The sequence below is a fragment of the Saccharothrix ecbatanensis genome, assembly GCF_014205015.1.
In the GTDB taxonomy this organism is placed as follows: Bacteria; Actinomycetota; Actinomycetes; order Mycobacteriales; family Pseudonocardiaceae; genus Actinosynnema; species Actinosynnema ecbatanense.
The window spans coordinates 8,474,469-8,532,139 of record NZ_JACHMO010000001.1; the positions used below are offsets into that span (position 1 = coordinate 8,474,469).

General features: G+C 69.6%; 49 protein-coding genes, 3 rRNA genes and 1 other RNA gene (2 of these 53 cut by a window edge). 37 read left to right on the plus strand and 16 right to left on the minus strand.

Translation table 11 applies throughout. The annotated features are described in order from the left end of the window. The 8 genes from F4560_RS37600 to F4560_RS37635 form a co-directional block, all read left to right on the plus strand. A protein-coding gene (locus F4560_RS37600; protein ID WP_221483782.1) for a hypothetical protein crosses the window boundary here: on the plus strand, positions 1–137 show its final stretch. It extends 337 nt beyond the left edge of the window; 137 of the gene's 474 nt are visible here — the last part of the coding sequence; the start codon falls outside the window, past its left edge; the stop codon is at positions 135–137. A gap of 406 nt (positions 138–543) precedes the next feature. Beyond that, entirely contained in the window at positions 544–1,536 is a 993-nt protein-coding gene (locus F4560_RS37605; protein ID WP_312869713.1) for a polyprenyl synthetase family protein, read from the plus strand. A gap of 10 nt (positions 1,537–1,546) precedes the next feature. Next, entirely contained in the window at positions 1,547–2,590 is a 1,044-nt protein-coding gene (cobC, locus tag F4560_RS37610; protein ID WP_184927825.1) for an Rv2231c family histidinol phosphate aminotransferase CobC, read from the plus strand. Then, positions 2,587–3,420: a Nif3-like dinuclear metal center hexameric protein gene (locus F4560_RS37615; protein ID WP_184927826.1), complete on the plus strand. Its 834-nt coding sequence runs from the start codon at positions 2,587–2,589 to the stop codon at positions 3,418–3,420. The genes cobC and F4560_RS37615 overlap by 4 nt, the downstream gene beginning before the upstream one ends. Continuing rightward, on the plus strand, positions 3,417–4,154 hold the full coding sequence (locus F4560_RS45195; protein WP_184927827.1) for a zinc ribbon domain-containing protein: 738 nt from the start codon (positions 3,417–3,419) through the stop codon (positions 4,152–4,154). Before F4560_RS37615 ends, F4560_RS45195 begins: the two co-directional genes overlap by 4 nt. After that, entirely contained in the window at positions 4,151–5,263 is a 1,113-nt protein-coding gene (locus F4560_RS37625) for a bifunctional RNase H/acid phosphatase (RefSeq protein WP_184927828.1), read from the plus strand. The genes F4560_RS45195 and F4560_RS37625 overlap by 4 nt, the downstream gene beginning before the upstream one ends. 64 nt (positions 5,264–5,327) lie before the next feature. Further along, an RNA gene (rnpB, locus tag F4560_RS37630) (RNase P RNA component class A) lies at positions 5,328–5,726 on the plus strand. 504 nt (positions 5,727–6,230) lie between these two features. Then, entirely contained in the window at positions 6,231–7,841 is a 1,611-nt protein-coding gene (locus F4560_RS37635; RefSeq protein ID WP_184927829.1) for a DUF6345 domain-containing protein, read from the plus strand. A 192-nt stretch (positions 7,842–8,033) separates the two neighbouring features. Here the strand turns inward: F4560_RS37635 and F4560_RS37640 are convergent, their stop codons facing one another. After that, on the minus strand, positions 8,034–8,378 hold the full coding sequence (locus F4560_RS37640; RefSeq protein ID WP_184927830.1) for a ParB family protein: 345 nt from the start codon (positions 8,376–8,378) through the stop codon (positions 8,034–8,036). A 382-nt stretch (positions 8,379–8,760) separates the two neighbouring features. Between F4560_RS37640 and F4560_RS37645 the strand changes: the two genes are divergently transcribed. From F4560_RS37645 to F4560_RS37695, 11 genes are all read left to right on the plus strand, one after another. Next, complete coding sequence (locus F4560_RS37645; protein ID WP_184927831.1) at positions 8,761–9,036, plus strand: hypothetical protein; 276 nt, start codon at positions 8,761–8,763, stop codon at positions 9,034–9,036. A 3-nt stretch (positions 9,037–9,039) separates the two neighbouring features. Beyond that, the gene (locus tag F4560_RS37650; protein ID WP_184927832.1) at positions 9,040–9,510 is read left to right on the plus strand and encodes a hypothetical protein; all 471 of its coding nucleotides are present in this window, start codon (positions 9,040–9,042) and stop codon (positions 9,508–9,510) included. Positions 9,511–9,535: 25 nt separating this feature from the next. Then, entirely contained in the window at positions 9,536–12,352 is a 2,817-nt protein-coding gene (locus tag F4560_RS37655; protein ID WP_312869714.1) for an ATP-binding protein, read from the plus strand. A 73-nt stretch (positions 12,353–12,425) separates the two neighbouring features. Beyond that, a complete protein-coding gene (locus F4560_RS37660; protein ID WP_184927834.1) occupies positions 12,426–14,333 on the plus strand; it encodes a hypothetical protein in 1,908 nt (635 codons plus the stop codon). Then, positions 14,333–14,941, plus strand: a complete 609-nt coding sequence (locus F4560_RS37665) for a hypothetical protein (protein ID WP_184927835.1) — start codon at positions 14,333–14,335, stop codon at positions 14,939–14,941. Before F4560_RS37660 ends, F4560_RS37665 begins: the two co-directional genes overlap by 1 nt. A 1-nt stretch (position 14,942) precedes the next feature. Continuing rightward, positions 14,943–15,944, plus strand: coding sequence for a C40 family peptidase (locus tag F4560_RS37670; RefSeq protein ID WP_184927836.1), 1,002 nt, complete (start codon positions 14,943–14,945; stop codon positions 15,942–15,944). A 12-nt stretch (positions 15,945–15,956) separates the two neighbouring features. Further along, positions 15,957–16,499 carry a hypothetical protein gene (locus F4560_RS37675; RefSeq protein ID WP_184927837.1) on the plus strand — a complete coding sequence of 181 codons (543 nt, stop codon included), beginning with the start codon at positions 15,957–15,959 and terminating at the stop codon, positions 16,497–16,499. A 37-nt stretch (positions 16,500–16,536) separates the two neighbouring features. Then, a complete protein-coding gene (locus F4560_RS37680) occupies positions 16,537–16,725 on the plus strand; it encodes a hypothetical protein (protein WP_246477934.1) in 189 nt (62 codons plus the stop codon). Positions 16,726–16,746: 21 nt separating this feature from the next. Further along, positions 16,747–18,153: an RNB domain-containing ribonuclease gene (locus F4560_RS37685; RefSeq protein WP_184927839.1), complete on the plus strand. Its 1,407-nt coding sequence runs from the start codon at positions 16,747–16,749 to the stop codon at positions 18,151–18,153. A 12-nt stretch (positions 18,154–18,165) separates the two neighbouring features. Further along, entirely contained in the window at positions 18,166–18,834 is a 669-nt protein-coding gene (gene npdG / locus F4560_RS37690; RefSeq protein ID WP_184927840.1) for an NADPH-dependent F420 reductase, read from the plus strand. After that, positions 18,834–19,589: a helical backbone metal receptor gene (locus F4560_RS37695; protein WP_184927841.1), complete on the plus strand. Its 756-nt coding sequence runs from the start codon at positions 18,834–18,836 to the stop codon at positions 19,587–19,589. Before npdG ends, F4560_RS37695 begins: the two co-directional genes overlap by 1 nt. On the opposite strand, the gene pip is transcribed toward F4560_RS37695, so the two are convergent. The 5 genes from pip to panB all read right to left on the minus strand — a co-directional run bounded on the left by pip (position 19,579) and on the right by panB (position 24,021). Further along, on the minus strand, positions 19,579–20,520 hold the full coding sequence (gene pip / locus F4560_RS37700) for a prolyl aminopeptidase (protein ID WP_184927842.1): 942 nt from the start codon (positions 20,518–20,520) through the stop codon (positions 19,579–19,581). The two genes, F4560_RS37695 and pip, sit on opposite strands and share 11 nt — an antisense overlap. 21 nt (positions 20,521–20,541) lie before the next feature. Beyond that, on the minus strand, positions 20,542–21,189 hold the full coding sequence (locus F4560_RS37705; RefSeq protein ID WP_184927843.1) for a response regulator transcription factor: 648 nt from the start codon (positions 21,187–21,189) through the stop codon (positions 20,542–20,544). Then, on the minus strand, positions 21,186–22,316 hold the full coding sequence (locus F4560_RS45855) for a sensor histidine kinase (protein ID WP_221483783.1): 1,131 nt from the start codon (positions 22,314–22,316) through the stop codon (positions 21,186–21,188). Before F4560_RS45855 ends, F4560_RS37705 begins: the two co-directional genes overlap by 4 nt. Further along, on the minus strand, positions 22,313–22,993 hold the full coding sequence (locus tag F4560_RS37715; protein ID WP_184927844.1) for a DUF998 domain-containing protein: 681 nt from the start codon (positions 22,991–22,993) through the stop codon (positions 22,313–22,315). The genes F4560_RS45855 and F4560_RS37715 overlap by 4 nt, the downstream gene beginning before the upstream one ends. Before the next feature lie 173 nt (positions 22,994–23,166). Continuing rightward, a complete protein-coding gene (gene panB / locus F4560_RS37720) occupies positions 23,167–24,021 on the minus strand; it encodes a 3-methyl-2-oxobutanoate hydroxymethyltransferase (RefSeq protein ID WP_184927845.1) in 855 nt (284 codons plus the stop codon). A 285-nt stretch (positions 24,022–24,306) separates the two neighbouring features. On the opposite strand from panB, the gene lysX reads away from it, so the two are divergent. Continuing rightward, on the plus strand, positions 24,307–27,570 hold the full coding sequence (gene lysX, locus F4560_RS37725; RefSeq protein WP_184927846.1) for a bifunctional lysylphosphatidylglycerol synthetase/lysine--tRNA ligase LysX: 3,264 nt from the start codon (positions 24,307–24,309) through the stop codon (positions 27,568–27,570). On the opposite strand, the gene F4560_RS37730 is transcribed toward lysX, so the two are convergent. Then, positions 27,554–29,266: a right-handed parallel beta-helix repeat-containing protein gene (locus F4560_RS37730; protein ID WP_184927847.1), complete on the minus strand. Its 1,713-nt coding sequence runs from the start codon at positions 29,264–29,266 to the stop codon at positions 27,554–27,556. The genes lysX and F4560_RS37730 overlap by 17 nt on opposite strands. Before the next feature lie 66 nt (positions 29,267–29,332). On the opposite strand from F4560_RS37730, the gene F4560_RS37735 reads away from it, so the two are divergent. Together F4560_RS37735 and F4560_RS37740 are read left to right on the plus strand one after the other, a co-directional pair. Next, positions 29,333–30,148 (plus strand): TetR/AcrR family transcriptional regulator, encoded by an 816-nt coding sequence (locus F4560_RS37735; RefSeq protein ID WP_184927848.1) that lies wholly within the window; start codon positions 29,333–29,335, stop codon positions 30,146–30,148. A gap of 77 nt (positions 30,149–30,225) precedes the next feature. After that, positions 30,226–31,062 carry a hypothetical protein gene (locus tag F4560_RS37740; protein WP_184929755.1) on the plus strand — a complete coding sequence of 279 codons (837 nt, stop codon included), beginning with the start codon at positions 30,226–30,228 and terminating at the stop codon, positions 31,060–31,062. 145 nt (positions 31,063–31,207) lie between these two features. On the opposite strand, the gene F4560_RS37745 is transcribed toward F4560_RS37740, so the two are convergent. Further along, positions 31,208–31,957 (minus strand): SDR family oxidoreductase, encoded by a 750-nt coding sequence (locus F4560_RS37745; protein WP_184927849.1) that lies wholly within the window; start codon positions 31,955–31,957, stop codon positions 31,208–31,210. Between the two features lie 121 nt (positions 31,958–32,078). On the opposite strand from F4560_RS37745, the gene F4560_RS37750 reads away from it, so the two are divergent. Then, positions 32,079–32,924 (plus strand): helix-turn-helix transcriptional regulator, encoded by an 846-nt coding sequence (locus tag F4560_RS37750; RefSeq protein ID WP_184927850.1) that lies wholly within the window; start codon positions 32,079–32,081, stop codon positions 32,922–32,924. Here F4560_RS37750 and F4560_RS37755 read toward each other — a convergent pair. Together F4560_RS37755 and F4560_RS37760 are read right to left on the minus strand one after the other, a co-directional pair. Further along, complete coding sequence (locus F4560_RS37755) at positions 32,863–33,039, minus strand: DUF397 domain-containing protein (RefSeq protein ID WP_184927851.1); 177 nt, start codon at positions 33,037–33,039, stop codon at positions 32,863–32,865. The two genes, F4560_RS37750 and F4560_RS37755, sit on opposite strands and share 62 nt — an antisense overlap. After that, positions 33,036–33,866 (minus strand): DUF5753 domain-containing protein, encoded by an 831-nt coding sequence (locus F4560_RS37760; protein WP_184927852.1) that lies wholly within the window; start codon positions 33,864–33,866, stop codon positions 33,036–33,038. Before F4560_RS37760 ends, F4560_RS37755 begins: the two co-directional genes overlap by 4 nt. A gap of 108 nt (positions 33,867–33,974) precedes the next feature. Here F4560_RS37760 and F4560_RS37765 point away from each other — a divergent pair, with 108 nt between their 5' ends. Continuing rightward, positions 33,975–34,244: a hypothetical protein gene (locus F4560_RS37765; protein WP_184927853.1), complete on the plus strand. Its 270-nt coding sequence runs from the start codon at positions 33,975–33,977 to the stop codon at positions 34,242–34,244. Further along, positions 34,198–35,154 carry an RNA-binding protein gene (locus F4560_RS37770; protein WP_184927854.1) on the plus strand — a complete coding sequence of 319 codons (957 nt, stop codon included), beginning with the start codon at positions 34,198–34,200 and terminating at the stop codon, positions 35,152–35,154. The genes F4560_RS37765 and F4560_RS37770 overlap by 47 nt, the downstream gene beginning before the upstream one ends. Positions 35,155–35,239: 85 nt before the next feature. Here the strand turns inward: F4560_RS37770 and F4560_RS37775 are convergent, their stop codons facing one another. Beyond that, on the minus strand, positions 35,240–36,787 hold the full coding sequence (locus F4560_RS37775; RefSeq protein ID WP_184929629.1) for an alpha/beta hydrolase: 1,548 nt from the start codon (positions 36,785–36,787) through the stop codon (positions 35,240–35,242). An 86-nt stretch (positions 36,788–36,873) separates the two neighbouring features. Here F4560_RS37775 and F4560_RS37780 point away from each other — a divergent pair, with 86 nt between their 5' ends. Beyond that, complete coding sequence (locus tag F4560_RS37780; protein WP_184927855.1) at positions 36,874–38,589, plus strand: NAD+ synthase; 1,716 nt, start codon at positions 36,874–36,876, stop codon at positions 38,587–38,589. 26 nt (positions 38,590–38,615) lie between these two features. Here the strand turns inward: F4560_RS37780 and F4560_RS37785 are convergent, their stop codons facing one another. Continuing rightward, positions 38,616–40,100 carry an MFS transporter gene (locus F4560_RS37785; RefSeq protein ID WP_184927856.1) on the minus strand — a complete coding sequence of 495 codons (1,485 nt, stop codon included), beginning with the start codon at positions 40,098–40,100 and terminating at the stop codon, positions 38,616–38,618. 104 nt (positions 40,101–40,204) lie between these two features. Next, complete coding sequence (locus F4560_RS37790; protein WP_184927857.1) at positions 40,205–40,855, minus strand: LppX_LprAFG lipoprotein; 651 nt, start codon at positions 40,853–40,855, stop codon at positions 40,205–40,207. 151 nt (positions 40,856–41,006) lie between these two features. Between F4560_RS37790 and F4560_RS37795 the strand changes: the two genes are divergently transcribed. The 6 genes from F4560_RS37795 (at position 41,007) to F4560_RS46395 (ending at position 53,296) form a co-directional block, all read left to right on the plus strand. Continuing rightward, positions 41,007–42,350 carry a glutamine synthetase family protein gene (locus F4560_RS37795; RefSeq protein ID WP_184927858.1) on the plus strand — a complete coding sequence of 448 codons (1,344 nt, stop codon included), beginning with the start codon at positions 41,007–41,009 and terminating at the stop codon, positions 42,348–42,350. Positions 42,351–42,409: 59 nt separating this feature from the next. Continuing rightward, the gene (locus tag F4560_RS46390) at positions 42,410–46,729 is read left to right on the plus strand and encodes an FkbM family methyltransferase (RefSeq protein ID WP_184927859.1); all 4,320 of its coding nucleotides are present in this window, start codon (positions 42,410–42,412) and stop codon (positions 46,727–46,729) included. 456 nt (positions 46,730–47,185) lie between these two features. After that, a 16S ribosomal RNA gene (locus tag F4560_RS37805) occupies positions 47,186–48,702 on the plus strand. 354 nt (positions 48,703–49,056) lie between these two features. Next, a 23S ribosomal RNA gene (locus F4560_RS37810) occupies positions 49,057–52,138 on the plus strand. A 106-nt stretch (positions 52,139–52,244) separates the two neighbouring features. Beyond that, positions 52,245–52,361: ribosomal RNA gene (rrf, locus tag F4560_RS37815) — 5S ribosomal RNA — on the plus strand. Together the 16S, 23S and 5S rRNA genes form the textbook arrangement of a ribosomal RNA operon. Before the next feature lie 71 nt (positions 52,362–52,432). Then, on the plus strand, positions 52,433–53,296 hold the full coding sequence (locus F4560_RS46395; protein WP_184927860.1) for a GNAT family N-acetyltransferase: 864 nt from the start codon (positions 52,433–52,435) through the stop codon (positions 53,294–53,296). Here the strand turns inward: F4560_RS46395 and F4560_RS37825 are convergent. From F4560_RS37825 to F4560_RS37835, 3 genes are read right to left on the minus strand one after another with little or no spacing between them, the layout of a single operon-like run. After that, positions 53,277–53,483: a helix-turn-helix domain-containing protein gene (locus F4560_RS37825; RefSeq protein ID WP_184927861.1), complete on the minus strand. Its 207-nt coding sequence runs from the start codon at positions 53,481–53,483 to the stop codon at positions 53,277–53,279. The two genes, F4560_RS46395 and F4560_RS37825, sit on opposite strands and share 20 nt — an antisense overlap. Next, positions 53,480–54,097, minus strand: coding sequence for a hypothetical protein (locus F4560_RS37830; protein WP_184927862.1), 618 nt, complete (start codon positions 54,095–54,097; stop codon positions 53,480–53,482). Before F4560_RS37830 ends, F4560_RS37825 begins: the two co-directional genes overlap by 4 nt. A 30-nt stretch (positions 54,098–54,127) precedes the next feature. Then, a complete protein-coding gene (locus tag F4560_RS37835) occupies positions 54,128–54,592 on the minus strand; it encodes an Lrp/AsnC family transcriptional regulator (RefSeq protein WP_184927863.1) in 465 nt (154 codons plus the stop codon). A 79-nt stretch (positions 54,593–54,671) separates the two neighbouring features. Between F4560_RS37835 and F4560_RS37840 the strand changes: the two genes are divergently transcribed. The 5 genes from F4560_RS37840 to F4560_RS37860 form a co-directional block, all read left to right on the plus strand. Next, positions 54,672–55,154 (plus strand): rhodanese-like domain-containing protein, encoded by a 483-nt coding sequence (locus F4560_RS37840; RefSeq protein WP_184927864.1) that lies wholly within the window; start codon positions 54,672–54,674, stop codon positions 55,152–55,154. A 15-nt stretch (positions 55,155–55,169) separates the two neighbouring features. Continuing rightward, complete coding sequence (locus F4560_RS37845) at positions 55,170–55,907, plus strand: type 1 glutamine amidotransferase (protein WP_184927865.1); 738 nt, start codon at positions 55,170–55,172, stop codon at positions 55,905–55,907. Between the two features lie 83 nt (positions 55,908–55,990). Then, the gene (locus tag F4560_RS37850; RefSeq protein WP_184927866.1) at positions 55,991–57,124 is read left to right on the plus strand and encodes an inorganic phosphate transporter; all 1,134 of its coding nucleotides are present in this window, start codon (positions 55,991–55,993) and stop codon (positions 57,122–57,124) included. Further along, a complete protein-coding gene (locus F4560_RS37855; protein ID WP_184927867.1) occupies positions 57,121–57,345 on the plus strand; it encodes a hypothetical protein in 225 nt (74 codons plus the stop codon). Before F4560_RS37850 ends, F4560_RS37855 begins: the two co-directional genes overlap by 4 nt. A gap of 39 nt (positions 57,346–57,384) precedes the next feature. After that, positions 57,385–57,671: the 5' portion of a bifunctional [glutamine synthetase] adenylyltransferase/[glutamine synthetase]-adenylyl-L-tyrosine phosphorylase gene (locus F4560_RS37860; protein WP_184927868.1), read on the plus strand. 2,656 nt of this gene lie beyond the right edge of the window; only the first 287 of its 2,943 coding nucleotides appear in the window; its start codon is at positions 57,385–57,387; its stop codon lies beyond the right edge, outside the window.

The window sequence follows — 57,671 nt, forward strand, 5'->3', positions numbered from 1 at the left end:
GGGAGGCGGCCGGGCTGGGTCCCGACGACGTGCTGGCCTGGGTCCGTGACCGGGACAGAAGGCTCCTGGCCAGGCAGGACCGGGCCCGGCTGCTGTCCGCCGCCGAGGAGATTCTGCGAAAGCGCGAGAACGGGTAACGAACGAGCCCGTAATTCCGACGCCAGTTCCGTGGGGAATGCGTCGGGAGGAAAGTGAATGACTCGCACATGTGTCGTGCGCCGGGTTCGTCCGTCCTATTCGGAGCGGGTGGCTCCGGGCCGGGCCGGGGTGTCCGGACGACCGAGGAAGGTCGGGGACCGGTGATCGAACCGTCGTTGTGCCGGTGGAACAGGTGTGAGGTGCCCTCGCTCACACACCTCGTCATGAGCTTCGTCATGGTGTTCTTCGCCATGGCCAGCTCGATGGTCTGAAAGCCTCCGGCGAAGAAACCGCAGGTCCACGGGTGGCAAGCCGTTCAGGCGGCCCTTGGCCGGTCCGCTGCGCGCGCCTTCGAGTTTCGTCAATCTCAGTGCGCTCTCAGGTACGACGCGCGACGATCACCTCGTGTCCACCGTGAAGCCGTCGACCATGCCGACCATGCCGGCGCTCGCCCGGGCGCTGCCGAAGGTCGAAGACGAGATCCGGGCCCTGGCGACGTCGTCGTCATTACCGATCGTCAACACCTACACCGGCCGCATCACCGCGGCGGGCGGCAAGCGACTGCGCTCCGTGCTGATCCTGGCCGGTGAGCTGGCCGCGTCTGGCATGATCACCGACAAGGGCATGACGTCCGCCGCCTGCGTGGAGCTGCTGCACGCCGGCTCGCTGGTCCACGACGACCTGATGGACAACGCCGAGGAACGCCGCGGCGTGCGCACCGTCAACGCGGACTGGGGCGTCGGCCCCGCCGTGCTCGTCGGCGACTTCATGCTGGCCCGCGCCAGCCAGGCCGCGCTCGACCAGATCTCCCCGTACGCCGCGAGCGTGCTGGCGCAGTCGGTCACCAACCTGGTCGAGGGCCAGGTGCTGGAGGTCCTCGACCTCTACAACGCGCACCGCACCCCGGACAACGCCCTGCGGTCCATCGAGCTGAAGACCGGCGCCCTGTTCGAGGTGGGCTGCGTGCTCGCCGCGCACTGCGCCGACGCCGACGACGCCACCGCCGCCGGGCTGTCCCGGTTCGGCGCCCTGTTCGGCCTGATGTTCCAGATCCTCGACGACCTGCTCGACCTGGCCTCCACCGCGGAACGGCTGGGCAAGCCGGTCGGCAACGACATCCGACAGGGCGTCTACACGTTCCCGCTGCTCAGGGCGATCACCTCGGACCAGCGCGCGCTGCTCGAAAAGCGGGGCCGTGACCTGACGGACGTGGAGCTGGACCACCTGCTGATGGAGCTGCGGGAGACCAGCCTCGTCGCCGACACGCTCGCCCACTGCACGTCGTTGGCCGCGCAGGCGGTGCGCGCACTGCCGGACCTGCCCGAGTCGGAGGCGCTCGACGTGCTGCGCGAGCTGCCCGGGGCCTACCTGGACTGGGCGGCGTCCCAGATCGCCTAGACTCGCGGCGATGACCAGCCAGGATTCCGGCCGGGCGCTCCTGCGCCACCACGGGGACGTCGACGCCGCGCCCGGGCTCGCGGACTTCGCGGTGAACGTGCGGCTGCCCGCGCCGCCCGCGTGGCTGCGCGACCGGCTGGTCACCGCCCTGGACCACCTCGGCTCCTACCCCGCTGCCGCCGCCGACGAACGCGCCCGTGAGGCCGTCGCGGCGAGGCACGGCCGTGCCGCGGACGAGGTCCTGGTGCTCAACGGCGCCGCGGAGGGCTTCGCGCTGCTGCCGAACCTGCACCCGTGCCTGGCCGCGGTGGTGCACCCGTCGTTCACCGAGCCCGAGGTGGCGTTGCGGGACGCGGGCGTGCCCGTGCACCGGGTGCAGCTGTGGCCGGAGGACGGCTACGCGCTGCGGCCCGACCTGGTGCCGGACGAGGCCGACCTGGTGGTGCTGGGCAACCCGACCAACCCGACGTCCGTGCTGCACCCGGCGGAGGTCGTGGCGTCGCTGAGCCGCCCCGGCCGCGTGCTGGTGGTGGACGAGGCGTTCGCCGACACGATCCCCGGTGAGCCGGAGTCGCTGGCCGGCCGCGCCGACGTGCCGGGCCTGCTGGTGCTGCGCAGCCTGACCAAGACGTGGGGCCTGGCCGGTCTGCGGGCGGGCTACCTGCTCGGCGCCCCGGAGCTGCTGGCCCGGCTCGCGCTGCCGCGTCCGCAGTGGCCGGTGGGCAGCCTGGTGCTGGAGGCCGTCACGGCGTGCTGCGAGCCGGACGCCGTGGCCGAGGCCGAGGCGTTGGCGCGGGAGGCGCGGGAGCACACCGCCCACGCCGTCGCCCAGCTGGGTGGTCTCGTGGTCGTGCCGCCGGACGCGCCGTTCGTGCTGCTGCGCGTGCCCGAGGGTGAACGGGTGCGGCAAGCGTTGCGGGACAAGGGGATCGCGGTGCGGCGGGGTGACACGTTCCCCGGCCTGACCCCCGACCACCTGCGGGTCGCGGTCCGCGCGCCCGAGGAGTTCGCGTCCCTTGTGGACGCCCTGCGAGTGGTGCTGGAGGACCGGTGACGACGCTCGGCGACGTGCTGGCGGCCCTGGAGGCCGCCTACCCGCCCGCGACCGCCGAATCCTGGGACGCCGTCGGCCTGGTCTGCGGCGACCGCGCCGAACCGGTGTCCAGGGTGCTGTTCTGCGTCGACCCACTGGAGTCCACAGTGGACGAAGCGCTGGAAGTGGGCGCGCAACTCCTGGTGGCGCACCACCCGCTGATGCTGCGCGGCGTCACGGGCGTGCCCGCCGACGACCCGAAGGGCGGGCTGGTCCACCGGCTGATCCGATCGGGCGTCGCCCTCTACACCGCGCACACGAACGCCGACACGGCCGACCCCGGCGTCTCGGACGCCCTGGCGCAGGCCATCGGACTGCGCGTCACCGGCCCACTCGTTCCCCACCTGGACCCTGGCGCGTCCACCGGCATCGGCCGGATCGGCGAGCTGGACCGGCCCGAACCGCTGCACGAGTTCACCCGCCGCGTCGCCGACGCCCTGCCCGTTACGGCGTGGGGCGTGCGTTCGGCGGGCGACCCGGACCGGCCCGTCCAGCGGGTAGCGGTGTGCGGCGGCGCGGGCGACAGTTATCTGTCCGACGCGTCCCGCGCGGGCGTCGACGCCTACGTCACCGCGGACCTGCGCCACCACCCGGCGGGCGAGCACCTGGCCGCGGGAGGTCCGGCGCTGGTCGACGTGGCGCACTGGGCCAGTGAGTGGCCGTGGTGCGGACAGGCGGCAGACGTCGTGCGCGCCGCGCTCGGCGGTACGGTCGAAGTTCTCGTCTCGACCCGCCGGACCGACCCATGGACCGTAGGCGTGACGAGCCGAACAGGAGGATCATCCAAGTGAAAGCCGATCCCGCCGTGCAGCGCAGGCTGCTCGACCTCGCGCAGGTCGACGCCGAACTGTCGCGCGTCCTCCATCGACGCCGCACGCTGCCCGAGATCGCGGAGATCGCCGAGGCGGAGAAGCAGTTCCGCGCCAAGCAGGACGCGCTGACCACGATCGAGACCACGCTCGGCGATCTGAACCGCGAGGTCAAGCGACAGGAGACCGAGATCGACCAGGTCAGCGCCCGTGAGGAGCGCGACCGCAAGCTGCTCCGCGAGGGCACGGTCGGCGCGAAGCAGCTGACCGACCTGGAGCACGAGCTGGCCACCCTCGGCCGTCGTCGCGGCGCGCTGGAGGACGACCTGCTGGAGCTGATGGAACGCCGCGAAGCCGTCGAGGCGGACATCCAGCACGCCCGGGTCGCGCTGGACAAGGCCCAGGAGGCGATGTCCGACGCGGCCCGCCGCCGGGACAGCGCGTTGGCGGACCTGGAGTCGACCGAGACCAAGCGCACGTCCGACCGCAAGCTGATGGTCGGCCAGTTCCCCGCGCCGCTGCTCTCGCTGTACGACCGGGTGCGCACGCACAAGGGCATCGGGGCGGCGCTGCTCCAGTCACGGCGCTGCGGCGCGTGCCGCATCGAGCTCGACCGCAACGCGTTCGCCAAGGTCAAGGAATCGGCGGCGGACGAGGTCATCCAGTGCGAGGAGTGCGACGCGATCATGGTGCGGACCGGGGAATCGGGTCTGTGAGGGTCGTCGTCGAGGCGGACGGCGGCTCGCGCGGCAACCCCGGGCCCGCCGGGTACGGGGCCGTGGTGCTGGACGAGTCCGGCGCGGTCGTGGCCGAGCGGTTCGAGGGCATCGGCATCGCGACCAACAACGTCGCCGAGTACCGGGGGCTCCTCGCGGGCCTGCGGGTGGCGGCGGAGGTCGGCGCGTCCGAGGTGGACGTGCGGATGGACTCCAAGCTCGTGGTCGAGCAGATGTCCGGCCGGTGGAAGGTCAAGCACCCGTCGATGCAGCCGCTGGTCGCGCAGGCCCGTGAGCTGGCGCGGGCGTTCGAGCGGGTGAGCTACGAGTGGATCCCGCGCGAGCGCAACCAGCGTGCGGACCGGCTGGCGAACCAGGCGATGGACGACCAGGCGGGCGTGGAGCGTCCCGAGAAGGAGACGCCGGCACGGCCGGAGCCGCAGCAGCCGGACGCGGCGGTCACGCAGTCACCCACGTCGTGGACGGGCGCGGTCGGCGAGCCGACGCGGTTGTACCTGCTCCGGCACGGGCAGACCGAGCTGTCGGTGGCCCGCCGGTACTCCGGGCGCGGCAACCCGCCGTTGACCGAGATCGGGCGGGGGCAGGCGGAGGCCGCGGCACGTCGGCTGGCGAAGGTCGAAGGGCTGACCGCCGTGGTGGCGTCCCCGTTGGGGCGGGCGAAGGAGACCGCGCGGGCCGTCGCGGCGGCCACCGGCGCCGAGCTCACGTGGGACGACGACCTGATCGAGACCGACTTCGGCGCCTGGGAGGGCCTGACCTTCGCCGAAGCCGCCGAACGCGACCCCGACGTGCACCGGCGGTGGCTGGGAGACCCGTCCGTGCCCGCGCCGGGCGGTGAGAGCTTCGACCAGGTGCACCACCGGGTGCGGCGGGCGCGCAACGCCATCGTGTCCCGGTTCGGCGGCGCGAACGTCGTCGTGGTCAGCCACGTCACGCCGATCAAGTCGCTGCTCCGGATGGCGCTGGACGTCGGCCCGTCGCTGCTGTTCCGGCTGCACCTGGACCTGGCGTCGTTGTCGGTGGTCGAGTTCTACCCCGACGGGCACGCCTCCGTGCGGCTGGTCAACGACACGTCGCACCTGGGCTGACCGGTCTCGGCTGAGTGGCCTGGTTCCAGTGCCCGGGAACCCGCCGGTATCCTGGTGGTGCGGATGAGTCGGCAGGGCGGCCGCGTCGACGGATTCCGATCCGTCGCCGAGGAAAGTCCGGACTCCACAGGGCAGGGTGGTTGTCAACGGCAACCAGGGGCGACCCTCGGGACAGTGCCACAGAGAACAGACCGCCTCGGCGCGAGCCGGGGTAAGGGTGAAACGGTGGTGTAAGAGACCACCAGCGTTCCCGGTGACGGGAGCGGCTAGGTAAACCCCACCCGGAGCAAGGCCAAGAGGGTGCCTCCGGGCACCTGCGCAGGCGATCGAGGGCGGCCCGCCCGATGCCTGCGGGTAGGCCGCAAGAGCCTGTCGGCAACGGCAGGCCGAGATGGATGGCCGCCGAACGGGACCGCCGCAAGGCACCCGGGAACAGAATCCGGCTTACATGCCGACTCATCCGCCCAATCCCGCCGGTCACTCCCGGTTCCAGGTTCGCCCGGCTTGCCGCAGGCTCGCGCGCTCCTGGATCTCGGTTCGCGGGTTTCCGGCTCTCTCGCGCCCGGCTACCGATCCCGAGAGCCTGTCCCGCGCACCCCGGCTTCCGGCCTCACCTCCCGCGCTCTCCGGCCTCAGGCATCGATTCCCGCGCTCCCCAGCATCAGCCCTCGACCCCCGGCATCCGGCCTGACAGGGGCCGTGACCTCGACCGATCGAACGCTTCGCAGGGGTCCTCGCCAGGGGGACCCCTGATCTTCATTCTGCCGGCAGGGTCCGACAATTCCACCCGACGCGGCCCACGACCAAGCCCTGTCGATCTACCTGTCCGCCCTATAGATCCCTTGTGCGCCAACGTCGTTACACAAGTGACGCCGTTCGAGTGGTTCCCGGTATCAACCCCGTCCGGCGCGGCTCCTCCCCCCAGACCACGGGCCCTGCCCCGCGGTGCCAACGAGGAGGGAATCCCATGTCCACTACGACGAGGCGCGCCACCACCTGGCTCGCCCTGACCGGCCTGATGGGTGCCGCGGCGATCACCGGGTCCGCCGCCACCGCCACGGCCGCATCGGCAGAGCTGCCGGTGTACGGGGTCCGGTCCGCCGGGCTCGACCCGCAGCAAGCCGCCGCCCTGCAACGCGCGTTCGGCCTCAAGGACGTCCACCTGGCGGAGGACGGCTCGGTCGCGTTCGCCGACGAGTCGACCTACCTGAACGTCCCCGGTCTGGACAAGGGCGCGGGCAAGCCGGACGAGGACGGCAGCGAGACCACCCAGACGTTGCTCGACGTGGAAGCCCTGCGGCGCCTGACCGCCATCCCCGTCGAGGACGCCACCAAGAAGGCCCTCGGCACCCTGCGCGAGATCGGCCTGCTGCCGGACAACGCCACCCCGACCGCCAAGCAGACGACGTTCGAGATCGTCGACGCGTACGACAAGCCGGTGCTCACCGCGCCGCTGGACACCGCCGTGTCGTTCGCCTTCACCCTCGGCGGCGTGCCGCTGGAAGGGCCGGGCGCCAAGATCCGGATCGCGTTCGACGGCCAGGGCGCCGTCGCCGGCCTCACCTACAGCACGCGTGACGTGGTCGAGGTGGGCACCGTGCCGGTGCTCAGCCTGGACGAGGGTCGGGACCGGTGTGCCAAGGCGCTCGGCTCAAGCGTGAAGCCGACCGGCGTGTCCTATGTGTACGAGGCCCCGGCGTTGTCCGAGAAGGTCGACAAGCTGGAGCCCGGCTTCCGCTGCGACGGCGTCAACGCGGACGGCGCCGACGTCCAGTCCGTCATCGTGGGCGCGACCTTCGACACTCGGCTGCCGGGGCCGGACCCGGTGCAGCCGCCGCGTTCGGACAGCGCGATCAGCCCGCAGTGGACCAACCGGATCGACGTCGGCAGTGAGGGCACAGGGTCGTGCTCCGGCCTGCCGTTGACGGGCAACAACCTCGCCGCGTTCAACAACCGGTTCACCGCGGCCGGCGTGCCGGTGCAGTTCAGCTGGCTCAACGGCAACGCGTGGGAGCGGGACTTCAAGGACCCGGCGTTCGTCGGCGGCCAGGACCACCTGTACGCGGACGACGTGGACATGACCTACTGGCAGGGTCACGGCTCGCCGACCGGGTTCTCGTTCGCCGGGTGCAGCAACAACACCGACACGTTCCTGTCCAACAACGACGCGCGCTGGGGCAACCGGGACGTCGAGTGGATGAGCCTGTTCACGTGCTCGATCCTGAAGGGCTCTTCGGGCGGGCTGAGCTGGGCGCAGCGCTGGGGCAAGTCGTTCAAGGGGCTACACCAGATCAACAGCTTCGACACCGTGTCGTACCACAGCGGGGTGCACGGCGGGAAGTTCGCCAACTACCTCGTGCGGACGCCGTTCCTGTGGTGGAACAAGCCGATGAAGGTCCGCAGCGCGTGGGCGCAGGCCTCGATCGACACCCAGCCGGCGAAGGTCACGTGGGCGACCATGGGCCCGATCGGCAGCGGCGGGCTCGCCAACTTCAACGACTACTTCTGGAACAAGGGCCCGGTCGGACCGGACACCCTGCCGACGGGCGGCTTCTGGCGCATCTCCGGCTCCAGCTGACCCACCGCATCGAGGGGGTCCCTTCCACACCTGGGGGTGGGAAGGGGCCCCTTCCGGCGTTCTCCGGTCCGCTCCCGGTGCCCCAGCCGGCCGACTCGCGCGTTCCGAGCGTTGAACTCAGGGGTCCTGAACGTAGGACTCGCGCGTTCTGAACGTAGGACTCACGGGTCGCGAACGTAGGACTCACGCGGTCTAGGTGCGGCGGGCGGGGCGGCCGGGGGGCATGCGGAAGACCGGGCGGAAGGCCTCACCGTTGTTGTAACGGCGTTCCAGGTCGGTCACGTAGGCCTCGACGGCCGGGTTGACGATGTCCGCCAGGCTGCGCACCCCGGCCTCCCCCTCGTACGCCGCCAGGTAGGTCGCCGCCGCCCGAGCCCGCTCCAGCACGTCCTGGTCGAAGTTGACCGTCCGCTGCACCCGCCGCCCGGTTTGCCGGTCCGCACCGGTAACCTGATCATTGCCCGAGACGGTCACGGTGACGGTGATTTCGTTCACTCCAGTGGCTGGTTCGGGCACGGCCTCGGGCGGCTGGGTCATCGGCGAGCCTCCTCGGCGTCGTCACTCCGGGCTGCGGTCCGTTCGGGCTTTACCGCTCGACCGGACGGCGTAGTTCGAAGCGCCGGCGGACTGAGGGCTGGAGGTCGGGCGCACTGTGCGTGACCAGGGGGTTCGCAGTCGGGTGAACTATCTCAGCAATCGGGAGAATCCGGGGACGCCGGTTCTCCACCGGCTTCGCCCGAACCATGATGTCTGTGGCCAGATTAGACGTAATCGACTGCCAGGGGAACGGTTATTGATCTACCCACCGCTAGTCACCCGATACACCTCGTGACGAAGACGTGTTCTACTCGATAGCGCATCAACCGGACGGGCACCCCTCGGCTCGCCCGGCGAAGTCCTGCGTACTCAGGAGTACGAGATGACCGCCATGACCCTGGTAACACTCGCCCAGCAGCAGCCGCCCACCCTGGGCACCGGCGGGTTGCGCCAGTGGATGCTCGACAACCTCGTCCCCCTGCTCTTGCTGACCGTCGCCGTCCTGCTGCTCTGGCTGGGTGGCGGCAAGGGCGACAACGCCGGGGTCATGCGCCGCCTGGGCGGCGTCATCATCGCGTTGGCGATCATCGGACTGGCCGTCGGCGGCAACGCGGGCGCCATCGGTTCGTGGATCGCCGGCCTGTTCACCGGCGGGTGACCCTTGCGGGTACGCACTGACGACGAGGTCTACCGGGTCGACGCCGTCTGGCTCGGCCCGCCCAAAGCGACCTTCCCGTGGCGTGCGCGTTACGTCGCGTGGGGTGTCGGCATCGTGGTGTTCCTGCTGGTCACCGCTGTCCAGCGGCAGGTCGGCTTCGGTTTCGACATCATCAACACCGGCTGGGGCTTCGTGATCACGATCGCCCTGACCAGGGTCATCTGCTCCCGGATCAGCCACGAGCGCCCGCTGTCGTCGGTCCTGACGATGTGGGGGCGCGAGCTGACCGCGCCACGCGAGACGACGTCGGGTCGTGGTGGCGCGTCCAGCGCCTCGCGGATCCGGATCAGCCCGCACCGCCCCCGTAAACGTCCCAAGGGGGCGAAACGCGCGAGCGCCGCCACCCGATCCCAGCACCGCGGGCAGCAAGACCGCCGTCAGAAGGAGGTGCGCGGTGTTCGGACGCCGGCGTGACCGTGACCGACGATCCGCTGCGCACGTGGCACAGCACGCCGCCGCCGCGCGCGACGACCGCAAGGTGTACAGCAAGCGTGGTCGCCGCCTCCCGGGCGAGCAGGCCGTGCCCAGCTACACACCGTCGATCTCCGCCCGCAGCATCGACGGCCACCTGCTGCGCACCGGCCAGGAGGTCTACGCCTGGTACCGGCTCGCGCCGCAGCGCTGGTCGTTCCGGTCGGACTCGCAGCGGCAGGACCTGATCGCGGCGATCGCGGGCCAGTACGCCGAGTTGCAGGGCCGCTGGATGCACCTGCGCGTGACGACCCGCCCGTACCCGATCCGGATGTGGGCCGAGGCGCACGTGCACAACGCCGTGCGCCGGCTGCCCGACACACCCGGCACGCTGAGCTTCGACGACTACATGGTCGGCGAGCAGCAGCAGCTGATGGGCCGGTCGATGGCGGAGAAAGAGGTCTACCTCGGCGTCCAGGTGCAGACCCGCAACATGATGGACCGCGCGGTCGAGCGCGCCGCCCCCGTGCTGCGCAAGGTCTTCCCGGACGCCGTGGACGCCGAACTCGTCGCCATCGAGTCGGAGATCGACCACCTCGACCAGGTGATCGGCTCCGCCGGTCTGGAGGGCCGCCCGGCCACGGCCGAGGAGATGTCCTGGCTGATGCACCGGTCGTGCTCGCTCGGACTCCCCGCGCCGCGCAACCTGCCGGCCGTCCCCGGTGCGCCGTGGGAACCCGAAGACCTGGCCAGCTTCACCGACGCGGCGGACTTCCACCAGGAGCCGTACTCGCCGACGGTCACGGTCCGCGGCCGCACCGGCTCGAACGCGGGCATCAAGCGGCACGTCGCGGTGCTCACCGTCGGCCTGATGCACGGTCTCCAGATCCCCGAGGTCGACGACCCGTGGATGCAGCGCTCGGACCGGCTGCCTGCCTCCGTGGAGTGGTCCGCGCGGATTTACGTGCGGCGTCCCGAAGAGGTCGCGGGCGAGCTCCAGCGGCAGATGAGCAAGGTCCGCTCGCAGGTGCGGCACTACACCGACGAGCACGAGCTGGACCCGCCGCAGTCGTTGGCCCGCCAGGCGTCCCGGGTGCTGGAGATCGACGACGAGATGACGTCGGGCTTCACCGCGCTGGGCACACGGGTGCGCAGCTGGTGGCGTCTCGCGGTATCCGGGCCGACCGAGCGGGACGCGCTGCGCCTCGCCCAGGGCCTGCTCGACCTCTACAAGCCGAAGGTGGCGATCGAGCACCCCGAGGCGCAGTACGCCATCGCCCGCGAGTTCATCCCCGGCGAGCCGCTGTCGTCGTCGGCCTACCTGCGGCGCGGCTCGGTGCTGTGGGCGGCGTCCGCCGTCCCGACCGCGACCGCCGAGGTGGGCGACCGGCGGGGCATCCTGCTGGGCGAGACGGTCACCGCGACCCGCCGTCCGGTGGCGTGGGACCCGTGGATGGCGCAGGAGCTGCGCGACTCGTCCGGCCTGACCGCGATGGTCGCCGGGCTGGGCGCGGGCAAGTCGTTCCTCGGTGGCGGCATCGTCTACAAGACGCTCCGCGCCGGCGCGCACTGGACGCTGCTCGACCCGTCCGGTCCGCTGGCGGCGCTGTGCGAACTGCCCGAGCTGAAGCCGTACGCGCGGCCGATCAACCTGCTCAACGCGCAGGCGGGCATCCTCAACCCGTATCGCGTGGTGGCCGAGCCGCAGCTCGAGCACTTCATCGACGAGGAGGACCCGGAACGGGCGTGGCGGCGTGAACGCGCGCTCGCCGCGGCCACCCGCCGTCGCCTCGTGCTGGACGTGCTGTCCGGCCTGCTGCCGTTCGAGGTGGCCAGGCTGCCGCAGACCCGGATCGTGCTGCTGCGCGCGGTCCGCACGGTCGGCGGCCGGCCCGACGCGCACCCCGGCCAGGTGTTCGAGGCGCTGCGGCGCGACGCTTCGGAGCACCACGAGCACGCCGTCGTGGTGGCCGACTTCCTGGACGAGATGCGGGAACGCATGTCGCTGCTCATCCCCGAGCAGGACGCGGACCCGTACAACGAGGTGCGCGACGACCGCCTCACGGTGTTGACCATGGCCGGGCTGAACCTGCCGAAGGACAACGTCGGCCGCGAGCACTGGACGGACGCGGAAGCGCTCGGCGTGGAGATGCTGAACCTCGCCGCGTGGCTGACCCAGCGGTCGATCTACGAGCGGCCGAAGGACCTGCGCAAGGGCGTCTGGATCGACGAGGCGTTCTTCCTGTCCGAAGTGCCGACCGGACGCGTGCTGATGAACCGCTTCGCCCGTGACTCGCGCAAGTGGAACGTCCGCGTGCTGCTGTCGTCGCAGATCCCGGCGGACTTCCTGAAGATCCAGGGCTTCGTCACGCTGCTCGACTCGGTGTTCGTCGGGCGGTTGGACGACGACTCGGCGCAGGCGGACGCGTTGCGGCTGCTCAAGGTGCCGATCGGCGCGGGCTACGAGCAGGTCGTGGCGTCACTGGGCCGTCGTCCCGGCGGCGTCCGCACCAACCCCGAACGCGACCGGGCGCCCCGCCAGTTCATCTTCGCGGACGGCGCGGGCGGCGTGGAGCGGATCCGGATCGACTTCTCCGGACCGCACCTGGAGCACCTGCGCAACGGCCTCGACACCACCCCGGACGCGTTGCGCGAGAGTGCGGAGTCGACCGACGTCGAGGTCTCCTCCCCGCCCCAGGACCCGTTCGCGTACGCCGAGCAGTACAGCGACGAGTACGACGACGAGCTGGCCGCCGACCTGGAAGTCGGCCTGGCCGACGAACTGGTCGACTCGGCACCCGGCGAGGGAGGAAACCGCGCACCGGGCCGGGGAGGCGCGGCATGAACACGCTCGCGCGTGAATCGTTCACCACGGGGCACCGTGCGCTCGCCGCGCGGGGCCGTGGCGAGGTGCGCGCATGAGCACGCTTTTTCTGGTGGCGCTGGTCGCCGTCGCGCTCTACGCGCGGCGGCGTTTCAGACGCGCTCAGGAAAGCGCGGTGGCGCACGGCAGACCGGGGCGGGCCCGGTGGCGCGCGATGGCCGTGGTGGTCGCGATCGTCGGCCTCCAGGCGGTCATCGGCGCGACGCCCGCGCAGGCCGCCCCTTGCGGTGAGGCGCCGAACCCCGAACGGCCCGGCTCCGGCATGGTCGGCGCGATCGACCCGCCGATCGGCAACGGCATGCCGGGCACGCCGTACCTGACCCATGGCTACGCGGGCATGGTCTGGCACACCTACCAGGAGAAGTGCCTGATCCCCAACGCCACTCCGGTGCTCGACACCTGGATGGGCAACGAGCTGTTCAACGTCGGCAAGAACATCGTCGGCGCGACGAACGCCCTGCACTACACGGTCGTCGGCCAGGGACTGCTCCAGCCGCTCGACGAGGCGGTGAAGGAAGGCGTCCAGAAGGTCTACGACAACGTCTACCTGCGCTGGTTCGGCCTGGTCGCGTTGATCCTCGCGGTGTTGATGTTCCGCCAGATCTGGCAGGGCGACCTGGCGTCGATCAGCAAACGCGGGCTGTGGGCGCTCGCCGCGATGTGGCTGGCGACGTCCACCCTGGCGCTGCCCCAGTTCTACGACCTCCTCGACAACACGCTGGTCACCAAGACGTCCGAGATCCAGGCCGGTTTCATCGACCTGGACGACGGCCAGGACAACATCGACGTGCTGCCGTCCCGCCTGCACGACTCCGTCGTCTACCAGAGCTGGCTGCGCGGCGAGTTCGGCGCGCCCGAAGCGCCGCAGGCCACCGAGTTCGGCCCGAAGCTGCTGGCGGCGCAGGCGTGGACGGTGCAGGAACTGGGCGAGCACAAGGACGGCGACCAGGCCGCGCTCGACGCGAAGAAGGCCGAGTACAAGAACATCTACGCGCAGCTCGGCCCGACGAAGGGCTACTTCAGCGGTGAGGACGGCGGCCGGACCGGCGCCGGGTTCCTGTCGCTGCTGCAAGCCGTCGCGTTCTCGTTGTTCCAGCTGTTCGCCAAGGCCGCCGTGCTGCTGGCGCAGTTGCTGCTGCGGGTGCTCACGCTGGCCGGCCCGCTCATCGGCCTGGTCGCTTTGATCCACCACGACCTGCTGCGCAAGGTCGCTCGCGCGGCGGCCGTGACGGTGTTCAACGTGCTGCTGCTCGCGGCGTTGGCGGGCGTGCACGCGGTGCTGCTCCAGGCGATCTTCAACGCGACCGGGTTGTCGTTGCTGACGAGGACGCTGCTCGGGCTGATGCTGACGGTCGTCTGCTTCATGGTCGGCAAACCGCTGCGCCGGATGTGGCAGATGGTCGAGATGTCGATCGGCTCGGCGAGCAGCGCGCTGCCGATGCGCGGCGGGGTCCTGTCCAGGCTGCGCAAGAAGCAGGAAGGCGCGTCGCCGCAGGAGCAGTTCTGGGACACCGTGCGCGACACGGACCCGGACGGTCCGGCGGTGCCGCAGCGGGATCGGCGGCGGGTGCGGCCGGAGGCGGCCAATCCGGTCGCCGCCACGGCTCAGCGGTTGGACCGGGCGGGGAACAGCATGGGGGAGCTGGGCATGGGGGTCGGTCGGAACGGCGCCGCGGCGCTGCCCGTCGGTGCGCACGGTGGTCCGCAGGCGGCGTTGCCGTCCGGGCGGTCGCGGGTGGTCGACGTTTCGCCTGTCTCCGACCGGAGCTACGACCGGATGGACGACGCGGTGCTGGTGCCGTCGCGGACCAACGGGTTCGGCCGGGTCGCGGACGCCCAGGTGCTGCCGGGGCCGCGTCGGGCCGAGACGGAGGTCGTGGCGGGCCGCCAGGTCCACGTGATCTACCGGCCGTCACGCGGGCTTGAGGTCAGGGACAGCTGATGCCGATCCGCACCAATCGCGGCCGGGCGGCCGTGTACCGACGCCTGTGGGGCTGGCCGTTGCGCTCGCCCAAGCACCTCGTGGCGACGATCGTCGGCGTGATCGTGGTGATCACCACGATCAGCGTCGTCATCCCGAACGCGGTCAAGCCGCGGTCCACCGGGAGCCAGGGCGCCACCACGTCGACCACGCAGACGATCACCAGCGGTGGCAACCAGGTCGGCGTGCTGCCCTCCGCCACGGCCACGCCGCTGCCGACCAAGGCGCCGAGCCCCACCGCGGCGCCCCGCTCGGCTCCGGTGAACACGGAAGCCCAGGTGATCGCCGACATGTGGGTGGACGCCTTCGGCTCCTTCGAGCCGGGCAAGACCACCAAGGAGAAGTGGCTGGAAGGCCTCAAACCCCGCACGTCGGACGAGCTGTTCCCCCGATTGGCGTCGATCGAGCCGGCGAACGTGCCCGTGGTGATCGACCAGCCGGTCAAGGCGGTCAAGTCGTTCACCGATTCGGCGGAGTTCGAAGCGCAGCTCGAGGACGGCAAGCTCGTCGTGACCGTGGTGAAGCTCCCCGAGGGTTGGCGCGTGCACGAGTTCGACAAGGTGGGCTGACATGCTGAAGATCGGACTCGTGGTCGTCGCGGTGGTGGCGGTGATCGTCGTCGCCGTGACCAACGGCGTCTCCACGGTGATCAACGAGAACACCCCGTCCGAGGAATCCGCCAACATCCGGATGGCGAGCTGCAACGCCTCGATCGGCCCGTGGTCGGCCGGCGGCGAGGAGAAGGGCCGCGGCGACGCGGAGCGACTCACCCAGGAGCAGCTGACCACCGTCGCCAACATCATCTCCATCGGCCGCCAGCGCGGGCTGCCGCCGCTCGCGTGGCAGATCGCCATCCAGGCGGGCATGACGGAATCAGGGCTGCGCAGCCTCGACTACGGCGACCGCGACTCGCTGGGCATCTTCCAGATGCGGCCGTCGATGGGCTGGGGCACACCCGAAGAGGTGAAGAACCCCGACTACGCGATCCGCAAGTTCTACGACGTGCTGCTCAAGCTCCCGAACTGGGAGGACCAGCGTCCCGGCGACTCGGCGCAGGACGTGGAGCGGTCCGCGTTCCCGGACCGGTACCACCGCTGGGAGGCCATGGCCGCCTTCCTGATCGGCAAGGAAGGCGACGTCAGCGACCCGGCCGGGTGCGGCGAGGGCGCGGGCGGCTACCTGCTGGCGTCGAACGCGGCGGGCAGCGCGATCGAGTTCATGAAGGAGCAGCTGGGCGAGCCGTACCTGTGGGGCGGCAACGGCCCGGACCAGTGGGACTGCTCCGGCATCCTGGTCAAGGCCTTCGGCAAGGCCGGCGTGAAGATCCCGCGCGTGGCGAACGACCAGTACATGGCCGGTGGGGCGTTCCTGCCGGTGCGCGATGCCAAGGCCGGTGACCTGATCTTCTGGGCGACCAACCCGGCGAACCCGGTCACCGTGCACCACGTCGCCATGTACCTGGGCAACGACGAGTACATCCACGCGCCGCAAACGGGTGATGTGGTGAAGATCAGCAAGATCAACTGGGAGTATCACGAGTTGATGCCGCTGGCCGTCCGGCCGGGCGTGTAGGGAGGCACGACGGTGTTCAACCACGAACCCATCCAGCGACCGTCAGGGCCGCCCGCGTCGAGCACGCCGACGCGGGACTACCTGAACACCAGGCCGCCGGGCACCAACCAGGCGTACGCGGTGCTGCCGCGGTCGCTGGTCGAGGCGATGCCGCTGCCCTGGCAGCAGCAGATGGCGCATTTACTGGCCGACTTCCACCGCACGTACGCGCACCTCGACTGGCCGGTGTACCGGGTGGTGCCGTCCCGGATGGAACGCCTGGTCGACCTGGACGAGGAGCAGCTGGCCGAGGTCGGCGCGATCGCGGAGATCGACGCGGACGGCGAGCTGGTGTACCGGGACCGCTCCGGCGCGCTGATCACCGACCCGGAGCACCAGACCGTGCTGGTGTCGGTGCTCGACCCGATCCCGGGCGACCTCGCCAACGCCAACCAGAACACCCCGCCGCGCGGTTTCCCGCAGCCGCCGGTGGTGCCGCAGCCGTCGTACCCCCAGTCGGGCCCCCTCCCGGTGCAAGCACCGCCCGGTCAGGCGCCTCAGCCACCCCGGTGGTGAACATGACATGCGCTCCGGCGCATGGAAACCTGGGGGCATGGCTTCTGATCCGAACGCTTGGTACTACTGCCTGACCCACCAGACGGTCGAGCACGGTGTGGGCTGCCGGGGCGGGGACCGGATGGGCCCCTACCCGGACGAGGCCACTGCCCAGCACGCGCTGGACCTGGCGCGGCAGCGGACGAGAACCGAGGACGAAGCCGATACGGACTGGGACGAGCGCTGAGGCCGGCCTAGGGTGCAGCACATGGTGATCCGCACCGGCCGAGCGGACCTGGACTTCGCCGGCGTCCGGGCCGAGTTCGGCCTTCCCGAGGAATTCCCGGCCGCGGCGCTCGCCGAGGCCCAGACCGCCGTCTCCCGTGACATCGGAACGGCCGGCCGCGAGGACGCCACCGCGCTGCCGTTCGTGACGATCGACCCGCCCGGCGCGAAGGACCTGGACCAGGCGCTGCTGGTGGAACGCGTCGGCGCCGGTTTCCGGGTGCACTACGCGATCGCCGACCTGGGCGCGTTCGTGGTGCCCGGCGGCGCGCTGGACGCCGAGGTGCGCAAGCGCGGCCAGACCCTCTACCTACCGGACGGCAACGTCCCGCTGCACCCGCCGGTGCTGTCCGAGGGCGCGGCGAGCCTGCTGCCCGGACAGACGCGGCCGTCGGTGCTGTGGACGTTCGAGTGCGGCCCCGACGGCGAGCCGGTCGACGTGCGGGTGCGTCGCGCGATGGTCCGGTCGACCGCGCAGTTCGACTACGAGGGCGTGCAGGCGTCGTTCGCGGCCGGGAACCCGCACCCGTCGATCGAGGCCCTGCCGGACTTCGGCCGGCTGCGGCGGGAACGCGCGGCCGAGCGCGGCGCGGTCGAGTTGCAGTTGCCGGAGCAGGAGATCGTGCCGAACGGCGACGGCGACTGGAAGCTCGCGGTCCGCCCCCGCGCGGACGTCGACTCCTGGAACGCCGAGGTCTCGCTGCTCACCGGCATGGCGGCGGCGAAGATCATGCTGGCGGCGAAGGTGGGCGTGCTCCGCACCCTGCCGGACGCGGACGACGGCGCCGTGGACGCGTTGCGCCGCTCCGCGCACGCCCTGGGCGTGGACTGGCCGGACGGCGTGACCCCGGCCAAGCTGTTGGCGAGCCTCGACCCGGGCCGCCCGGAGGCGCTGGCGTTGTTCGTGGACGCGACCCGCCTGCTGCGCGGCGCCGGGTACACGGCGTTCAACGGCGCGGTGCCCACCATCTCCACCCACGCGGGCCTGGCCGCGCCGTACGCGCACGTGACCGCCCCGCTGCGCCGCCTGGTCGACCGCTTCGCCACCGAGGTGTGCCTGGCCGTCACCGCCGGCGAGGAGGTCGCCGAGTGGCTGGTCAAGGCGCTGCCCCTGCTGCCGGGCCTGATGGGCAGCTCGGACACCCTCGCGAGCAAGGTGGACCGGGCGTGCCTGGACCAGGTCGAGGCGTGGGTCCTCGCGGATCGGGTTGGCCAGCACTTCGAGGCGGTCGTGCTGCGGGCGGACGCCAACGACGCGGACGTGTTCGTCGCCCACCCGCCGGTGATGGGCCGCTGCACGGGCGAGAACCTGCCGGAAGGCGAACGCATCGCGGTGCGGCTGGTCGAAGCCGACCCCGAGCGCCGGAAGGTCGTCTTCGAACGCGTGTGATGTGATGGCCTGGTGACTGATATTCGTGAGCTCACCGTCGGGGTCCTGGGTGGTACCGGTGCGCAGGGCAAGGGCCTGGCGCTGCGGTGGGCCAAGGCGGGACTGAAGGTCGTCATCGGGTCGCGCAACGCCGAACGCGCCGAAGCCGCCGCCGAAGAGGTGCGCGAGCAGGCCGGCGTCGGCCACGTCAGCGGCGCGGACAACGAGGGCTGCGCGGCGCAGGCGGACGTCGTGCTGATCGCGGTGCCGTGGGACGGGCACGCGGACACCGTGGCCGCACTGCGCGAACCGCTCCGAGGCAAGATCGTCATCGACTGCGTGAACCCGCTCGGCTTCGACAAGCAGGGCCCGTTCGCGCTGCCCGTGCCGGAGGGCAGCGCCGCCCAGCAGGCCGCCGCGCTTCTGCCGGACTCCCGCGTCACGGCCGCCTTCCACCACGTCTCCGCGGTCAACCTCGCCGACCTCACGATCGAGCAGGTCGACAACGACGTGCTGGTCCTCGGTGACGACCGCGAGGCCACCGACCTTGTCCGCGCGTTGGCCGAGACGATCCCCGGCTTCCGCGGCGTGTACGGCGGCCGGCTGCGCAACGCCCACCAGGTGGAGGCGTTCACCGCGAACCTCATCGCCATCAACCGCCGGTACAAGGCACACGCCGGCCTGAAGATCACCGACATCTGATGCTCCCCGTCGACGACCTCGGCGAGCCGGTCGTGCTGCCCGGCCCGCCGAGTCGCGTGGTCAGCCTGGTGCCCTCGCTCACCGAAGCCCTGGTCACGGACGCGGTCGACCCGGCCGTGCTGGTCGGCGCGACGGACTACTGCACCCACCCGCCGGACCTGGACGTGACCAGGGTCGGCGGCTCGAAGTACCCGAACGTCGACCGGGTGCTCGAACTCCGGCCCGACCTCGTGCTGGCGAACAGCGAGGAGAACCGCCACGAGGACGTCGACCGCATCCGTGCCGACGGCATCCCGGTCTGGGTCACGGCGGCGCCGGCCACCGTCCCCGCGGCCCTCGGCTCCCTGCGCCGCCTGCTCGGCACGGCGTGGGACGTGGAGCCGGACTGGCTGGTCGAGGCGGAAGACCTGTGGCGCGACGTGACCCCGCCGTGGACGCGCGCCGTGATCCCGGTGTGGCGCAAGCCGTGGGTGGTGCTGGGCCGCGACACGTTCGCCGGCGACGTCCTGCTGCGCCTGGGGGTGGTCAACGTCTTCGCCGACCACCCCGAGCGCTACCCGCGTCCCCACCTCGACGAACTCCAGGACGCCGACATCGTCGTGCTGCCCGACGAGCCCTACCTGTTCACCCCGGACGACGGCCCCCAGTACTTCCCCGACCTGCGCCCGGTGCACGTCTCCGGCCGCTACCTCACCTGGTACGGCCCGTCGCTGGTCGAAGCGCGCACCGCCCTGGAGGCCGCGCTCAGGCCCTGAACCGGTCGGTCGCGGCCAGCAGCGCGCGCAGGACGCCCGGCTCGTCGAACGCGTGCCCGGCGTCCGGCACCATGACCAGCTCCGACCCCGGCCACGCCCGGTGCAGCTCCCAGGCGGACGTGGCCGGCGTCGCCATGTCGTACCGGCCCTGCACGATCACGCCCGGGATGCCGGCGAGCTTGCCCGCGTCACGCAGCAGCTGCCCTTCCTCCAGCCACCCCGCGTGCCGGAAGTAGTGGTTCTCGATCCGCGCGAACGCCAGCGCGAACCGGGGCTGCCCGAAATCGGCCACCAACTCGGGCCGCTCCACCAGCGCCACCGTCGACGCCTCCCACACGCTCCACGTCACCGCGGCCGTCTCGCGCACCACGGGATCGGGATCGTTCAGCAGCCGACCGTAGGCCTCGATCACGTCTTCGCCTTCCGGCACCAGCGCCGTCAGCCGTTCCCACATCTCCGGGAACAGCATCCCCGCGCCGCCGCGGTAGAACCAGTCGAGTTCCTTGCGCCGCAACGTGAACACGCCGCGCAACACCAGCTCGGTGACCCGCTCGGGGTACATCTCGGCGTACGCCAACGCCAGCGTCGACCCCCAAGACCCGCCGGACACCTGCCACCGGTCCACGCCCAGGTGTTCACGCACCTTCTCCAGGTCCGCCACGAGGTGCCAGGTGGTGTTCGCGGACAGGTCCGCGTCGGGCTCGGCGGCGTGCGGGATCGACCGGCCGCAACCACGTTGGTCCAGCAGCACGATCCGGTACACGGCCGGGTCGAACAGCCTGCGGTGCACGGGTTTGCAGCCGCCACCGGGACCGCCGTGCAGGAACACCACGGGTTTGCCGTAGGGGTTCCCGCACACCTCCCAGTAGACGCGGTTGCCGTCGCCGACGTCGAGCAGGCCCTGGTCGTAGGGCTCGATCTCGGGGTACATGACCACCACTCTGCCGCAGGATCAGGACGACAGGCCGGCCTGGTGCGCGAGGAGCCCGGCCCGGGTCCGGTTGGGGCAGTCCAGCTTCACCATGATCCGCGACACGTGGCCCTTGACCGTGGTGGGCGACAGGCGCAGCCGGAGGGCGATGTCGGCGTTGGACAGGCCGTGGCCGAGGCAGGCGAGCACGTCGCGTTCCCGCTCGGTCAGCGTGGCGATCAGGTCGAGCCGTTCGTCCTGCTCGGCGGCCCGGCCGACGGCGGTGTCCAGCAGCCTGCGGGTGGCCGACGGTGACAGCACGCTGTGGCCGTCGGCCGCGACGCGGACCAGCCCGATCAGGTCGCCGGGCGGGGTCGACTTGAGCAGGAAGCCACGGGCGCCCGCCGCCAGCGCCCGCAGGACGTGGTCGTCGGTGTCGAAGGTGGTCAGGACGACCACGGCCGGCGGCTCGCCCAGCGCCATGATCCGGCCGGTCGCGGTGATGCCGTCGACACCGGGCATCCGCACGTCCATCAGCACCACGTCGGGCCGGTGCCGGGTGACCGCGTCCAGTGCCGCCGCGCCGTCGTAGGCCTCGTCCACGACGGTGATGTCGTCGGCCGTGCCGAGGATCGTCCGCAGGTGCCCGCACACCAACGGGTCGTCGTCCACCAGCAGCACGCGGATCACGGGCGCTCCTCGGCGAGCGTGGGCAGCCTCACGTCGACCAGGAAACCACCGTCGGCGCACGCTTCGGCCACCAGCGTGCCGTGCAGCAGTTCGATCCGTCGCCGCAGCCCGAGCAGGCCCGTGCCACCACCCGCGGCGGCCAACTCGGCGTCGCCGACCCGTTCCGGCGCGGTGTTGCGCACCCGCACGCGGACTCCGGCGGGCAGGTGGTCCACGTCGATCCGGACCCGCGAGCCGGGCGCGTGCTTGCCCACGTTGGTCAACGCCTCCTGCACGACCCGGTAGGCGGTCCGGCCGACCGCACCCGACAGCGGACGCGGCTCGCCCACCTCGTGCAGGTCGACCGCGATCCCCACCGACTCCACCGCCGCCGTGAGCCCGGACAGGTCAGGCAGCGGGACCAGCGGTCCGGACGCGGCCGAGCCGGACGTGGTGAGCAGCCCGACCAGGTCACGCAGCTCGTCCAGCGCCTGGCACCCCGTGGCCCGCAGCTCCTCGGCGGCCCGCCGGACCGGCTCGTCGGGCGCGGTCACCTGCAACGCGCCGGCCTGCAACACCATCACGCTCACCCGGTGGCTCACCACGTCGTGGATCTCGGCGGCCAACCGCAGCCGTTCGGCCCGCCTGGCCTCGTCGGCCCGCAGGTCCCGCTCGCGTTCCAGCCGCTCGACCCGGGCCGCCGCGTAGAGGCCGAGCAGAGCCGGCCCGCCGACCAGCGCGACCACCTGACCGGCGACGGCGACCAGGTGCGCCTGGGGTGGTGCTCCGACGACCGAGACGGCGGCGATGACGGCCAGCGGGATCCAGCCGTGCCATCGGCGGGCGTACAGCGGCACGGCGTACGCGGCGAACGGCACGGCCGACGGCAGGAGGACGCCGTCCGGGTCGGCGCCTGGCCAGACCCACGCCGCCGACACCAGCGTGACGCTCAACGCCGCGACGAACCAGGCGACCGCCACCGGTGCCGTGCGGCGGAACCAGAGCGCCGCCGCCCCGGCGAACAGCAGGCCGAAGGCGACGGCGTCGAACGGTTCGCGGAGCAGGGGCAGCTGGACGAGCGCGTTGGTCAGGGCCAGCACGGCGGCGAGCAGCACCACGCCGGTGTCGACAACCCGCTCACGCCTCACGACGAAACGGTACCGACCCGGTCGCCCGCGGTCCTCAGCCGCAACGGCACCACCGCCGCCCAGACCCAGCCGAGCGGGATGATCACCCGGCCGAGCACGCCGTCGACCGCCGCGAGGTCCGGGTCGCCGGAGATCAGCATGCCGGTGGCGAGGACGAGCGGCGACAGGACACCGTTGGCCGCGAGACCGACCGCCCAGGGACGGCCACCCGGCTCGGCCGCGAACCGCCTGGCGAACACGAAGCAGGCGGCCGTGGCCAGGGCGTACATCACCAGGACCGAAAGCGTGTGCACGCCGTGCTCCCAGCTGGACGGGTAGTTCCAGCCGGGCATCCGGTCCGCCGGAGTGCCCGCCGGGTAGCCCTCCTCCGGATCGGTCCGGAACAGGCCCGTGCTGATCATCATGACGCCGTAGGCCGCCACCAGCCGTGGACCCCATCCGGTCACGGTCCGTCGGAGCCCGATGGCGCAGGCGATCATCGCCATGCCGGTCAGGACGAAGTTGGCGACCTGCACCCAGCCGCCGTCACCGGTCATCAGCAGGCTCGGCCCGTGCCGCCACACGTCGTAGCCCTCACGGGTGAACGCGTCGAGGTGGAACACCACCAGGAACAGCGCCGGTCCGGCGATACCGCAGGCCGACAACACCCTGGTCGGTCGTTCTCGGTGATCTGACATGCCGGGATAAGACCAGCGGCGGCGCCCGGCGCGACAGCCCGCAAAGCACGGGCCACCCACTACTTTGGTACTGGGCCTCGGGTACCGCGCGACTGGTACTGCGCCGACTGGCACCGCGCCGACGACCGTCGCCGCGCGGACCCGGAAGCCCGCGCGGCAACCTCAGGCGAGTATCAGTGGAACGTGTGCTCGGGGCCGGGGAACTGATGGCCCTTCACCTCGGCCGCGAACTGCTCCGCCGCCGACTTCATCACGCCCGCCACGTCGGCGTACCGCTTGACGAACCGCGGCGCGCGGCCCCGGCGCAGGCCCATCATGTCCTGCCAGACGAGCACCTGCGCGTCCGTGTCCGGTCCCGCGCCGATGCCGACGGTCGGGATGCGGAGGTCGTGCGTGATCTGCTTGGCGACCTCGCCGGTCACCATCTCCAGCACCACGGCGAACGCCCCGGCGGCCTCGACGGCGTGCGCGTCCTCCACCACGGAGTCGAACGCGTCGCTGCGGCCCTGCACCCGGTAGCCGCCGAGCTGGTGCTCGCTCTGCGGGGTGAACCCGATGTGCGCCATGACCGGGATGCCGGCGCGCACGATGGCCTCGATGTGCGGTGCGAAGTGCTTCCCGCCTTCGAGCTTCACCGCGTGCGCGCGGCCTTCCTTCATGAACCGCACGGCGGTCGTCACGGCCTGTTCCACCGACACCTGGTAGGAGCCGAACGGCAGGTCGGCCACGACCAGTGAGCGCTTCACCGACCGGGTCACGCCCCGGACCAGCGGGATCAGCTCGTCCACGGTCACCGGCAGCGACGTGTCGTAGCCGTAGACGTTGTTGGACGCCGAGTCGCCGACCAGCAGCACCGGGATGCCGGCCTCGTCGAACAGCTCAGCGGTGTACATGTCGTACGCGGTGAGCATGGGCCACGGCTCGCCGCGTTCCTTCATCTCCCGCAGGTGGTGGATGCGCACTTTCTTGCCGGTCGGGGCGCCGGAGGCCCCGTTCCCGTAAGGCGCGGTTACCTCGTTCGAGGTCATGTCGACCGTCCTCCCTCGGGGCCTGCGTCGTCGCGGGTCCCCGGGCCTTGTTGCACGGTTACCCGACCAGCGTGACACCGACACGGGAGGAATTGCGCGGAGTGCGAGGTGCTTCACACGGCCCGCATTCGGCGCGGAATTCCACTGCACCGATCCGGAAAAACTCACCGAGCCGAGCACGACCACCGGCCTGTCGGGGGATCCGGTCGCGTTCACGTGGACGCGACCGGCGAGCGAGGCGATCATGGCGGACAACCGGGTTTCCTGGAACGTGGCGGTGGCCGGATGGCTGTGACCGGATGGATGGGGCGGACGGCGGGTGTCGTCGCCACCGTCGTGCAGCTCGCGGCCCTGGCGTCGATTCTGCTGTTCCTGGTGGATGAGAGGTCCGGTCTCGCCAAGGGCGTTCTGACCGTCGCGTACCTGCTGGGCCTCCCGGTCGGGGCCAATCCGTTCATCGTCGTGGTGCTGGTCGTGCTCGGCGCCGCCCTGCGCCGCCGCAAGAGGGCGGCGCTGTGGGTGTTGGCGCTGTTCCAAGCGGTCAACGCGGCCTCGTACCTGCTGTTGCTGACCCTCTACCTGGTCGACCCGTCGCGCTTCCTCGGCCCGGACGAGCCGTCGGACCGGCTCCAGGCGACCATCGACCTCGGTGGTTTCACCGTCGTCAGCGTCGCGCTCCTCGTCCTGCTGCTGAAGATCAAGCCCGCGTTCCCGGCCAAACTGGCTCCCGGCGCGTGGCGGCAGGCGCTCCTCGTCCTGCTCGGCGGGCTCGTGGCGTTGTGCCTGGCCGGCTGGGCGCTGACCGGGGTGTTCCGGGGCTACCTGCACGGCGCCTGGCACCGGCTGGTCTGGGTGGCGAACCAGGTCATCGGCGACGTCCTGCCGCAACGCCGCGGCGGTGAGGGACCGCCGGAGCTGGGCGCGCTGCTCGCCTTCGGCGGGCTGCTCGTGGCGATTGCCGCGCTCTACGTGTTCTTCCGCGGCGTGCGGTCCAGCCGCCGCCTCGACGACACCGAGGAGCTGGCCGTGCGGCGGCTGCTGGCCGCGCACGGCGAACCGGACTCGCTGGGCTACTTCGCCACCCGCCGCGACAAGAGCGTGGTGTTCGCCCCGAACGGCCGCGCCGCGCTCACCTACCGGGTGCTCGCGGGCACCACGCTGGCCAGCGGCGATCCGATCGGGGAAGAGGAGGCCTGGCCGCAGGCGGTCCAGGCGTGGCTGGACGAGGCCGGGCGGTACGGCTGGCTGCCCGGCGTCCTCGGCGCGAGCGAACGCGGCGCGCACGTCTACGCGGCAGCGGGCTTCAAGGCGTTGGAGATCGGCGACGAGGCCGTGCTCGACGTGCGCGAGTTCACCCTGACGGGCCCCGAACGGCGGGCGGTGCGCCAGGCCGTGAGCCGGGTGGAGCGCGCCGGCTACACGTCCCGCGTGCGGCGGCACGCCGAGATCCCGGCCGACGAGCTGGCGACGATCCTCGACCTGGCCGAACGCTGGCGCGGCGCGCAGACCGAACGCGGGTTCTCCATGGCGCTGGGCAGGCTGGGCGACCCGACCGACGGCCGGTGCGTGATGGTCGAGGCCTACGACGCGCGCGGTGAGCTGCGCGGACTGCTGTCGTTCGTGCCGTGGGGCAGGCGTGGGCTGTCGCTGGACCTGATGCGCCGCGACCGTGCCGCCGAGAACGGTCTCAACGAGTACCTGGTCACCGAACTCGTCGGGGCCGCCGGGCGCCTGGGCGTGCAGCGGGTCTCGTTGAACTTCGCCATGTTCCGCGCGGTGTTCGAGGAAGGCAGCCGGATCGGCGCGGGACCGGTGCTGCGGGCGTGGCGACGCGTGCTGAGCCTGGCGTCCAGGTTCTTCCAGCTCGAATCGCTCTACCGGTCCAACGCCAAGTACGGGCCCGACTGGCTGCCCCGCTACCTGTGCTTCGCCCGCGCCCGGCACCTGCCGCAGGTGAGCATCGCGGCGGGCGTCGCCGAGGGGTTCGTGCCGAGCCTGAGGTCCCTGGTCGAACGCGGTTCGGCACGCGCCCTGCGGCGTGGCACCGCGGACACCGGCTTCGCCGCGGCGGTCGCCGAGATCGACGCGACCAAGGTCGAGACCCGGCCGGCCCGCCGCCCGGAACAGGTCCGGATCCGCATCGCCAAGCTCGACCGGCTGCGTGCCGACGGCATCGACCCGTACCCGGTGAACTACCCGCGCGAGCAGACCCTGGCCGAGGCACGGTGGCAGTTCGGCCACGTCGTCTCGGTGACCGGCCGGGTCGTGGCGCTGCGCGAGCTGGGTGGTCTGTGCTTCGCCCGGATCCGGGACTTCACCGGCGAGCTCCAGCTCATGCTCGACGCCGCACGCCTCGCCGACCTGGACGCGTGGAAGGCGGGCGTCGACCTCGGCGACCACGTCGGCGTGCGCGGCGAGGTGGTCTACTCGCGGCGCGGCGAGCTGTCCGTGCTGGCCGACTCGTGGACCGTGACGGCGAAGTGCCTGCACCCGCTGCCGGACAAGCGCAAGGGCCTGACCGACCCGGAGACCCGCGTCCGCCGCCGCTACCTGGACCTGGTGGTGAACGAGGACTCGGCGCGGATGCTGCGGCTGCGCAGCGACGTCGTGCGCGGCATCCGCGACTTCCTGCACGACCGCGGGTACCTCGAAGTCGAGACGCCGATGCTGCAAGCCGTGCACGGCGGCGCGAACGCCCGCCCGTTCGTCACCCACATCAACGCCTACGACATGCGCATGTACCTGCGCATCGCGCCCGAGCTGTACCTCAAGCGGCTGTGCGTGGCGGGCGTGGACCGGGTGTTCGAGCTGAACCGGAACTTCCGCAACGAGGGCGCGGACGCCACCCACAACCCCGAGTTCACCATGTTGGAGGCCTACCAGTCCTACGCCGACTACACGACGATGCTGCACCTCATGCGTGAGCTGGTGCAGCACGCCGCCGTCGCCGCGCACGGCCGCCAGGTCGCCGTCCGCGACGGGCTCGAAGTCGACATCTCGGGGGAGTGGCCGATCGTGCCGGTCCACACCGCGGTGTCCCACGCCCTCGGCCGGACGATCACGTCCGACACGCCGTTGCCCGAGCTGCGCGCCCTTCTGGCCGACCACGGCGTCGAACTCGGCGACGACGCCGACCACGGCACGCTGGTGCAGGAGGCGTACGACGAGCTGGTGGAGCCGAACACCGCCGGACCCACCTTCTACACCGATTTCCCGACCTCGGTGTCACCCCTCACCAGGCCGCACCGCGCCGATCCCCGCCTGGCCGAACGCTGGGACCTGGTGGCGTTCGGGGCGGAGATCGGCACGGCCTACTCGGAGCTGACCGACCCGCTGGAGCAGCGCCGCCGGCTGGAGGCGCAGTCGCTGAAGGCGGCCAGCGGTGACGTCGAGGCGATGGAGCTGGACGAGGACTTCCTCGAAGCCCTGGAGCACGGCATGCCGCCCACCGGCGGGCTGGGGATGGGCGTGGACCGGGTGCTGATGATGCTCACCGGCACGTCGATCCGGCAGACCGTGCTGTTCCCGTTCGTCAGACCCGTTTCGTGAGGAGGCCGGCGCGGGCCCGGATGTCCGCCGTGGCGGCGTCGAGCGCGTCGGCGTCGGCGATCGTGGTGTTCCCCTCGTACGTGACGCCCGCCGGCACGGCGTCGCTGCCGACCGGGTCGGCGTCCCAGAAGTTGCCCCGGTAGACGACGTGCTCCAACGGCGGGCTGACGTGCAGGATGGACGTGTTGTCCGCGCGGGCGACCACGTTCTGCTCGACCGTCACCCAGCTCGCCCCGTAGTCGGTGTAAAGGCCGAAGTTGTACGGCGTGCGGACGTCCTCGACGACGTTCCCGCTGATCACCGAGCGGTTGCCGGCGTCGCCCTGCGGGCCGGACAGGTAGATCCCGCCGCCGTCGGCCAGCACGCACATGGCGTCGATCACCAGGTTGTGCGTGATCCGGGTGCTCCGGCCCGGACCGGCGACGATGCCGTTGTGCGGCACGTTGTGGACGTGGTTGCGCGTGATCGTGCAGTCCTCGGTGCCCAGGACGGTGACGCCGGGTGAGCCCGAGTGGTCGAGGCCGACGTGCGCGATGAGGTTGTCCTCGATCAGCACGGCCCGGCTGCCGGTGACCGCGACGGCGGAGGCGGCCAGGGTGTCGAAGTCGCAGCCGCGCACCACGAGGTCCGCGCCGCCGGTCGCGCCGAGGCCGGTGGCGCCCAGGCGGGTGAAGCGGCAGCCCTCGAACCGCATCCCGGTGGTGTCGTCGAGCCGCACGCAGGCCGGGATCTGCTCCTGCCCGCTCGGCGCGGTCAGCCACGCGCCCTCGCCCATCTCGATCTTCTCGATCGGGCCGCCGTCGTAGTAGCCGTTGGCGTGGTAGTGCGGGAAGCCCTGGTCGCTGCCCGGCCGCAGCCACGTGGTGTCGGCGAACGTCAGGCCCCGGAACGTCACGTTCCGCGTGCCGGTGGCGTGCACCAGCACTTCCAGCGCGGGCGCGACCACGTGCGGGTCCTCGTCCGGGCGCGGGAGGTAGTGCAGGACGTGCCCGCCCGGCCGCGACCGGTCCAGGGCGAACGTGCCGGGCTCGGTGAGGAACGCCGGGTCGTTCTCGACGCGGGTCGGCGCCGGCGGACCGGCGGTCACCTCGCCGTACCACTCGGCGTTGTACAGCTCCAGGGCCCGGTCGAACGCCGGCCGCGCCATGGTGATCACGGTCTCGTCGCCTTCGCGGGTGACCTCGGCGACGGCCAGGCGTGCCTCCGTCCACGGGTAGACGCCCCGGTGCACGAACTCGACGCCCGCCGCGTTCCGCCAGTCCAACGGGTGGTCCGTGACGTAACCGGTCGGCGTCCGGCGCACGTCGCCGGGCAGCCCGTCGACGCCGGCGCGTTCGGCCCGCCGGCCGTTCACCGTGAGGTGGCGGGTGACCAGGTCGCCGACCTCGGCCAGCCACACCCCTTCCGACGTGCGGTGGCCGGTGACCTCCCGCCCACCGCTGATCACGACCTCTTCCCGCGCGTCGGCGCCGTAGCCGAACGCTTGGTAGACGATCCGGTGGCCGTCGCCGCCGGAGTCGTCCTCGGTCAGCTCGAACGGCTCGGTGAGCACGTGCGTGCCCGCTCTGAGGTGCACGACCACCTCGCCGGTCGCCTCGCGGGCCGCCCGCCGCGCGCGTTCCAGGGTGGCGAACGGCTGTCCGGCGGTGCCCGGCGTGGCATCGTCCCCGGTCGGGGAGACGTGGAACTCGACCATGAGCACACCTTCTCTTGTTTATGGCGTAAACAGTGTGGATGTATACCATGGGCGCGGAGGTGCGTGATGGGGAAAGCGGACGATCCCGACCGCGGGGTCGAGCTGCTGTGGGACGACCGGCCGGCGTTGAGCCTGGACCGGATCGTGGCCGCCGCGGTCGAGGTGGCCGACGCCGAGGGGTTGGCCGGCCTGTCCATGCGCAAGGTCGCCGAACGGCTCGGCTTCACCTCCATGGCGCTCTACCGCCACGTGCCGGGTCGCGGGCACCTGGTGGACCTCATGCGCGACGCCGTGCTGGGGCAGCCGGTCGAGGCGTCCGGCGGCGACTGGCGGTCCAGGCTGGCGGACTTCGCCCGACAGGCCTTGGAACAGCGGAAACGTCACCAGTGGCTGGCCGAGGTACGGGGTCGGCACGTGCCCGGCCCCAACGCGCTCGGCCACTACGAGCACGCGCTCGGCATCCTCGTGGACACCGGCCTCACCCCGGCCGAGGTGGTCGCGGCGGTCGGCCTGGTCGCCCGGTTCGTGGACGCCGAGGCGCTGGCGCTGGTCGAGGCGGCACGCGCGGAGCAGAGCACCGGCGTGAGCGACGACGAGTGGTGGGGCGCCCGCGACACGCTGTACGCCCGGTTCGACCGTTACCCGGTGCTGACCGGGCTGTGGGAGGCCGGTGGCTTCGACCAGTCCATGTCGCCGTTCGAGTTCGGCCTGGACCGGCTGCTCGACGGTATCGAGATCCTCATCCGCGAGCGTGATGTAACGCGTGATGAAACTTGTCAGATGTGCGGCAAACCGGTCGAGCAACCGACGTCCGGGCGACCCCGCGCGTACTGCTCGCGCGGGTGCCAGCAGCGCGCCTACCGCAAACGCAAGGCGACCTGACCGCGGTCAAGCTCCACGGCCGTGTAGAGCGAACGCCTGACACGCTCGCCTCGTTTTCGGCATTAGGTTCCGGCTCCATGGGGCATCGAACCAGGAAGATCGTCGCGGTCGCACTCGCCGCACTGGCCGTGACGACCGCGTGCGGTGACGGGGGTGGGTCAGCCGGGGGCGGCACGGGCGACGCCGACAAGCCGAAGGCGATCAGCAGCGCCGACGAGGTGATCAAGGTCGTCGACAAGGGCTTTCTCACCTACCGCTTCGTCAAGCCCGGCATCGAGAGCGACTACGTGAGCTACGGGTACGTCATCGAGAACGTCACCGACGAGGTGGCCCTCACCGTCCGGGTCAAGGTGGAGTTCACCGACGCCGCGGGCGACCCCATCCCGGACCTGACCGCCGGAGGCAGCGAGTTCAGCGTCGTGCTACCCGGTCGGCAGATGGGCGCGGGACGGACCGAGCAGTACGCCGGCCATGCCCCGGGCGGCGTCCGACCGACCATCGCCGGCATGAACGTCAAGATCACGATGATCACGGCGCTGGACACCCCGGATGGCAAGCGGTTCCGGAAACCACCTGCCCCCTACGCCGAGTTGAAGACGGGCGACCCGGTTGCCGGCAAGAGGAGCGGCAGGGCCGAGTCGGTCGCGGTCGAGGTGACCAACACCTACGACGTCGCGCTGAAGCCGAAAGTGACAGCGGTGGTGCGGGATGCCGACGGTGTCATCGTGGGCGGCATGGACGGCGTGGGCGGCGGCAAGCCCATGGCCGAGCTCCAGCCAGGCGACAGCGCGAAGGCCACGTTCTCCGACCGGCCCATCGCGGAACCGAGGCTCACCAGTGGAACCATCGAGTGCTACGCGGACCCCAACCTGGGGCGGATGATCACCAGGGACATCGTGTGGCACGAAATCTGACGGCAGCCGACGGCGCGGACACCGGCGCGGACACCGGCGCGGACACCGGGCAATGACCGAAGCCGCCCACCGACCCTGCTGGAGGGGCGATGGGCGGCGCTTGTCCGGTCGTCAGACCTGCCCGGTTCTCAGACCTGCCCGGCCGTCAGACCTGCACCGTGGGCAGCACCACGATCTGCCGCAGGTTGACCTGCTTCGACCGGCTGGTGACGAACCCCACCACGTCGCCGATGTCGGCCGGGTTGAGCGGCGGCACCTGCTCCCGCCACGCCGCCAGGTGCGCGTCCACGTCCGGGTTGTCCATGTGGTCGCCGAGTTCGCTGCTCACCAGGCCGGGCTCGACGTTGGTCACCCGCACGCCCAGCGGGCCGAACTCGGTGCGCAGGTTCGCCGACAGGTGCGTGACGGCGGCCTTGGTCGCGGTGTACACGCCGTAGTTGGGGAACGCGAGGTGCGCGCCGACGGACGAGATGTTCACCAGGTCCGCCGTGCCCTCCGCACCGGCTTCGACCAGGTCTTTCGTGAACGCCCTGGTCACGTTGAGCAGTCCCTTGAGGTTGGTGTCGATCATCCGGTGCCACTCGTCGTCGCGGCCCTCGGTGATCGGGTTGGCGAGCATCACGCCCGCGTTGTTGACCACCAGGTCGACCCGCCCGAAGGCGGTGTGGATCGTCTCCACGGCCTCGGTGAGGTCACCCGTCACGTCGGCGGCCACCGCGAGTGCCTGCCCACCCTCGGCGGCGATCTTCTCGGCCAGTTCGGTGAGCCGGTCCGCGCGGCGGGCCAGCAGCGCGACCTTCGCCCCGGACCGGGCGAGGACGAGCGCGATCTCGGCGCCGATGCCACTCGCGGCACCGGTGACGACGGCAGTGCGGTTGTTCAGGTCGTAGGTCATGGGAACAAACACTGGACCCGGTTGCCGCAGGTACCAGAGGCCCTGCGTGACCTGTGGTGCGCCGTTCCCTAGGTCTGGCAGTACCCAGGCTAGGAGGGTCGGGGGCGCCCATACTGGAGAGGTGAACCACGACCTAGGCGAATTCCTCCGCAGCCGTCGGGCTCGCGTGCGCCCGGACGACGTGGGCCTGCCCAGTGGTGGCCGCCGCCGCGTCCCCGGCCTGCGCCGCGAGGAGTTGGCGCTGCTGGCGGGCGTGAGCGTGGACTACTACATGCGCCTGGAACAGGGTCGGGCTCCCGCGATCTCCGACTCCGTCCTGGACGCCGTCGCCCGCGTGCTCCGCTTGGACGAGACCGAACGAGCCCACCTCCGCAACCTCGTCCGCCCGACCGCCTCGAAACGCCCCGCGCCCCAACACGTCCGAGCGGGCCTGCGGCGGTTGCTGGCCATGGCCGACGACGTGCCGGCGTTCGTGATGGGCCGTCGGGCGGACATCCTGGCGTGGAACCCGCTGGCCGACGCCCTCTACGGCTTCGGCGGCCAGGCCCCGGAGGACCGCAACGCGGCCAGGCACACGTTCCTGCGCCCGGAAGCCCGCACCTTCTACCGCGACTGGCCCACCGTCGCCGAGGACATGGTGGCGTTCCTCAGGCTGGACGCCGGTCGTTACCCCGACGACGCCAGGCTCGCCGCGCTGGTGGGGGAGCTGTCGGTCAAGGACGAGACGTTCCGGAAGTTGTGGGCGCAGCACAGGGTGTTGGAGAAGACCCACGGCATCAAGCTGATCCACCATGCCGTGGTGGGCGACCTGGACCTGGACTACGAGACCCTGCAACCCACCGGTGACCCGGACGTCGTCCTGGCCATGTACACGGCTCCCGTCGGCTCGCCGACCGAGGAACGGCTCAAGCTGCTGGCCAGTTGGGCCGCAGTGCCTTCAGGAACGCCCTCAGAGCAGCAGGCCTGAACTCCAGCACCGGCCCGTCGACGTTCTTCGAGTCCCGCACGGCGTCGAGCCCGCCCCGGACCTCGACGCAGCTACCACCGCTGTTGCCGCTGTAGCTGCTCTTCCGCCAAGTCATGGCTCAACGCTATCAAGCAGATCCGCGCTCGAAACCGCCAGCAGCTCCCGAAAAACGGCCTCGTAGTGGGAGATCCGGCTCTCTTCGTCCACGAACAGGCCGTCGGTCAAAGTCTCCACGTACACGGTCTTCCGCAGGCCACCCGACGGCGTGAGGATCTCGAACGGGAAGTACAGCGCGCTGGTCAGGCCGGCGCTGTCCGGGATGATCCGCAGCGTCACATGGGGCAGTTGAGCCAACTCCTTCAGGTGTGACAGCTGCCCGGCCCGCGTCTGCTCGGTGCCGACCGGCGCTCGCAGCACCGATTGCCTGACCACCAGGACGTACTCGGGCGGGTTCGGCCCGGTCAGCCTCTTCTGCCTGGCCATCCTCGCCTGCACCAGGCTCTCGGCCTCGTTGGGCCGCAGTGCCGGATTCGTCTCGATCACCGCACGCGCGTACGCCTCGGTCTGCGCCAAACCGTGCAGCAGGTCCGGCCGGTACGCCTCGATGCGCCGCGCGGTCTCCTCGGTGTTGAAGTACTTCCGCAGTCGGTCCGGGATGGCCGCGCCCCAAGGCGTCTTGGGCCGGCGCTTCCGAGCCTCCTCACCGAGGTGCACGAGGTCGGCGCGCTCCTCGTCCCGCACATCGAGGAGGTCGAGCAGCGCCACCAGTTCCAGCGGCGCGATCGAGTGGTCACCGCGCAGGATCTTGCCGACCTTCGACTCGGAGCAGCCCAGCGTGGACTGGATGTCGGCCTTCGTGACTTCCTTGCGCCGCATCAGTTCACGAAGGAGGTGTGCGAGGCCGACGCGGTAGTCGACCGGGCTTCGGTCGCTGCTGGTCATGGGTCTCCTCCGCGTTGATCGCCGACAGTCTGCCCGAGCCCTTTCCGGACCACCGGTCACCTGATCAGGTTCTAGTCAACTGGACCGGTCGGGTTTACCGTTCCGGATATGACCGATGAAGAGCGCGAGTGGGTGGCGGAGGAGGCTCCGCGCATGTTCGCCGTGGTGGAGCGTGACCCCGAGTTCCAGGTGGCGGCGTGGGGCCTGGCGTTCGAGGACAGCGCCCAAGTCGTCTCCGAGGACGGCACCGTGCGGATGAACCTGCAAGGCCCGGAGAGCTGCCTCCACCTCTTCCGAGGCTCGGAGCTGATGTGGCTGGATGATGTGCCGCATGTCCCTGCCGCATGTCTTCCAGATCACCAAGTACGACCCGGCTGATCGCGACGGCTACGGCCGGTACCACGGGCCTGAGGACGTCACCAGCGATCACGGCGTGGTCGAAGCGGCCTACCTCGCCGCCATGGCCGCCTTCGTCGAGGACACCGGGGTCACCCGTCTGACCATTCGTGAGCCGCTGCTCCCGGGCATCGTCACCTTCGGCGTGGAGGCGCCGATCGAGGGGTACGGGCTGGCCGGCCTGTTCCCGCCGGATCTGACGGGCTTCCACGACGGCGCGGAGGTGGACCTGGCCACCGGGCTCGCACTCCTGCGGGCCATGCTGCGCGACAACGGCGCCTCGTGCGGCCTGGAGGTGGACGGGAGGTTCTTCGTCCACGTCGGCTTCGACCAGTACATGTACATCGGCAGTGCGGAGCCCTGCGAGAACGCGATCGCCCGCACCCGGTCGCTGGGGCTGTTCCCGGAACCGATGGACTCCGCCTGCTACGAGCGGAGCCTCGACCGACCCCCTCCGCAACCGCCCGCAGACGACGACTTCTGGGCTGAACTGGCCGACCTGGCCACCCGTCGCGGCGCGGTGATCCTGCAAGAGGGCTACGTCCTCAACGCCTCCCGCTGGCACCGCCTCCACGGCTCCGACGTCGGCGCGATCCGAACCCGGCTCACCCCGCGATCGAGGTTGTGGGTGTGGCCGGACCTCGACGACGACGTGGCCGCCGTTCTCCGCGAACTGCCGGAGGAAGGCAGCTTCGAGATCGTCTGGGAGCACCAGGACGGGCGTATCACCAGCTTCGACGCCGACGACGAGGACTACCCGGAGTTGCCGGCGCGACTGGCCGAGGCCCGCGCGGCGACGGCGATCTCCGCGTACGCGGATGAGCGCAACCCGCTGCTCGCCGCCGTGCTGCCCGATGACGACGGGGTCCTGCGCGCCCGATGGGACCTCTGACCGGTCGGCCCGGCCCGTGGCCACGCCGTCGAAGCGGACCAGCGCCTCCTCGACGGATAGCCGACAGCCGGTTCCGGCAGCATGCCTACGAGCACCGCTTTCCCTCGGCCGGCAACGTCAGGTTGAGCAGGTACTCGTGCCCGGCGTCATCCACGCACTTGTTGCCGTGCAGGTACACGGTGTGCTGGTTTCCCTCGAACGTCAGCAGCCCGCCGCCCAACGTCTGCGCCAGGCTCACGCCCGCCTCGTACGGCGTCGCCGGGTCACCGGTCGTGGAGATCACCAGCACCGGCGGCAGCCCGGCCACCGCCTTGTGCTCCTGCACGCTCGGCGGCACGGGCCAGAACGCGCACGAGTCCAGCGCCGCCGCGGCCGGCTGACCGTCGTCCAGGAACGGCGCCGCCGCCTTGTACCGGCGCGCGAGGTCGTCCAGCACGTTCTTGTCCGTCACCCGCGGCTCGTCCACGCACTTCACCGCGTTGAACGCATCGGTGATGGTCGAGTACCGACCTTCCTTGTCCCGGTCGAAGTAGTTGTCCGCCAACAGCATCAGCACGTCACCGCGGTTGTTCTTCAGTTCGGTCAGCCCCGTGTTCAGCGGCGCCCACAGCTCCTCGGTGTACATCGCCTGGATCACGCCGGTGATCGCGTCGTTGTACGACAGCTTCCGGTCGCCCACCGCCACCGGCCGCTGCACCAGCGGCAACGTCAGGTCGCGGAACACCTGGTTGGACTTCGACGGGTCGTTGCCCAGCGCGCAGTCCTGACGGGTCGCGCACCACAACGCGAAAGCGTCGAACGACTTCTGGAACCCGGCCGCCTGCGCGATCAGCGACTCGACCTGACCCTGCGTCGGGTCCACCGCGCCGTCCAGCACGAGCGCCCGCACGTTGCCCGGGAACGCCTGCGCGTACGCGGCGCCGATGTGCGTGCCGTACGAGTACCCCAGGTACGTCAGCTTCTCGTCGCCGAGCGCGGACCGCATCACGTCCAGGTCCCGCACGACGTCCCTGGTTCCGACGTTGGCCAGCACGTCGACCCCGGTCGTCGCGGCGCACTTCTCCGCGTACTGCTTGTTCTCCGCCTCGGTCTGCGCCACGCCCGCCGGCGACGTGTCCAGGTCGTCGTCCAGCCGGTCGGCGTCCCGTTCCGCGTCGGTCAGGCACTTGACCTGCGGCTGGCTCGCCCCGACACCGCGCGGGTCGAACCCGATCAGGTCGAACCGGTCGCCCAGCGCGGACGCCTTGACCTCCGAACCCAGGCTCGCCGCCGCCGCCATGCCGGACGCGCCGGGACCACCCGGGTTGATGATCAACGACCCGATCCGCTCACCGAGCGCGCGTTGCCGCAGCAGCCCGATCGTGATCGTGCGCCCCTCGGGCTTGGCGTAGTCGAGCGGCACCTCCAGCCGGGCGCACTCGATCGACTTCTTCGTCTTGTACAGCGTCGTCGTCGACCCGGTGGTGGCGTAGGGCTCGCAGCCCTCCCAGCCGACCTGCTGCCCGTAGAACCGTTCCAACCCGGCGGGCACGGCACCGACCGGGCCTCTCTGCTCCAGCGCCGTCCCGGCGGTGGGTGACCCGGTGACCACGCTCGTGCACGAGGCGAGGAGCGGGAGGGCGAGGAAGAGCATCATCCGACGGCGCACGGTTCGATCGTATGGTGACTCGTCGGCCACAACGCCCGCCACGGTTCGCCCGAGTGAGCGAGAATGCCCCCATGCCACAGCTCCGACTCGCCCTCGCCCAGGTGAACGCCTGTGTCGGCGACCTGGCGGGCAACACCGAACTCGTCGTCGAGTGGTCGCGCAAGGCCGTCGAGGCGGGCGCGCATCTGGCCGTCTTCCCCGAGATGGCGCTGACCGGGTACCCGGTCGAGGACCTCGCGCTGCGGGTGTCGTTCGCCGAGGCGTCCAAAGAGGCGTTGACCAAGCTCGCGACCAGGCTGGACGAGGCGGGGTGCGGCGGGCTGGCGGTGTTCGTCGGCTACCTCGACCGCGACGAGCGCGGGATGCGCAACGCCGCCGCCGTGCTGCACCGGGGCGAGGTGGTGGCCCGGCAGAACAAGCACCACCTGCCGAACTACGGCGTGTTCGACGAACGCCGCTACTTCACGCCGGGCGACACGCTGGACATCGTCCGCGTGCACGGCCTCGAAGTCGGCATGGTGATCTGCGAGGACCTGTGGCAGGACGGCGGCCCGATCGCCGCCCTCGGTGAGGCGGGCGTGGACCTCGTGGTCTCGCCGAACGCCTCGCCGTACGAGCGGAAGAAGGACGACGCCCGGCTGCCGTTGGTGGCACGCCGTGCGGCCGAGGCCGGTGCGCCGCTCGCCTACGTGAACCTGATCGGCGGGCAGGACGAGCTGGTGTTCGACGGCGACACGATGGTGGTCACCGCCGACGGCACGCTGATCACCCGCGCGCCGCAGTTCGTGGAGCACCTGGTGGTCCTGGACGTCGACCTGCCCGGTGGCACGCCGCGGACCGAAGGCACGTACGGCGGGTTCACGGTCCATCGCCGCACGCTGTCCGACGACCCGCTCCGGGCCTACGAGCCGCTGCCCGTGCCGCAGCCCGCCGAGCCGCTGTCGGACGAGGCGGAGGTGTGGCACGCGCTGGTCACCGGCCTGCGCGACTACGTGCACAAGAACGGCTTCCGCTCGGTGGTGTTCGGCCTGTCCGGCGGCATCGACTCGGCGGTCGTCGCGGCCCTGGCGGTCGACGCCCTCGGCGCGGACCACGTCTACGCCGTGTCGATGCCGTCGGTGTACTCGTCGGACCACTCGAAGTCGGACGCGTACGACCTGGCCCAGCGCACCGGCTGCCACTACTCGGAGCAGCCCATCGCGGACATGGTCAGCGTGTTCGTGGACCAGCTCGGGCTGACCGGGCTGGCGGAGGAGAACGTCCAGGCCAGGTGCCGCGGCGTCACGTTGATGGGCCTGTCGAACCAGCACGGCCACCTGGTGCTCGCCACCGGCAACAAGACGGAGCTGGCGGTCGGCTACTCGACCATCTACGGCGACGCGGTCGGCGGGTTCGCGCCGATCAAGGACGTGCTGAAGACGCTGGTCTGGGACCTGGCGCGGTGGCGCAACGCGCAGGCCGAGAAGCTGGGCGAGCTGCCGCCGATCCCGGAGAACTCGATCAGCAAGCCGCCGTCGGCCGAGCTGCGCCCCGGCCAGATGGACAGCGACTCGCTGCCCGACTACGACCTGCTCGACTCGGTCCTGGACGACTACGTCGAGGGCGACAAGGGCTACCGCGACCTGATCGCCATGGGCTTCACGCACGAGCTGGTCGACAAGGTCCTGCGCATGGTCGACAAGGCCGAGTACAAGCGCCGCCAGTACCCGCCGGGCACCAAGATCACGTTCAAGGCGTTCGGCCGCGACCGGCGGCTGCCGATCACCAGCGGCTGGCGCGAAGGCTGACACTCCCGTTCAGCCCGGTAGCGGGTCTACCGGGCTGAACGCGGCAGGAGCAGCGACATCAACGCGCCCACCGCGCAGATCACCGCCGTGATCCAGAAGATCTCGTGGTACTCCGTCAGCAGCGCGTCCGTCAGCGCCGCCTTGTAGGTCGCCGCCTTCTCGGCGAACTCCTCCGGCGACATCCCGAACGGCAACGGCGTGTCCAGGTCCGCCGTCAGCTCCTGGAACCGGTGCAGGCCCCAGGCCGACAGCCCGGCCACGCCGACCAGCATCCCGGTCATCCGCGCGACCACCACGGCGGCCGACGCGACGCCGTGCTGCGAAGCCGGCACGACCCGCAGCACCGCCGCCGACACCGGCGCGATCACCAGGCCCAGCCCGAACCCGGCCACCGCCAGGTCACGCCCGATCACGAACGACGACACCGTGGCCGGCCACTGCGCGATCAGCACGTACGCGCCCGCGGCCACGGTCAGCCCGGCGAACGACACCCACCGGTCACCGACCCGCGCCGCCAACCACCCGCCGATCACGGCGCCCACCGGCAACGCGATCAGGAACCGGGCCAACATCGCCGCCGCCGCGCCCGAGTCACGCCCCAGCACGGTCTGCGCGAACAGTTCCACGTCCACCAACGTCACCATCAGCGCCGCGCCGGCCGCCAACGACACACCCAGCGACGCCAGGAAAGGCCGCATGGCCACCCCCGCCGGGTCCAGCAGCCGCACCGGCGACCGCCGCTCCCACCACACGAACCCGACGAACACCACCGCCGACGCGCCGAGCACCGGCAACCCCCACGACGGCAGCACCGCGTGGGCGGGATCGGGGTTGTAGAGGCCCACGACCAGCAACGACAGCGCCAACGCCAGCAGCCCGCCGCCGACGAAGTCGATCCGGACAGTCGACCGGGCGGACCGCGGCACGGTCAGCTGCACGACCACCATCGCGATCACGGCCAGCGGCAGGTTGATCCAGAACACCCACCGCCAGCTCTGCGGCTCCACCGACTCGAAGAACGACCAGGCGTTGAACAACGACGCCACGCCCACGCCGTACAGCGTGCCCAGCACACTGCCCAACTCCTGCGCGGCGCCGACCACACCCAGCGCCGAAGCCCGCCGTTCGGCCGACCACAGGTCCGCCACCAGCGCCAACGTCACCGGCAGCAACGCGCCGCCGGCCAGCCCTTGCACCACCCGTCCGGCCACCAGCAGCGGCAGGTCGCCGGCCAGCGCCGTCACCGCCGAGCCGACCGCGAACCCGATCAGGCACACGTGCAGGACGAGCCGCCGCCCGAACCGGTCCGACAGCTGCCCGAGCAACGGCATCCCGGCGACGTACCCGAGTAGGTACCCCGTCACCACGGGCGTCGCGCGTTCCAGGTGGTTCACCGGGATGCCCAGATCGCGCACCATGTCCACAAGCACGCCGACGACCACGTACGCGTCCAGCGCGCCCAGCAGCACGGCCACCGCACCGGCGCCGATCGCCAACCGCCGCGCCTTCACCGAGCCCTCCCGAGCCGGGCCTTCCCCAGCCGACTTCCCAGCCGAGCCCTTCACCGCCGAGCCCTCCACAGGCGACTTTCCAGCCGACCCCTCCGCCGGCGAACTCACGCGGGCGGCGAGACGGTGACGGGCTTGTTGAAGTCGGACAGGTCGATGGTGACCTTCGCCCCGCTAGGCAGCTCGAACACCGCCTGCTCCAGCTTGTCGTCCCGCACCGAGAACGTGGACGCCACGTCCGCGTCGATCCCCGGCACCAGCCCGGCCACCACGTCACGCGGCACGGTGCCCGTGACGACCGAGACGCCGTCCGCCGAGCTGACCGTCTTCGCGTCACGCGCGTCCGCCAGCACCCGGGCCACGCCCTTGTCCGGGTCGAGGATCGCGGTCGGGTCGTACACCTGGCCCGCGAGCGCCGCGGGCAGCTTGGTGTAGCCGCCGGTCGGCCCCTTGAAGTGCAGGTCCTGCCCGACCAGCACGTACTCGACCTCGATCAGCTGGCCGAACTGCTCGACGTTGGCCCGGCCCTTCGACTCGCCCTGGGCGTTCAGGTCGCCCTCGGCCGACTTCACCGGCACGCCGGGCAGCTCGCCGTCGACCTTGATCGAGAAGTGGGTGCTGGTCACCGTTTTCATGCTCTCGGCGGCCTTGTCGAGCAGTTCCGGCCCGGCGGGCAGGCCACCGCCGCCACCGGACGACGTGCAGCCCGCCACGACGGCGAGCACGAGCGACCCGATCAGGGCACGACGAGGGAGCATGGGGTGAATCGTAGATCCCACCGGACCCGGTCAGGTCTGAACGCCCGAGCAAGGCCATGACCTGCGGTTTGTCCTCGGAGTGGTAAACGGTCGAGTGCGTTCCGCCGAGTCGGCAACGCGCGGTTAACCGACCTTACCTAGGCTTCAGGTCATGAACCGCCAGCAGGAGTTCGTGCTCCGCACCCTTGAGGAACGCGACATCCGGTTCGTCCGGCTCTGGTTCACGGACGTTCTGGGCTTCCTCAAGTCGGTGGCGATCGCGCCCGCCGAGCTCGAAGGCGCCTTCAGCGAGGGCATCGGGTTCGACGGCTCCGCGATCGAGGGCTTCGCGAGGGTGTACGAGTCGGACATGGTCGCCAAGCCCGACCCGGCGACGTTCCAGGTCCTGCCCTGGCAGACCCCGGACAAGAGCCACTACTCGGCGCGGATGTTCTGCGACATCGCGATGCCGGACGGCTCGCCGTCGTGGGCGGACCCGAGGCACGTGCTGCGCCGGACCCTGGCCAAGGCCAGCGAGGCCGGTTTCACCTGCTACGTGCACCCCGAGATGGAGTTCTTCCTGCTCAAGGGCCTGCCGGCCGACGGGAGCGAGCCCGTCCCGGCGGACAACGGCGGTTTCTTCGACCAGACCAGCCACGAGACCGCGACCCACTTCCGCCGGCACGCCATCGAGGCGCTGGAGGCCATGGGCATCTCGGTCGAGTTCAGCCACCACGAGGGCGCGCCCGGCCAGCAGGAGATCGACCTCCGCTACGCCGACGCGCTGACCATGGCCGACAACGTGATGACGTTCCGGTACGTGATCAAGGAAGTCGCGATCACCCAGGGCGTGCGGGCGTCGTTCATGCCGAAGCCGTTCTCCGACCAGCCCGGCAGCGGCATGCACACGCACGTCAGCCTGTTCGAGGGCGACCGGAATGCGTTCTACGACGCCGAGGACCCGTACCAGCTGTCCGACACCGGCAAGATGTTCGTCGCCGGCCTGCTGAAGCACGCCCGCGAGATCTCCGGTGTGAACAACCAATGGGTGAACTCCTACAAACGCCTGATCGTGGGCGGTGAAGCGCCGACGGCGGTGTGCTGGGGCCACGCGAACCGGTCCGCGCTGGTGCGCGTGCCGATGTACTCGCCGGGCAAGTCGTCGTCCCGCCGGGTGGAGATCCGGTCGCTGGACTCCGCCTGCAACCCGTACCTGGCGTACGCGGTGATCCTCGCGGCCGGCTTGAAGGGCATCGAGAAGGGCTACGAGCTCCCACCGCCCGCCGAGGACGACGTGTGGTCGTTGACCGACCGCGAACGGCGTGCCGCCGGGTATGACAACCTGCCGCAGAACCTGGGCGAGGCGTTGACCGAGATGGAGAACTCCGAGTTGCTCCCCGAAGCGCTGGGCGAACACGTGTACGACTTCTTCCTGCGCAACAAGCGCACGGAGTGGGACGCGTACCGGCGCAGCGTGACGCCGTACGAGCTGCGCACGCTGTTGCCGGTCCTGTGAAGAAGACACCCGTGCGGGTGGTCCACACCGGGCACTCCGAGAAGCTAGGTTTGCAGACCGTGACCGAGGTGCCCGGACGTTCGGAGTCCCGTCCTACGTTCATCGCCTGCACGGTGGCCACGGCCGCCGAACTGCCCGCGGTGAAAGTGCTGTCCAGCTCGTTCCTGGCGAGCCATCCCCAGGCCAGGTTCATGGCCTTGGTGGTCGACGCCCTGCCGGAGAGATCCGGTCCGGGCCTCGTCACGCCCGCTGACCTGGGCGTGAGCCCGGAGGAGCTGGCGGAGCTGGCGACCGGCTGCACGGCGGCGCAGCTGTGCGGAGTCCTGCGGCCCAAGCTCCTCGAACAGCTGCTGGGCCAAGGCGTGCCGGTGCTCTACCTGGACCCGTGGGTGCAGGTCCTCCATCCGCTGACGGACCTGGTCGAGTCGGCCGTGCGGCGCGGGCCGTTGGTCCTGCTGCCCAGGTCGCTGCGGCCGTTGCCGGACGACGGGCTGCGCCCCACGCCCACCGAACTCCTCGAAATGGGCGTGTTCGACCCGGGTTTCCTGTTGGTCGCGCCAGGGGCCGAGTCGTTCCTCCAGTCGTTGGGCGAGCAGCTGCGCCGGACTCCGGACGCCACCAAGGCAGTGCTCGACATGGCGCCCGCCCTGGTCAACCTGCACGTCCTCCGTGACGCGACGGTCGGCTTGTCGGTGTGGAACGCGCCGCAACGAGACCTCCACCGCCGACCGGACGGGACGTTGACGACCGTCGGCGAACCGGTCCGCAGTGTCCACTTCGCCGGCTTCGACCCCCATCGGCCGTGGCTGCTGTCGGCAGACTTCGCCGACCGACCGCGCGTGCTGCTGTCGGAGCACCCGGAACTGGCAGAGCTGTGCACCGCGTACCGAGGCGAACTGGTCCGCAAGGGCGACACACCGCAGAAGGTGCGGTACGGCTTCGGGCAGCTCGCGGACGGCACCCAGATCCCGGACGAGCTGCGGACGGACTACCGCGACGCCGCCCGAACGAACCCCGCCTCCGCGTTCAACCCAACCCGCCCTTCCTCCGCTGTCCAGGACTCGGCTGTTCAGGACTCGGCTCTCGAAGACTCCACTCTCCAGGACCCAGAACAAGACTCCCCGCTGGCCTCGGTTTCGGGCTCGATCCCGGCGGACTCCGCGCAACCAGCTGCCGAACCCGTCGCCGAACCTGTCGACCCAAGCCCGGCGACCGAAGCACCAGCCGACATCCCAGCCAACCCGGTCACCGCCCCCACCTCGGCCGACACCCCGAAACCCGTCCTGGACGGCGTGCCCGCCACCAATGGCGTGAACGGCGTGGTCGCTCAAGTAGCGCCGCTGACCGTGGTCGCCCCGGAAGCCTTGATCGGCCCAGCCGTCCCCCTCGCGCCAGAGGTGTCGGACGCCCCAGAGCCGCCGGCCACCCCAACCGTGCCCACCAAGCCGACCGCGACCGTTGCTTCCGCGCCGCCCTCCACCCCCGCTCAAACCACCGAGCCCTCCGAAGCCGCAGTTGCTGCCGCGCCGACCTCCGCCCCGGCTCCCACGGCCACGCCCGAGGACCCGGCCGCAGTCGTCGCCGCGCCGACCGCCGAGCCCGCCGAGCCCGCCGAGCTGGCCGCGACTACGGCCGCAGTCGCCCCGACCTCGACCGTCGCGCCGACCGCAGCCCTCACTCCCACTCCCGCTTCCGCGCCCACCCCTGCGCCCACTCCTACTTCCACTCCCTCCCGGACCGTGGCTGCACGCACCACCCCACCCCCAGCCTTCGGCCCCGACGGCGGAGCGGGGTTCGTGGCCTGGGCGAGCGAACCGGCACCCCACGTCCCCGGCAGCACCCGCTGGGCCGCCGCACTCTGGCGCTCCGACCAAGCCCTCCGCACCCAGTTCCCCGACCCGTTCGGCGCGGACGCCAAAGCGTTCCGCGACTGGTGCGCCTCCGTCGGCGTGGCCGCCGGCCGACTGCCCGTGACCGCGGTCCCGAACTCGCGCCCCGAAGGCCCGGTCCTGCACGACCAGCTCGGCGTCTCCGTTCTCGGCACCGGCCCCATCGCCGAACTCGTCCACGCCGCCGCCCGCGCCTCCGGCCTGCCCACCTCCACCACCGCCGGCTACCCGGTCGTGGTCCGCGTCGGCACCACCGAGAACGTCCCGGACAGCCGTTTCGTGGTCGACTACGTCCTGGACGACGAGCAGCCCACCGACGCCGCCGAGATCTGGGTCCCCTCCGAAGCGACCCGAGCCGCCCTCGAACGCCAAGGCGGCCCGACCGTCCGCGTCCTCCCGCTCCCGGTCCCGGAAGCCGACGCGAAGAACCCGGAACCACACGATGGAGTGGTCTTCGGCGCCCTCGCCGACCACGCCGCCGACCGTGCGGGCAACGCACTCGGCGCCGTCTCCGCCTTCTTCTCCGCCTTCCCCGACCGCACCGACGTGACACTGCGCATCGAGGTCACCAACGCGCACGCCCACCCCGAGGCCGCCGAACGCCTGCGCCTCGCCACCTCCGCCGACCCGCGCATCGAACTGGTCGACACCCTCGGCGCCGTCGACTGCCTGATCCACCTGCACCGGGGCGGCGCCTGCGACCGGATCGCGCACACCCTGGCCCGGCACGCGGCCGAAGCAACGCCGATCCTCACCTCCGACCACGGCGCGGTCGCCGAGCTGTTCGACAAGGCCGCGGTGATCTTCGTGCCGTGCCGCCAAGGCGTCGAGCCCGACCTCCAAGCCGCCGTCAAGCTCATGCGCGCCCTCGCCGACGACCTGCCCGCGGCGGTCGCGATCGGCATCAAGGGACGCGACCACATCCGCGCCACCCGTGACGTCACCAAGGTCGGCGAGATCCTCCGCGACCGGGTCGAGCACGCCTACCGCGGCTGGCGCGCACGCCGGGCCAAGCCCTCACCGACGGTCGACCCGATGAAGGCCCTGCACTCGGCGAAGCACGCCCTCCTGCGCCAGCCCGACGTCGGCACCGCCAGCCGCATCCCCATGGCGCCGCAGCTGCGCAAGGTCGTCCTGCGCGTGCTCGACCACTACGACAACCACATGCGAGAAGTGCTCACGTCCCTGGTCGACGGGGTCGAGCGCACGGTCTCCGAACTGGTCCGCCGCCAGGACGACATCTCCACCGGCGTCGGCCTCGGCGAACTCGAAGTGCTGCGCGCCGAACTCGAACAGCACGCCGACCACCAGGGCCACCTCGCCGACCAGCTCGTGGGCATCGACGACAGCGTGGTCCGGGTCCGTGCCGACATGTCCGGCCAAGGACGGCGGCTGCGCGAGATCGAGGACGCCGTCGTCGCCGAAGCCGGCAAGCGCGCTCACCAGAGCGACGTCCTGGCCCAGCGGATCGACAAGCTCGCCGTCGCCCTCGAACGCACCCTCGACCGGATCGACTCGCTGGAGTCCAAGGTCGTGGACGCGCTGATGGAGCGCGACACCAAGCTCGACTCCGGTCTGCGGGCGGCCACCCAGTCGCAGCAGACCGCCGACGCCCTGCGCCGAGTCGTGGTGCGGGAGCACGAGCGGCACGGCGACGCCGTCCCGGGCACATCCCTGGTGCTGACCGACGTCGGCCTGCTCCGCCTGCCCTCGGACGACGCGTTCATGCTGCCGATGCTGTCCAGCAACGGGGTGTGGGAGTCGGACCTGTCGGAGCTGATCGACTCGGTGGTCGAGCCGGACGGCATCTTCCTCGACGTCGGCGCGTACGTCGGCTACCAGACCGTGCGCATGCTGAGCCGGTTCGGCTCGGGCGGCTCCGTGGTCGCGGTCGAGCCGTGCCCGTCCGCGCGGGCGCTGCTGCGGCACAACGTCGACGTCAACCTGCCCGAACGGCTCGCCCAACAGCTCGTCCTGGTCGACGCCGCCGCGTGGGAGAGCACCGGTGAACTGGCCACCCAACCGGCGCTGACCGGTGGTGTGTCGGTGGCTCCGTTGCCGGAGAACGCCGGGGAAGACGTGCCGAGGGTGCGTGCCGCCAGGCTCGACAAGGAGCTGGAGGCCGTGCCGACGTTGCACGGTCGGAAGCTGTCAGTCGTTCGGGTGGATGCTCCCGGTCGTGGTCACCGTGCGCTGGCCGGCCTGGTCCGACTCCTGCGCCGAGACCGCCCGCACGTGTTCCTGGAGTTCTCCGCGACGACGACGGAGGGTTTTGGCGACGATCCGGTCACGGTCCTCAAGGAGTTCCGCATCTGGGGCTACGACCTGGTGCCGGTGGCGACCCGCGAAGCGGCCTCGCCGGAGCAGATCGTGGCCGCGATGGAGGGCATGCGGACCATCTCGCTGTGGCTGCGACCCCGTCCCGTGGCGCCCAAAGGACCCGGTCCGCAGGTCGCCGCACCGGTCCGCGTCGCTCCAGCAGCCCGCTGACCAGGCGATTTGACACCGGGCAAGGTCATGAGTAACTTTTACCGAGTCGCCAGCAAGAACCTCGGAACGAGCGGTTGACACCGCGAATCGGGCCGAGTAGACTACTGCGGCGTCAAGCTCCCAGAAACGAATAAGCAGCACAGCGTGCTGCCTCCGCTCTGGAAACCAGAACAAATTGAATGCAAAGCGAGTTCGTCGCGGAGCCGAGAAGCCGAAACCGGCCGATTTGACACCGAGAAAACGAACCAGCTAAGCTTTCGACAGAACGGAAACACAAAGCCCCGGAATGAACCGCGGTAAGACGCGGGACAAGATGGTGAGCGCGTGTTCTTTGAGAACTCAACAGCGTGCCGAATAGCCAGTAAATTTATGAACCTCTGTCAAGAGGTTTCCTTTGAGATTGTTACTGGACAACTGACATTAATGTCAGTGTTGTTCGGAGCGATCAAACATTCCTTATTGGAGAGTTTGATCCTGGCTCAGGACGAACGCTGGCGGCGTGCTTAACACATGCAAGTCGAGCGGTAAGGCCCTTCGGGGTACACGAGCGGCGAACGGGTGAGTAACACGTGGGTAACCTGCCCTGTACTCTGGGATAAGCCTGGGAAACTAGGTCTAATACCGGATATGACCTGCCTCCGCATGGTGGTGGGTGGAAAGTTCCGGCGGTACAGGATGGACCCGCGGCCTATCAGCTTGTTGGTGGGGTAATGGCCTACCAAGGCGACGACGGGTAGCCGGCCTGAGAGGGTGACCGGCCACACTGGGACTGAGACACGGCCCAGACTCCTACGGGAGGCAGCAGTGGGGAATATTGCACAATGGGCGAAAGCCTGATGCAGCGACGCCGCGTGAGGGATGACGGCCTTCGGGTTGTAAACCTCTTTCAGCGGGGACGAAGGGCAACTGACGGTACCCGCAGAAGAAGCACCGGCTAACTACGTGCCAGCAGCCGCGGTAATACGTAGGGTGCGAGCGTTGTCCGGAATTATTGGGCGTAAAGAGCTCGTAGGCGGTTTGTTGCGTCGGCTGTGAAAACTTCACGCTTAACGTGGAGCCTGCAGTCGATACGGGCAGACTTGAGTTCGGCAGGGGAGACTGGAATTCCTGGTGTAGCGGTGAAATGCGCAGATATCAGGAGGAACACCGGTGGCGAAGGCGGGTCTCTGGGCCGATACTGACGCTGAGGAGCGAAAGCGTGGGGAGCGAACAGGATTAGATACCCTGGTAGTCCACGCCGTAAACGGTGGGTGCTAGGTGTGGGGGACTTCCACGTCCTCCGTGCCGCAGCTAACGCATTAAGCACCCCGCCTGGGGAGTACGGCCGCAAGGCTAAAACTCAAAGGAATTGACGGGGGCCCGCACAAGCGGCGGAGCATGTGGATTAATTCGATGCAACGCGAAGAACCTTACCTGGGCTTGACATGCACTGGAAAGCCGTAGAGATACGGCCCCCCTTGTGGCCGGTGTACAGGTGGTGCATGGCTGTCGTCAGCTCGTGTCGTGAGATGTTGGGTTAAGTCCCGCAACGAGCGCAACCCTCGTTCCATGTTGCCAGCGCGTAATGGCGGGGACTCATGGGAGACTGCCGGGGTCAACTCGGAGGAAGGTGGGGATGACGTCAAGTCATCATGCCCCTTATGTCCAGGGCTTCACACATGCTACAATGGCCGGTACAGAGGGCTGCTAAGCCGTGAGGTGGAGCGAATCCCACAAAGCCGGTCTCAGTTCGGATCGGGGTCTGCAACTCGACCCCGTGAAGTCGGAGTCGCTAGTAATCGCAGATCAGCAACGCTGCGGTGAATACGTTCCCGGGCCTTGTACACACCGCCCGTCACGTCACGAAAGTCGGTAACACCCGAAGCCCGTGGCCCAACCCGTAAGGGGGGGAGCGGTCGAAGGTGGGACTGGCGATTGGGACGAAGTCGTAACAAGGTAGCCGTACCGGAAGGTGCGGCTGGATCACCTCCTTTCTAAGGAGCATTCCTCACCGGTCTTCTTTCGAGAGGGCCTGTGGAGAGCCATGCCGGCGGCGAATGATCGTCGGATGGTTGCTCAATGATGTGGATGCTGGCTATATACAGAATCCTGGGTTGTTTGGGGAGTTAGTACGGTTCCTTCGGGAACATGGAAGGGTCTCCAGAGGGTTCGAGACTTCTGTTCGGCACGCTGTTGGGTCCTGAGGGAACACGCACAGTGTTTTGCTCAGCGAGGAAGCGACAGGACGGTCTCCGTCCGCGAACCGCCGGGTAGCCGGTAGGCGTGGGCAGTGTGGGGCGGTGTCTGGTTGTTCTTTGAGAACTGCACAGTGGATGCGAGCATCTTTGTGGCAAGTTATTAAGGGCACACGGTGGATGCCTTGGCACCAGGAGCCGATGAAGGACGTAGGAGACTGCGAAAAGCCTTGGGGAGCTGTCAACCGAGCTGAGATCCAAGGGTATCCGAATGGGGAAACCCGGCCCCAGTCATGTGGGGTCACCCACGCCTGAACACATAGGGCGTGTGGAGGGAACGCGGGGAAGTGAAACATCTCAGTACCCGCAGGAAGAGAAAACAACCGTGATTCCGTGAGTAGTGGCGAGCGAAAGCGGAAGAGGCTAAACCGTATTCGTGTGATACCCGGCAGGGGTTGCGTGTGCGGGGTCGTGGGACCTGTTCGTCAGTTCTGCCGAGCTGACAAGGAGTCATAAAACGGTGTCGTTAGCGGAATGCGTCTGGAAAGCGTGGCCGTAGAGGGTGAAAGTCCCGTACGCGAAAACTCACCGTCTTCTTACAGTGTTCCCAAGTAGCAGCGTACTCGTGAAATTCGCTGTGAATCTGGCGGGACCACCCGCTAAGCCTAAATACTACCTGGTGACCGATAGCGGACTAGTACCGTGAGGGAAAGGTGAAAAGTACCCCGGGAGGGGAGTGAAATAGTACCTGAAACCGTGTGCCTACAATCCGTCGGAGCCTTTAGGGGTGACGGCGTGCCTTTTGAAGAATGAGCCTGCGAGTTAGTGCTGCGTGGCGAGGTTAACCCGTGTGGGGTAGCCGTAGCGAAAGCGAGTCCGAATAGGGCGTTTGAGTCGCGTGGTCTAGACCCGAAGCGGAGTGATCTAGCCATGGCCAGGGTGAAGCGTGGGTAAGACTACGTGGAGGCCCGAACCCACCAGGGTTGAAAACCTGGGGGATGAGCTGTGGTTAGGGGTGAAAGGCCAATCAAACTCCGTGATAGCTGGTTCTCCCCGAAATGCATTTAGGTGCAGCGTCGTGTGTTTCGTGCCGGAGGTAGAGCACTGGATGGTCTAGGGGGCCCACAAGCTTACCGAAATCAACCAAACTCCGAATGCCGGTACGTGAGAGCGCGGCAGTGAGACTGCGGGGGATAAGCTTCGTAGTCGAGAGGGAAACAGCCCAGAACGCCGGCTAAGGCCCCTAAGTGTGTGCTAAGTGGGAAAGGATGTGGGGTCGCCCAGACAACCAGGAGGTTGGCTTAGAAGCAGCCACCCTTTAAAGAGTGCGTAATAGCTCACTGGTCAAGTGGTCCTGCGCCGACAATGTAGCGGGGCTCAAGCACACCGCCGAAGCCGTGTCATTTCAGTGTAACGCTGGGATGGGTAGGGGAGCGTCGTTCAGCCATTGAAGCGCCGGAGTGATCCAGGTGTGGAGGCTGGACGAGTGAGAATGCAGGCATGAGTAGCGAAAGACGAGTGAGAAACTCGTCCGCCGGATGACCAAGGGTTCCTGGGCCAGGCTAATCCGCCCAGGGTAAGTCGGGACCTAAGGCGAGGCCGACAGGCGTAGTCGATGGACAACGGGTTGATATTCCCGTACCCGTGTGAACGCGCCCATGGCGAACCTTGTGATACTAACCGCCCGAAGCCCATCCTACTCCTTCGGGAGTGGGGTGACGTGGAGCGCGGGACCTGAACTTGTAGTAGTCAAGCGATGGGGTGACGCAGGAGGGTAGCTCCGCCAGTGAGTGGTAGTACTGGTGTAAGCGTGTAGGCCGTAGCATAGGCAAATCCGTGCTGCATTAAGGCTGAGACGTGATGCATAGCCGATTGAGGCGAAGTAGAGTGATCCCATGCTGCCGAGAAAAGCCTCTAGTGAGTGTTCATGCGGCCCGTACCCCAAACCGACACAGGTGGTCAGGTAGAGAATACCGAGGCGATCGGGCGAACTGTGGTTAAGGAACTCGGCAAAATGCCCCCGTAACTTCGGGAGAAGGGGGGCCGAGGGATTTGAAGCCCCTTGCGGGCTAGGATTTTTCGGCCGCAGAGACCAGCGAGAAGCGACTGTTTACTAAAAACACAGGTCCGTGCGAAGTCGCAAGACGATGTATACGGACTGACGCCTGCCCGGTGCTGGAACGTTAAGGGGACCGGTTAGTCTTTCGGGGCGAAGCTGAGAACTTAAGCGCCAGTAAACGGCGGTGGTAACTATAACCATCCTAAGGTAGCGAAATTCCTTGTCGGGTAAGTTCCGACCTGCACGAATGGCGTAACGACTTCTCGACTGTCTCAACCACAGGCCCGGCGAAATTGCATTACGAGTAAAGATGCTCGTTACGCGCGGCAGGACGGAAAGACCCCGGGACCTTTACTATAGCTTGGTATTGGTGTTCGGTTCGGCTTGTGTAGGATAGGTGGGAGACTGTGAAGCGCTGACGCCAGTCAGTGTGGAGTCGTCGTTGAAATACCACTCTGGTCGTACTGGATGTCTAACCTCGGTCCGTGATCCGGATCAGGGACAGTGCCTGGTGGGTAGTTTAACTGGGGCGGTTGCCTCCCAAAGGGTAACGGAGGCGCTCAAAGGTTCCCTCAGCCTGGTTGGCAATCAGGTGTCGAGTGCAAGTGCACAAGGGAGCTTGACTGTGAGACCGACAGGTCGAGCAGGGACGAAAGTCGGAACTAGTGATCCGGCCATGGCTTGTGGAAGCGTGGTCGCTCAACGGATAAAAGGTACCCCGGGGATAACAGGCTGATCTTGCCCAAGAGTCCATATCGACGGCATGGTTTGGCACCTCGATGTCGGCTCGTCGCATCCTGGGGCTGGAGTAGGTCCCAAGGGTTGGGCTGTTCGCCCATTAAAGCGGTACGCGAGCTGGGTTTAGAACGTCGTGAGACAGTTCGGTCCCTATCCGCCGCGCGCGTAGGATACTTGCGGAAGGCTGTCCCTAGTACGAGAGGACCGGGACGGACGGACCTCTGGTGTGCCAGTTGTCCTGCCAAGGGCATTGCTGGTTGGCTACGTTCGGAAGGGATAACCGCTGAAAGCATCTAAGCGGGAAGCCTGTTCCTAGATGAGGTATCCCACCCCTTTGTGGGTTAAGGCCCCCAACAGACCATTGGGTTGATAGGCCGGAGATGGAAGGTCGGTAACGGCTGGAGTTGACCGGTACTAATAGGCCGAGGACTTGTCATGAAGACGCTACGCATCCACTGTGCGGTTCTGAAAGAACCGAACCGGACCATCTGGTCCAGACATTGTGTCTGGGTCGGGTGCCTACGGGTTGGTAATTTCATAGTGTTTCGGTGGTCATAGCGGTTGGGGAACACCCGGTCCCATTCCGAACCCGGTAGTTAAGCCTTCCAGCGCCGATGGTACTGCACTCGTGAGGGTGTGGGAGAGTAGGACGCCGCCGAACATACTTCGCCTTCAGGGGCACTCGTTTAACGCGAGTGCCCCTGAAGGCTTTTTTGCGTTACCGTCCGACTCGTGGCCGAGGTGACCAAGCACGACGATCTGACGGAGTTCTGGGCGCGGACCAAGGACTTCTTCAACGCCGACCCGGTGTTCCACACGATCCCGATCGCGGCAGTGGACCGCTGGCTCAACCATCCCGACCCCGACGACGAACCGCCGCTGCTGGTCACCGTCACCGAAGACGACGTCCTGGTGGCCGCGGCCGTGCGCACCCCGCCGTGGCCGCTGACGCTGAGCGGTGTCCCGCCGAGGTGGGCGGAGGCCATGGCGGATGGCCTGGCGGGTGACGTCGAGCTGCCGGGCGTCAACGGTCCGCGTGACGCGGTGGAAGCGTTCGTCGTCGCCTGGACCGCCCGCACCGGGTGCGGAGCCCACGAGCACATGGCGTTGCGACTCTACGAACTGAAAGACCTGGAGTTGCCGGACATCCCCGGTCACGCCCGCCTCGCCACGATGGACGACATCGCCCTGCTGGTCCGCTGGCGCGCGGAGTTCGGCGTGGAAGCCTCCGGCCAGGACCGCGACGAAGACGCCGACGACGATGTGGAACGGTCCCTACGCGTCACCATCGAGGCTGGGTACGGCAACCTGATCTGGTGTCACGGCGATACGCCCGTGGCGTGGGCGGCGGCGAACGCACCGGCGTCCGGCATGGCGCGCATCGGCCCCGTCTACACCCCGCCGGAGCACCGCAGGCACGGGTACGGCGCGGCGGTCACCGCGGCCTGTGCGGCGTGGGCGCGGGACAACGGCGCCGAGCACGTCGTGCTCTACACCGACCTGGCCAACCCGACGTCGAACTCGATCTACCAGCGGATCGGGTTCCGGCCGGTGGTGGACTCGGCCGACTTCGCGTTCACCCCTGCCGGTAGCTGAGCAGGTCGCCTGGCTGACAGCCCAGCACCTCGCACAACTTGGTGAGCGTGCTGAACCGGATCGCCCTGGCGCGGCCGTTCTTGAGGACCGACAGGTTGACCACCGTCACGCCGACGCGCTCGGACAGCTCGGTCAACGTCATCCCGCGCTCGGCCAGCAGCCGGTCGAGGTGAACCTGGATGCTCACACCGTTCCTTCGAGGTCCAAACGCATGTCCGCGCTGCTCCGCATGATCTTCGCCAACGACAGCATGCCCAATCCGGTGACCACTGCCCACCACGGCACGGACCAGTCGCGCGTGAACTCCAGCACGGACACCTCGAACGTGACCGCGTGCTGCAGCAAGAGGGTGCGGACGACGGCTTCGATCATCGTCACCGTCGGCAGCGCCACGAGCGTGAACCAGCCGAACCGCCGCACCCGATCCGCCGTGCCGATGGTGTGGACGCCCTCGGCGGCGGCCCGTTCGAGCAGCCTCAGCAGCAGGAAGAACCCCACCGCGTAGGCGAAACAGCTGGGGATGCGGTCGAGGACGCCGAGCGCCCGGTCACCGGCGGTCGGGTTGATCAGGCAGAAGCGCATTTCGGTCGGATGGCCGTACGTGCCGTCCCGGAACCCACCTTCACCGAGGTACTCCGCGCGGAACCGCGAGGCGAACACCGCCGAGGTGAAGCAGAGGCGCGTCTCGCTGATCAGGTTGTAGACCTTGAGCACCGCACTGAGAAGGAAGCCCACGGTGGTCACCGACCACAAGAACCGGACCGCCCCGGTGAACGGCTGTAATGGGTTCTCCTTCGACATGACACGCCCCCCGCATATCGACTATCGATGTTATCGAGAAACGATACCCCCGAAGATCTCCCGCGTCACCGGCCGGTTGCGGGCGTGGGAGGAGAACACCAGGGACGTGGTCGTGTCGCCGTACCGCTGGGCCTGCTCCACGAACTCCTCCAGCTCCACCATCGACCGGCACACGACGCGCAGCAGCCAGCAGTCGTCACCGGTCACGTGGTCCGCGTCGCGCACCTGCGCCAGCGTCACCACCCGTTCCCGGAACCGGGGCGTGTCGAGGCTGCGCACCCGAACCCGGACGATGGCCTCGATCGGCAGTCCGAGCCGCTGGGTGTCGACCACCGCGACGTACCCGGTGACGATCCCGGCCTGTTCCAGCCGCCGCACCCGTTCGGTCGTCGCGGGCGCGGACAGGGAGACGCGCTTGGCCAGCTCGGTGAACGTCATCCGCCCGTCCCGCTGGAGCAGGTCCAACAACTTCCAATCCAGATCGTCCAGTTCCACCGTGGAATCCTAAGCCGGACCGGCCGAACGCCTGGACTTCCACATGGGGAAGAACACGCTGGTCAGCCACCATTTACCCATGACCAACACGCTCCGCTTCCCCGCCGCCGACCCCGCTGCCGCCGCCGCGTTCTTCGCCGCGGAACTGTCGTTCGAGGCCGACCCGGACGACGTGGTCCGCGACCTGAAGGCAGGCGACACCCGGGGCTTCCAGCTCGTCGAGACGCGCAGCGCGGAGGCGTTCGCGCGCGCCCACCTCCCTGGCGCGATCAACCTCCCGCACTGGGAGATGGACGAGACGACGACCGCCGACTGGGATCGCGACCTCGTCTACGTCTGCTACTGCGAGAGCTTCCAGTGCAACGCCGCGACCAAGGGCGCGCTGAAGCTGGCGACGCTCGGGTTCAAGGTGAAGCGGCTGGCCGGCGGCATCACCGCCTGGCAGGCGGCCGGCTACCCGGTCGACGGCGCCGAGGTGGGCGGTGCCGAGATGGGCGGTGCCGAGGTGGGCGGTGCCGAGGTGGGCGGAACGGCCCTGCAAGGGATTAGCTGCGAGTGCTGATCTACCCTCGGTCGGGTGACCCGTCTGCTCGTGCTGCAACCCGACCGCGACGACCCGCCGGCCCGCCTCGGCGAGTGGCTGACCGCCGCCGGGGCGGTGCTGGACGTGGTCGAACCCTACGCACAGCCGGTGCCCGAGACGCTCGACGGCTACCAGGGCGTGGTGTGCCTGGGCGGTGCGATGGGCGCGTTGGACGACGTCGAGCACCCGTGGTTGGCCGACGTGCGCAAGCTCCTGTCCCACGCGGTGTCGAAGCGGGTGCCGGTGCTGGCCCTGTGCCTGGGCGCGCAGCTCCTGGCCGCGGCGACCGGTGGTCAGGTGCGGCGCAGTCCGCACGGCACGCTGATCGGCATGGACCTGGTGGCGAAGCGGGACGCGGCGAGCGGTGACCCGTTGTTCGGCGAGCTGCCGTGGACGCCGGACGTGCTCCAGTTCCACGAGGACGAGGTCTCGTTCCTGCCGCCGACGGCGTTGCTGCTCGCGTCGTCCCCGAAGTGCGCGAACGAGGCGTTCCGCGTGGGGGACCGGGCCTACGGCTTGCAGTTCCACATCGAGACGACGCCGGACATGGTCGTGGGCTGGGGAGCCGGGAACCCGGATGCGGTGGCCGCGGCACGTCCGGGCGCGCTCGACCCGGACCGGCTCGCGCAGGGTCACGAGGACATCCGTGAGGTCTGGGAGCCGTTCGCCGAAAGATTCGTGCGCCTGGCGTCGGGTGAGCTGACGATCCAACGGAGCTTGCCGTTGGTGTGACGAACGTCTGTTGAGACGATCGTTCATCTCCTGGAGAGGTAGCGTTCACCTTCGACTGTGTCGGTTCAGCCGGAGGAATCAGCGTGGATGCCTCGCTCCTCGTCATCATCGTGGTCGTGACCGCGTTGGTGTTCGACTTCACCAACGGTTTCCACGACACCGCGAACTCGATGGCGACGTCCATCGCCACGGGCGCCCTGCGGCCACGCACGGCCGTCGCGTTCTCCGCGGTGTTGAACCTGGTGGGCGCGTTGTTGTCGGTGGAAGTCGCCAAGACCATCTCCGGCGGGTTGGTGGACGACACCAGGATCACGCCGGCCATCGTGTTCGGCGGCCTGATCGGCGCGATCATGTGGAACCTGGTGACCTGGTACGTCGGGCTGCCGTCCAGCTCGTCGCACGCCCTGTTCGGCGGGCTCATCGGCGCCGCCTGGATCTCGGCGGGCGCGGACGCGGTGCACTTCGCCAAGGTCGTGGACAAGATCGTGGCACCGGCGATCGCCGCGCCGCTGGTCGCGGGCATCGTGGCGATGCTGGCCACCTACCTGACCTACCGGCTGACGAAGCGGGCGCGGAAGTCGGTGACGGACAAGGGTTTCAAGGTGGGCCAGATCGCGTCCGCCGCGCTCATGTCGTTGGCGCACGGCACGAACGACGCGCAGAAGACGATGGGCATCATCACGCTCACGCTGATCACCGCCGGGACCCTCGCGCCGGGCGCGGAACCGCCTCTCTGGGTGATCCTGAGCGCGGCGATCGCGATCGCGCTGGGCACCTACCTGGGTGGTTGGCGCATCACGAAGACCCTGGGCACGGGCCTGACCACGATCGAGGCGCCGCAGGGTTTCGCCGCGCAGACGAGTGCGGCGACCGTGATCATGGCGTCCTCGCACCTGGGGTTCGCGCTGTCGACCACGCACGTCGCGTCCGGCGGGATCATGGGCTCCGGCCTCGGTCGGCAGCGGGACGGCGTGCGGTGGGGCGTGGCCGGGCGGATGGCGGCGGCCTGGGGGCTCACGCTCCCGGCGGCGGGTCTGGTCGGCGCGCTCGCGGGCTGGATCGCGTCGCTCGGCACGTGGGGCGTGGTGGCCGTGGCGGTGGTCGGGATGGGTGTCTCGCTGGGGATCTGGTTGTTGTCACGCCGTGAGCCGGTGCGGCCGGAGCACGTGGTGGACGAGATCGCGGCGCAGGCCGAGACGCACAAGGTGGCGCTGTGAAGATCGACTGGTTGGCGCTCGGCGCCGTGTTCGGGGTCAGCCTCACGGTGGTGTTGGGGCTGGTCCTGCTGTTCTCCGGCGGCCTGCGCGCGTTGTCCGCGCGGGAGGCGGCGCAGGAACGCCAGGTGTCGGCCGCGCTGCCGACGGCGGCCGCGGCGGCCTGCCTGCTGGCGTGCGTGACCGTAGTGTTGTTCGGCATCTACTTGATCGTGGCAGGCTGAGGCTTACTCACGGGTTCCGGCGGACTACCGTGTTCGTCGATGACCGATCCAGCTCGACTGCCGACGTCCCCCGCTCGGTTCGGCCTGACCGAGGCGCGCAGCGGTGATCATCTGCGTGCCGCCGGGTGGTGGGAAGGGCGAAGGCCGAGCGAGGGCAACGAGCCGATCCTGGTGGCGTTGTCCCGCAGCCCCGACCCGGACCTGGCGTTGCTCGGGGTGGACCGGCTGCGCGTGGCGCTCGGCGACGGGTGGCCCGAGCTGGACCAGGCGTTGCGGGACGGCGAAGCGTTGCGCGGGCGGCTGTTGGCGGTGCTCGGCGCTTCCAC

Excerpts from the sequence above, each read along its gene's own strand:
- cobC (WP_184927825.1), top strand. The coding sequence starts at position 1,547 with ATGACCAGCCAGGATTCCGGCCGGGCGCTCCTGCGCCACCACGGGGAC.
- F4560_RS37635 (WP_184927829.1), top strand. The coding sequence starts at position 6,231 with ATGTCCACTACGACGAGGCGCGCCACCACCTGGCTCGCCCTGACCGGC.
- F4560_RS37640 (WP_184927830.1), bottom strand. The coding sequence starts at position 8,378 with ATGACCCAGCCGCCCGAGGCCGTGCCCGAACCAGCCACTGGAGTGAAC.
- F4560_RS37645 (WP_184927831.1), top strand. The coding sequence starts at position 8,761 with ATGACCGCCATGACCCTGGTAACACTCGCCCAGCAGCAGCCGCCCACC.
- F4560_RS37660 (WP_184927834.1), top strand. The coding sequence starts at position 12,426 with ATGAGCACGCTTTTTCTGGTGGCGCTGGTCGCCGTCGCGCTCTACGCG.
- F4560_RS37665 (WP_184927835.1), top strand. The coding sequence starts at position 14,333 with ATGCCGATCCGCACCAATCGCGGCCGGGCGGCCGTGTACCGACGCCTG.
- F4560_RS37670 (WP_184927836.1), top strand. The coding sequence starts at position 14,943 with ATGCTGAAGATCGGACTCGTGGTCGTCGCGGTGGTGGCGGTGATCGTC.
- F4560_RS37680 (WP_246477934.1), top strand. The coding sequence starts at position 16,537 with ATGGCTTCTGATCCGAACGCTTGGTACTACTGCCTGACCCACCAGACG.
- F4560_RS37685 (WP_184927839.1), top strand. The coding sequence starts at position 16,747 with ATGGTGATCCGCACCGGCCGAGCGGACCTGGACTTCGCCGGCGTCCGG.
- F4560_RS37695 (WP_184927841.1), top strand. The coding sequence starts at position 18,834 with ATGCTCCCCGTCGACGACCTCGGCGAGCCGGTCGTGCTGCCCGGCCCG.
- pip (WP_184927842.1), bottom strand. The coding sequence starts at position 20,520 with ATGTACCCCGAGATCGAGCCCTACGACCAGGGCCTGCTCGACGTCGGC.
- F4560_RS37715 (WP_184927844.1), bottom strand. The coding sequence starts at position 22,993 with ATGTCAGATCACCGAGAACGACCGACCAGGGTGTTGTCGGCCTGCGGT.
- panB (WP_184927845.1), bottom strand. The coding sequence starts at position 24,021 with ATGACCTCGAACGAGGTAACCGCGCCTTACGGGAACGGGGCCTCCGGC.
- lysX (WP_184927846.1), top strand. The coding sequence starts at position 24,307 with ATGGCTGTGACCGGATGGATGGGGCGGACGGCGGGTGTCGTCGCCACC.
- F4560_RS37730 (WP_184927847.1), bottom strand. The coding sequence starts at position 29,266 with ATGGTCGAGTTCCACGTCTCCCCGACCGGGGACGATGCCACGCCGGGC.
- F4560_RS37735 (WP_184927848.1), top strand. The coding sequence starts at position 29,333 with ATGGGGAAAGCGGACGATCCCGACCGCGGGGTCGAGCTGCTGTGGGAC.
- F4560_RS37740 (WP_184929755.1), top strand. The coding sequence starts at position 30,226 with ATGGGGCATCGAACCAGGAAGATCGTCGCGGTCGCACTCGCCGCACTG.
- F4560_RS37745 (WP_184927849.1), bottom strand. The coding sequence starts at position 31,957 with ATGACCTACGACCTGAACAACCGCACTGCCGTCGTCACCGGTGCCGCG.
- F4560_RS37755 (WP_184927851.1), bottom strand. The coding sequence starts at position 33,039 with ATGACTTGGCGGAAGAGCAGCTACAGCGGCAACAGCGGTGGTAGCTGC.
- F4560_RS37760 (WP_184927852.1), bottom strand. The coding sequence starts at position 33,866 with ATGACCAGCAGCGACCGAAGCCCGGTCGACTACCGCGTCGGCCTCGCA.
- F4560_RS37765 (WP_184927853.1), top strand. The coding sequence starts at position 33,975 with ATGACCGATGAAGAGCGCGAGTGGGTGGCGGAGGAGGCTCCGCGCATG.
- F4560_RS37770 (WP_184927854.1), top strand. The coding sequence starts at position 34,198 with ATGTCCCTGCCGCATGTCTTCCAGATCACCAAGTACGACCCGGCTGAT.
- F4560_RS37775 (WP_184929629.1), bottom strand. The coding sequence starts at position 36,787 with ATGCTCTTCCTCGCCCTCCCGCTCCTCGCCTCGTGCACGAGCGTGGTC.
- F4560_RS37780 (WP_184927855.1), top strand. The coding sequence starts at position 36,874 with ATGCCACAGCTCCGACTCGCCCTCGCCCAGGTGAACGCCTGTGTCGGC.
- F4560_RS37790 (WP_184927857.1), bottom strand. The coding sequence starts at position 40,855 with ATGCTCCCTCGTCGTGCCCTGATCGGGTCGCTCGTGCTCGCCGTCGTG.
- F4560_RS37795 (WP_184927858.1), top strand. The coding sequence starts at position 41,007 with ATGAACCGCCAGCAGGAGTTCGTGCTCCGCACCCTTGAGGAACGCGAC.
- F4560_RS37830 (WP_184927862.1), bottom strand. The coding sequence starts at position 54,097 with ATGTCGAAGGAGAACCCATTACAGCCGTTCACCGGGGCGGTCCGGTTC.
- F4560_RS37840 (WP_184927864.1), top strand. The coding sequence starts at position 54,672 with ATGACCAACACGCTCCGCTTCCCCGCCGCCGACCCCGCTGCCGCCGCC.